General features: G+C 58.7%; 49 protein-coding genes and 3 pseudogenes (2 of these 52 running past the window's edge). 27 read left to right on the plus strand and 25 right to left on the minus strand.

Annotation, left to right across the window (positions count from 1 at the left end):
- From GA566_RS28850 to GA566_RS28910, 13 genes are all read left to right on the plus strand, one after another.
- Positions 1-313, plus strand: partial view of a CpaF family protein gene (locus GA566_RS28850; RefSeq protein WP_160474983.1) — the 3' end only. 737 nt of this gene lie to the left of the window's left edge; only the last 313 of its 1,050 coding nucleotides appear in the window; its start codon lies off the left edge, out of view; its stop codon occupies positions 311-313.
- 19 nt (positions 314-332) lie between these two features.
- A complete protein-coding gene (locus GA566_RS28855; RefSeq protein WP_160474984.1) occupies positions 333-680 on the plus strand; it encodes a TrbC/VirB2 family protein in 348 nt (115 codons plus the stop codon).
- Between the two features lies 1 nt (position 681).
- Entirely contained in the window at positions 682-1,011 is a 330-nt protein-coding gene (locus GA566_RS28860; protein WP_160474985.1) for a conjugal transfer protein, read from the plus strand.
- Complete coding sequence (locus tag GA566_RS28865) at positions 1,005-3,461, plus strand: VirB4 family type IV secretion system protein (RefSeq protein ID WP_160474986.1); 2,457 nt, start codon at positions 1,005-1,007, stop codon at positions 3,459-3,461. The genes GA566_RS28860 and GA566_RS28865 overlap by 7 nt, the downstream gene beginning before the upstream one ends.
- Positions 3,462-3,477: 16 nt before the next feature.
- A complete protein-coding gene (locus GA566_RS28870; protein WP_160474987.1) occupies positions 3,478-4,236 on the plus strand; it encodes a conjugal transfer protein TrbJ in 759 nt (252 codons plus the stop codon).
- Between the two features lie 9 nt (positions 4,237-4,245).
- Entirely contained in the window at positions 4,246-5,298 is a 1,053-nt protein-coding gene (locus GA566_RS28875; RefSeq protein WP_237380900.1) for a type IV secretion system protein, read from the plus strand.
- Positions 5,295-6,521: a TraI domain-containing protein gene (locus GA566_RS28880; RefSeq protein WP_160474988.1), complete on the plus strand. Its 1,227-nt coding sequence runs from the start codon at positions 5,295-5,297 to the stop codon at positions 6,519-6,521. The genes GA566_RS28875 and GA566_RS28880 overlap by 4 nt, the downstream gene beginning before the upstream one ends.
- On the plus strand, positions 6,521-8,386 hold the full coding sequence (gene traD / locus GA566_RS28885; RefSeq protein ID WP_160475124.1) for a conjugative transfer system coupling protein TraD: 1,866 nt from the start codon (positions 6,521-6,523) through the stop codon (positions 8,384-8,386). The genes GA566_RS28880 and traD overlap by 1 nt, the downstream gene beginning before the upstream one ends.
- A 6-nt stretch (positions 8,387-8,392) precedes the next feature.
- Positions 8,393-8,899, plus strand: a complete 507-nt coding sequence (locus GA566_RS28890) for a hypothetical protein (protein ID WP_160474989.1) — start codon at positions 8,393-8,395, stop codon at positions 8,897-8,899.
- Complete coding sequence (locus tag GA566_RS28895) at positions 8,874-9,170, plus strand: hypothetical protein (RefSeq protein WP_160474990.1); 297 nt, start codon at positions 8,874-8,876, stop codon at positions 9,168-9,170. The genes GA566_RS28890 and GA566_RS28895 overlap by 26 nt, the downstream gene beginning before the upstream one ends.
- A 3-nt stretch (positions 9,171-9,173) precedes the next feature.
- Positions 9,174-9,791: a DUF4400 domain-containing protein gene (locus GA566_RS28900; protein ID WP_160474991.1), complete on the plus strand. Its 618-nt coding sequence runs from the start codon at positions 9,174-9,176 to the stop codon at positions 9,789-9,791.
- 55 nt (positions 9,792-9,846) lie between these two features.
- Complete coding sequence (locus tag GA566_RS28905) at positions 9,847-10,680, plus strand: ATPase (RefSeq protein ID WP_160474992.1); 834 nt, start codon at positions 9,847-9,849, stop codon at positions 10,678-10,680.
- A gap of 249 nt (positions 10,681-10,929) precedes the next feature.
- Complete coding sequence (locus GA566_RS28910) at positions 10,930-12,657, plus strand: ATP-dependent helicase (protein ID WP_160474993.1); 1,728 nt, start codon at positions 10,930-10,932, stop codon at positions 12,655-12,657.
- Positions 12,658-12,748: 91 nt separating this feature from the next.
- Here GA566_RS28910 and GA566_RS28915 read toward each other — a convergent pair whose 3' ends face one another.
- The 3 genes from GA566_RS28915 to GA566_RS28925 form a co-directional block, all read right to left on the minus strand.
- A complete protein-coding gene (locus GA566_RS28915) occupies positions 12,749-14,056 on the minus strand; it encodes a replication initiation protein (RefSeq protein ID WP_160474994.1) in 1,308 nt (435 codons plus the stop codon).
- Between the two features lie 961 nt (positions 14,057-15,017).
- Complete coding sequence (locus tag GA566_RS28920) at positions 15,018-16,043, minus strand: ParB/RepB/Spo0J family partition protein (protein WP_160474995.1); 1,026 nt, start codon at positions 16,041-16,043, stop codon at positions 15,018-15,020.
- Positions 16,043-16,756 (minus strand): ParA family protein, encoded by a 714-nt coding sequence (locus GA566_RS28925; protein WP_160474996.1) that lies wholly within the window; start codon positions 16,754-16,756, stop codon positions 16,043-16,045. Before GA566_RS28925 ends, GA566_RS28920 begins: the two co-directional genes overlap by 1 nt.
- Positions 16,757-19,995: 3,239 nt before the next feature.
- Between GA566_RS28925 and GA566_RS28930 the strand changes: the two genes are divergently transcribed.
- From GA566_RS28930 to GA566_RS28940, 3 genes are all read left to right on the plus strand, one after another.
- A complete protein-coding gene (locus tag GA566_RS28930) occupies positions 19,996-20,904 on the plus strand; it encodes a LysR substrate-binding domain-containing protein (protein WP_160474997.1) in 909 nt (302 codons plus the stop codon).
- Between the two features lie 163 nt (positions 20,905-21,067).
- On the plus strand, positions 21,068-22,399 hold the full coding sequence (locus GA566_RS28935; RefSeq protein ID WP_160474998.1) for an MFS transporter: 1,332 nt from the start codon (positions 21,068-21,070) through the stop codon (positions 22,397-22,399).
- Between the two features lie 8 nt (positions 22,400-22,407).
- Entirely contained in the window at positions 22,408-23,607 is a 1,200-nt protein-coding gene (locus GA566_RS28940; protein WP_160474999.1) for a M20 aminoacylase family protein, read from the plus strand.
- A 6-nt stretch (positions 23,608-23,613) separates the two neighbouring features.
- Here the strand turns inward: GA566_RS28940 and GA566_RS28945 are convergent, their stop codons facing one another.
- Positions 23,614-23,820: a DUF3079 domain-containing protein gene (locus GA566_RS28945; protein ID WP_160475000.1), complete on the minus strand. Its 207-nt coding sequence runs from the start codon at positions 23,818-23,820 to the stop codon at positions 23,614-23,616.
- Between the two features lie 184 nt (positions 23,821-24,004).
- Here GA566_RS28945 and GA566_RS28950 point away from each other — a divergent pair, with 184 nt between their 5' ends.
- Entirely contained in the window at positions 24,005-24,430 is a 426-nt protein-coding gene (locus tag GA566_RS28950) for a CopG family transcriptional regulator (protein WP_160475001.1), read from the plus strand.
- A gap of 1,515 nt (positions 24,431-25,945) precedes the next feature.
- On the opposite strand, the gene GA566_RS28955 is transcribed toward GA566_RS28950, so the two are convergent.
- Complete coding sequence (locus tag GA566_RS28955) at positions 25,946-26,338, minus strand: response regulator (protein ID WP_160475002.1); 393 nt, start codon at positions 26,336-26,338, stop codon at positions 25,946-25,948.
- A gap of 699 nt (positions 26,339-27,037) precedes the next feature.
- On the opposite strand from GA566_RS28955, the pseudogene GA566_RS28960 reads away from it, so the two are divergent.
- Positions 27,038-27,160 (plus strand): annotated as a pseudogene (locus GA566_RS28960) (IS3 family transposase); the annotation flags it as partial.
- Positions 27,161-27,666: 506 nt separating this feature from the next.
- Here GA566_RS28960 and GA566_RS28965 read toward each other — a convergent pair.
- Positions 27,667-28,110: a MarR family winged helix-turn-helix transcriptional regulator gene (locus GA566_RS28965; protein ID WP_160475003.1), complete on the minus strand. Its 444-nt coding sequence runs from the start codon at positions 28,108-28,110 to the stop codon at positions 27,667-27,669.
- A 151-nt stretch (positions 28,111-28,261) separates the two neighbouring features.
- On the opposite strand from GA566_RS28965, the gene aceE reads away from it, so the two are divergent.
- Together aceE and GA566_RS33770 are read left to right on the plus strand one after the other, a co-directional pair.
- Complete coding sequence (gene aceE / locus GA566_RS28970; protein WP_160475004.1) at positions 28,262-30,943, plus strand: pyruvate dehydrogenase (acetyl-transferring), homodimeric type; 2,682 nt, start codon at positions 28,262-28,264, stop codon at positions 30,941-30,943.
- Positions 30,944-31,833: 890 nt separating this feature from the next.
- A pseudogene (locus tag GA566_RS33770) lies at positions 31,834-32,031 on the plus strand (transposase); the annotation flags it as partial.
- A 136-nt stretch (positions 32,032-32,167) separates the two neighbouring features.
- Here GA566_RS33770 and GA566_RS28980 read toward each other — a convergent pair.
- A pseudogene (locus tag GA566_RS28980) lies at positions 32,168-32,646 on the minus strand (transposase); the annotation flags it as partial.
- 886 nt (positions 32,647-33,532) lie between these two features.
- Here GA566_RS28980 and GA566_RS28985 point away from each other — a divergent pair.
- Both GA566_RS28985 and GA566_RS28990 read left to right on the plus strand, forming a co-directional pair.
- On the plus strand, positions 33,533-34,726 hold the full coding sequence (locus GA566_RS28985; RefSeq protein ID WP_160475006.1) for an acyl-CoA dehydrogenase family protein: 1,194 nt from the start codon (positions 33,533-33,535) through the stop codon (positions 34,724-34,726).
- Positions 34,727-34,987: 261 nt separating this feature from the next.
- The gene (locus tag GA566_RS28990) at positions 34,988-35,503 is read left to right on the plus strand and encodes a hypothetical protein (RefSeq protein WP_160475007.1); all 516 of its coding nucleotides are present in this window, start codon (positions 34,988-34,990) and stop codon (positions 35,501-35,503) included.
- A 211-nt stretch (positions 35,504-35,714) separates the two neighbouring features.
- Here GA566_RS28990 and GA566_RS28995 read toward each other — a convergent pair whose 3' ends face one another.
- From GA566_RS28995 to GA566_RS29005, 3 genes are all read right to left on the minus strand, one after another.
- Positions 35,715-36,098, minus strand: a complete 384-nt coding sequence (locus GA566_RS28995) for a hypothetical protein (protein WP_160475008.1) — start codon at positions 36,096-36,098, stop codon at positions 35,715-35,717.
- 247 nt (positions 36,099-36,345) lie between these two features.
- Positions 36,346-36,663, minus strand: coding sequence for an H-NS histone family protein (locus tag GA566_RS29000; protein ID WP_160475009.1), 318 nt, complete (start codon positions 36,661-36,663; stop codon positions 36,346-36,348).
- A gap of 78 nt (positions 36,664-36,741) precedes the next feature.
- Complete coding sequence (locus tag GA566_RS29005) at positions 36,742-37,086, minus strand: H-NS family nucleoid-associated regulatory protein (protein ID WP_160475010.1); 345 nt, start codon at positions 37,084-37,086, stop codon at positions 36,742-36,744.
- A gap of 1,704 nt (positions 37,087-38,790) precedes the next feature.
- Between GA566_RS29005 and GA566_RS29010 the strand changes: the two genes are divergently transcribed.
- Entirely contained in the window at positions 38,791-39,873 is a 1,083-nt protein-coding gene (locus tag GA566_RS29010; protein WP_160475011.1) for a PHB depolymerase family esterase, read from the plus strand.
- 115 nt (positions 39,874-39,988) lie between these two features.
- On the opposite strand, the gene GA566_RS29015 is transcribed toward GA566_RS29010, so the two are convergent.
- From GA566_RS29015 to GA566_RS29080, 14 genes are all read right to left on the minus strand, one after another.
- A complete protein-coding gene (locus GA566_RS29015) occupies positions 39,989-40,960 on the minus strand; it encodes a tripartite tricarboxylate transporter substrate binding protein (RefSeq protein WP_160475012.1) in 972 nt (323 codons plus the stop codon).
- Between the two features lie 47 nt (positions 40,961-41,007).
- On the minus strand, positions 41,008-41,418 hold the full coding sequence (locus GA566_RS29020) for a hypothetical protein (RefSeq protein ID WP_160475013.1): 411 nt from the start codon (positions 41,416-41,418) through the stop codon (positions 41,008-41,010).
- Positions 41,408-42,778 carry an acetyl-CoA carboxylase biotin carboxylase subunit gene (gene accC / locus GA566_RS29025; RefSeq protein WP_160475014.1) on the minus strand — a complete coding sequence of 457 codons (1,371 nt, stop codon included), beginning with the start codon at positions 42,776-42,778 and terminating at the stop codon, positions 41,408-41,410. Before accC ends, GA566_RS29020 begins: the two co-directional genes overlap by 11 nt.
- Complete coding sequence (gene accB, locus GA566_RS29030; protein ID WP_160475015.1) at positions 42,771-43,253, minus strand: acetyl-CoA carboxylase biotin carboxyl carrier protein; 483 nt, start codon at positions 43,251-43,253, stop codon at positions 42,771-42,773. Before accB ends, accC begins: the two co-directional genes overlap by 8 nt.
- Before the next feature lie 7 nt (positions 43,254-43,260).
- Positions 43,261-44,037, minus strand: coding sequence for a LamB/YcsF family protein (locus GA566_RS29035; protein WP_160475016.1), 777 nt, complete (start codon positions 44,035-44,037; stop codon positions 43,261-43,263).
- Between the two features lie 38 nt (positions 44,038-44,075).
- Complete coding sequence (locus GA566_RS29040; protein ID WP_160475017.1) at positions 44,076-45,059, minus strand: biotin-dependent carboxyltransferase family protein; 984 nt, start codon at positions 45,057-45,059, stop codon at positions 44,076-44,078.
- A complete protein-coding gene (pxpB, locus tag GA566_RS29045) occupies positions 45,056-45,757 on the minus strand; it encodes a 5-oxoprolinase subunit PxpB (RefSeq protein WP_160475018.1) in 702 nt (233 codons plus the stop codon). The genes GA566_RS29040 and pxpB overlap by 4 nt, the downstream gene beginning before the upstream one ends.
- Before the next feature lie 56 nt (positions 45,758-45,813).
- Entirely contained in the window at positions 45,814-47,139 is a 1,326-nt protein-coding gene (locus GA566_RS29050; RefSeq protein WP_160475019.1) for an MFS transporter, read from the minus strand.
- Positions 47,139-47,792: a DUF4286 family protein gene (locus tag GA566_RS29055; RefSeq protein WP_160475020.1), complete on the minus strand. Its 654-nt coding sequence runs from the start codon at positions 47,790-47,792 to the stop codon at positions 47,139-47,141. The genes GA566_RS29050 and GA566_RS29055 overlap by 1 nt, the downstream gene beginning before the upstream one ends.
- A 299-nt stretch (positions 47,793-48,091) precedes the next feature.
- Positions 48,092-49,000 (minus strand): LysR family transcriptional regulator, encoded by a 909-nt coding sequence (locus tag GA566_RS29060; protein ID WP_160475021.1) that lies wholly within the window; start codon positions 48,998-49,000, stop codon positions 48,092-48,094.
- A 40-nt stretch (positions 49,001-49,040) separates the two neighbouring features.
- Positions 49,041-49,862: an alpha/beta fold hydrolase gene (locus tag GA566_RS29065; protein ID WP_160475125.1), complete on the minus strand. Its 822-nt coding sequence runs from the start codon at positions 49,860-49,862 to the stop codon at positions 49,041-49,043.
- Positions 49,863-50,048: 186 nt separating this feature from the next.
- Positions 50,049-51,263: a pyridoxal phosphate-dependent aminotransferase gene (locus GA566_RS29070; protein WP_160475022.1), complete on the minus strand. Its 1,215-nt coding sequence runs from the start codon at positions 51,261-51,263 to the stop codon at positions 50,049-50,051.
- Positions 51,263-51,919 (minus strand): RraA family protein, encoded by a 657-nt coding sequence (locus GA566_RS29075; RefSeq protein ID WP_160475023.1) that lies wholly within the window; start codon positions 51,917-51,919, stop codon positions 51,263-51,265. Before GA566_RS29075 ends, GA566_RS29070 begins: the two co-directional genes overlap by 1 nt.
- Positions 51,912-52,583: an RraA family protein gene (locus GA566_RS29080; protein WP_160475126.1), complete on the minus strand. Its 672-nt coding sequence runs from the start codon at positions 52,581-52,583 to the stop codon at positions 51,912-51,914. Before GA566_RS29080 ends, GA566_RS29075 begins: the two co-directional genes overlap by 8 nt.
- A gap of 104 nt (positions 52,584-52,687) precedes the next feature.
- On the opposite strand from GA566_RS29080, the gene GA566_RS29085 reads away from it, so the two are divergent.
- Together GA566_RS29085 and GA566_RS29090 are read left to right on the plus strand one after the other, a co-directional pair.
- A complete protein-coding gene (locus tag GA566_RS29085; RefSeq protein WP_160475024.1) occupies positions 52,688-53,632 on the plus strand; it encodes a LysR family transcriptional regulator in 945 nt (314 codons plus the stop codon).
- 101 nt (positions 53,633-53,733) lie between these two features.
- Positions 53,734-54,402 (plus strand): RraA family protein, encoded by a 669-nt coding sequence (locus GA566_RS29090; protein WP_160475025.1) that lies wholly within the window; start codon positions 53,734-53,736, stop codon positions 54,400-54,402.
- Positions 54,403-54,473: 71 nt separating this feature from the next.
- Here the strand turns inward: GA566_RS29090 and GA566_RS29095 are convergent, their stop codons facing one another.
- Positions 54,474-55,247 carry a putative hydro-lyase gene (locus tag GA566_RS29095; RefSeq protein WP_160475026.1) on the minus strand — a complete coding sequence of 258 codons (774 nt, stop codon included), beginning with the start codon at positions 55,245-55,247 and terminating at the stop codon, positions 54,474-54,476.
- Between the two features lie 267 nt (positions 55,248-55,514).
- Here GA566_RS29095 and GA566_RS29100 point away from each other — a divergent pair, with 267 nt between their 5' ends.
- Together GA566_RS29100 and GA566_RS29105 are read left to right on the plus strand one after the other, a co-directional pair.
- Positions 55,515-56,516 carry a tripartite tricarboxylate transporter substrate-binding protein gene (locus GA566_RS29100; RefSeq protein ID WP_160475027.1) on the plus strand — a complete coding sequence of 334 codons (1,002 nt, stop codon included), beginning with the start codon at positions 55,515-55,517 and terminating at the stop codon, positions 56,514-56,516.
- Between the two features lie 246 nt (positions 56,517-56,762).
- Positions 56,763-57,671: the 5' portion of a tripartite tricarboxylate transporter substrate binding protein gene (locus GA566_RS29105; protein WP_160475028.1), read on the plus strand. It continues 54 nt past the right edge of the window; only the first 909 of its 963 coding nucleotides appear in the window; its start codon is at positions 56,763-56,765; the stop codon falls past the right edge of the window.

Raw genomic sequence — 57,671 nt, forward strand, 5'->3', positions numbered from 1 at the left:
CATCTTCGTGGGCGAAGTCCGCTTCGGCGAGGCATTCGACATGCTGCAGGCACTCAACACCGGCCACGACGGCGGGATGGCGTCCCTGCACGCCAGCAGCGCACGTTCTGCCCTATCCCGCCTGGAAAGCATGGCCCTCCTTGGCATCCCGCCCGGCTCGGGCTGGAAACTCGACGACATGCGCAAGCTCATCGCCGACTGCATCCACTACGTCGTGCACATGAAGCGCACAGGCGAGATGCGCCACGTCTCGGAAATCATTGAGATCAAGGGTTTCGCCAACGGCGACTACGAGATCAAACGCGTTTTTTAACCACAGGAGTTTTCACCATATGACCGTGACCCTCAACCACCGTGTACGCGCTACGGCGCGCAAGTACGCACCCTCTGCCCTGTTGCTGATCGGCATGATGGCCGTAGCCACTTCCGCTGCGGCGGCCGACGACTCCTTTCTTGGCAACCTCGGCAACTTCATCTGCGGCCTCGCTACCTTCATCAACACGAAATATCTCTTCGTGGTGGGCCTGATCGTCATCGTGCTGGGCGCCTACGCCTATGCCAATGCGGAATCGTCGCTGTCCAAGTTCATCTCCGGTGCCTGCGTGGGCGTCGGTCTTGCAGCTGCCGCGCCATCCATCCTCAAGACGCTGGGCCTCGCAGCGGCCTGTACCGGGTTCTGACATGCGCAAGCACCACGTGAGCATCGGCCTGTCCATGCCGCGCCTGATTGCTGGCGCGGTGCGCGGTCTCGCTATCGCAAACGGCACGATCGTCGCCCTCATGATTTACGTCACCTACCGGAGCGGCTGGCAAATCCCTGCCGCTGTCTTCGTGTACGGGCTGGCAAGCCATGCGCTCCTTGCCTGGCTGACAAGCCGTGATCCGTGGTGGAACCAAATCCTCAACGTCTACAACCAGTACGGGGATCTCTACGAGTCGTTGCCGTGGCACGGCAAGGCTCATGCGGTTTTCCGTCGTCCCTACGGCTTTGACAGCGACCTGCCATGCTGAAACTAAAGCGTCGACCGCTGGCGGAAATCGCGCCGTGGCTCACCTCGATCACCCCCGAACTTATCCTGAACAAGGACGGCTCGCTGCTCGCCACCTACGAGTTTCGCGGCGTGGACGCCGATAGCGCCGATGCGAGCGATATCACCTCCGCCCGAGACCAACTCGACCAAGCGTGCCGCTCGTTCGACAATCGCATCACCGCATGGTGGCGGCTCACGCATCGGCGTACCAAGGGATATGTGGATGGTGACTTCAGCAACGGTACGGATGCGCGTCTCGACGCCCTGAACCGCGCGCACATGACCACGGGCCGGTACTACCGGAACGCGCATTCGCTCAACATTGCCTACACACCCGAAACCGGTGTCGCAAAGTTTTTCGAGAAAATCGGTCACCACATGACGGTCGGCGGGAAGTCGATCTTCGCCGCCATGCTGGAAGCCATCAAGGACACAGTCTTCGCCCGCAGCGCCTTCGCCTTCGACATGGAGAAGATCCGCTCGGACACGCGGCGATTCGAAGCCATGCTGGACGCGTTCACCGGCGGCATTCCGCGCATCAAGCCGACGCGCCTGGCCATGCAGGACAGCTACGCCGCGCTCCATCAGGTTGCCAACCCCAGCGTACCGAAGCGCCGCATCCGATTCCCGGTGACGATGCTCGACACTCACCTGAGCGAATCGGAAATCACCGTCGGCTCGGAACGCCTGCTTTTCGAATCGGCACACGGCAAGCGCTATGCCGCAGTCGTCGCTGTCAAGGAATGGATGAGTTTCCAGGAAGCCGCGCTCGACGCTCTCCTGCAAGTCGATGCGGAGCTGGATATCTGCATCATGTTCCGCTTCCTCGACACGGCACGCGCAACGGCCTACATCGAGAAGGTTCGCCGCTTCTACAAGATGGCGGCGGTCAATCTTCGGTCGATGGTCCAGCAGTATGTCTCGAAGGAGGAGAACGAGAACGACGAGGGCCGTGAGGAACTCGCCAAGGAAGCTGGCAAGGCACTCAAGCGCCTGACGGCGGAAGGCATCCAACACGGGTTCGCCAACATCTCGATCGTCATCTATGCCGACACGGAATCGGAGGTCGAGGACGCGGTGAGCGAGGTAGTCGGCACGCTGACCAATGCTGGCTTCGGCGCAATCCGCGAGAAGACAAACCTGATGGCAGCGTGGAACAGCACGCTGCCCGGCCGTTGGGACCGCCAACGCCGCCTGCAATTTGTGGAGACACCGGCTGTCTCCGACATCGCCCCCGTCCGGTCTGTCCTCGAAGGGCCGATCCGCAACGCCTGGCTCTCCGAGAAGACCGGGGCCGAGGTACCACCCCTCACCTGCCTGCCAACCCGCCACCGTACCGGCCAGCGCGTCGATATGCATCAACCGGGGGGCAATGGGCACCTGTTCGTAATCGGGCCGATCGGCGCCGGGAAGTCGGTCTTCCTCAACTTCCTGGTGTCGCAGGCGGATCGGCACAAAGCGCGTCGCATTCGATTCGACAAGGATCGCTCCACACGTATCCCCACGCTCCTGAGCGGTGGGGCATTCATCGACGTAACCGGCAAGTTCCAGGCGAGCACGCCGGTCAACCCGCTGTCGCTGCTCGCCGACCCGGGCAGCTTCACCTACGTCACCGAATGGCTGACGCTGGCGCTCGAAGACGACGATTTTTCGCTTTCTCCGCAGCAGAGCCAGGACATGTTCGAGGCGGTGAAGCTGCTCGCGAGCTACCCGCGCGACCGATGGACCCTCAGTGCGCTCTCCACGATGCTCCACGCCGATCTGCGCGAGCGGCTGCAGATCTGGCTAGTGGGCGGCCAGTACGGCCACTTCTTTGATCACGTCGAGGATGCGTTCGCGGTGAGCGACAACCTCTGTATCGAGTGCGGCGAACTATTCCAGAAGTTTCCCCGCGCGGCAGCGCTCTTCACCGACTATGCGTTCTATCGGATCAGCCAGTCGATGGACGGCATCCGCTACACCGTCATTGAAGTCGAGGAATGCGGCTTCTTCTTCCAGAACGAGCGCTTCTATAAGCGCTTCGAAGACTGGATCACCACCATCCGGAAACTCAACGGCTCCATCTGGGCGGCGACGCAATCCCTGCGGCAGATTGCGCGTGTGGCGAACTTCGAAATCCTCAAGGAAAACATCGCCAACTGGATCTATCTGGCCAACAGCCAGGCCAAAACGAGCACGGACCTTTACGGGGACAAGTTCGGCCTGACCAAAGACCAGATCCAGATGATCTCCGATGCGGTACCAAACCGTGACTACCTCTGGATCACCAACACGCAGACCCGGATGCTCCAGACGGCTTTCAACGATGAGATGGTTTCGATGCTCCGCTCGGACGGCGTCGCGCAAGCCATTTGTGACACCCATTACGCGTCGGGCGAGCCCGACTGGCAAGACCGCTACGTGCGCGAAATGCTCGCGCGCGCAGCCTAAACAGGGAGATAGTAAAGTGAAGAAGTGGATCGCCAACATTGCAGTCGCCACGTCCATCCTCGGTGCTGCCCCCGCTCACGCCGCCCTGCCCGTCACCGATTGGGTGGGACTTGTGCAGACCACAATCTCGGCATTGCAGTCCATCAAGTCGGAGGTGTACGAGAACACCAACATCGTCTATCAGTACCAGATGATGGCCAACCAATTGCTGCAGGCCACGGGCCTCGATGCCGAAGCGCTTATGGAGCAGTTCAACAGTATCAAGGAAGAGATCGGCAACTACGAGGTGTATGGCAATACGCTCAAGGACTTGTACGGCACCGTGGCCGACAACGCCGACTATCTGAAGAAGATCCAAAGCATGGTCGTGTCTTCCGGCAAATCCAAGGAACAATGGTTCGAGGATCAGCGCTCGCTGCTGACCAATGGCGACAAGACGGCGAAGGCGCTTTTCAGCCTGGGTGAACAGGTCTTCAAGAACACGCAATCGGTCGCCAAGCGCCGCCAGAAAATCCAGTCGCAGATCAAGCTCTCGCCAACGGCGCAAGCGGCAGCGCAAACCACCAACCAGATGCTTGATGTGCTGGCCAGCCAGAACTCGGATCTTCTGCAGCTGATGAGCGTGCGCGCACAATCCGACGCCGACAGGGACCAACAGACCGTCGCCAAGGAGACGCGGAGCGCCGAGGCCATGCGCTCGATGGCGGGCGTGCAGGACGAAGAACTCAAGAATCTCCGCGCTCGCGTCTTCTCGCGCAAGCTCCAGGCAAACTGACCGATTGAAATGATGCGAATTACCCGTTTCATCGTCTTGCTGCTCACGGCTCTGCTGTTGCACTCACCGGCTGCTTTCGCGCAAGCCTCCGGTCCTGAAGCCGGCTCAGAGACGACTCAGCCACCCGCGAATAGCACGAGCCAGACGGGTCTATTCGCACAGCCGGGGTCCATCGGTGAGTCGCTGAAAAGCTGGCTCAATCAGTTCGAATCGTTCCGTACAGGTCTGATCGGGGGAGCCACGACGTTGAGCAAGACGCTCACCTCCGAGGCCGACAAGATCGCCTTTGGTCTCGCGGTTATGACGTTGACGCTCGCCGGCATTCGCTTTGCCGCGACGTCCGACCCTATCTCGGCCTGGACGGAGGTCTTCGAGACACTTCTGATGTTGGGCATCTTCGCGTCGCTCTACACCGGCTATGACAAGTTTGGGCCGGGCATTTACGAGTACTTCCAGCATCTCGCCGACAAGGTAGCGGGGACGCAGGCGATGACACCCGCGATGACGCTTGCTTCGGTCGGCGCAGGATTCATTGACTCATATCTGCAGGCATTAAAGGCGGCGAGCGGGATCGCAGATGTGTTGGCAATATTGTTTTCTGGACTTCTGTTGGTCATCGCGTTCCTTTTGTGCGCCGTCGCTTCCATGCTCTACACGTTCTTCATCTCCTTGGGCGAGATAGCCGCAGCCATTGGGATCGTCATTGGTCCTATCGCCGTCGCACTAGGCTTTTCCGACTATAGCCGCCGCTATTTCACCTCTTGGCTCGATTTCATGATCGGCGCGTCGATGTATTCGGTCGTCGCGGCGATCATGGCTCGCCTGGTTTCCAGCGCGCTGGTATCGACACTTTCTGAGCAACAGAATGTCGGCACTGCCACCCTTTCCGGCGCAGCCTACGCAATGAGCGTTGCTCTATTCATGATTCTTGTCGCGTTTGAGCTACCTAAGATCGCGGGCCAGATCTTCGGTTCCGGTGGTGGCATCAGCGGTGGCGGGGCCATGCGCATCGGTCTGAAGGCAGCCGGTGGGATCGGCAAGGCTCTGGCCAAAGCCAAATGAGCACACCGATCCATCAATACCTCTCGGCAATCGAGCTGCTGTCGGCCCACGAGAGCCGCATCGCGCTAATTCGTCAGTACGCCAATGAGACGTCCTCCAAGACGTTCGATGCAAAGTGGCTGACGATCCTGACCCGGTGTGCGGACTGGTTCTCGACCATGCCCCTGCGCCCCGCAGAACACGCTGAGCCAGGCGGTGCATTTCGTGCCACGATCGAGGCGGCCTATTTCGCCATGCGGCTGTCTGGCGCCCAGAAGTTCGGTGCCGATCAGCCGTCGGAACGTCGACGAACGCTGGAGCCTCAATACCTCTACGCCCTGTTTCTGGCTGCATGCTGCTCGCGGCTCGATGAGCCCTGCCGCCACTTCCAGTTTCATCGTGATAGCGACGGCGCAGAATGGATACCCGCCGCGCACGGCGCGTTCGGCCCATGGCTGGCGGCGAGCACCTATCGCGTGTCCCGACGAGAAGCCGCCCAGCCATTGGAGCGCATGCGCACTGCCCTTCTCGCCCGGGAGATTCTTGGCAGCGAGCGCCTCAGCGCATTCGACAGCCAGGTCCTGAGCGATCTGTTTGGCGCCATCAATCCCGATCCACGACCCACCGGCCTCGAATCGTTGCTGCACAAAGTCGTCCGGCAATCGATCGACACCTTGACGCAGTTTGAAGTCAAGGCGCGCAGAGCGGAGTTTGCACCCGACACGACGCCGGCGCCGAATGCGGAATTGTTGGAGAGCGCGGCACAACCCTCGGCAAGCCAGGCTGCCATGCCTATGCCGGGCCCCGCGCAAGCTGCGCCTGCCGTAGCGGATATCGCACGCGCCGACGAAGCCGCAACCTCACCAATGGCCGGCGGCAGCCCTTCATCCGCCTCCACTTCGGAAGCGCAGCCCTCACGCAACGTCGTGCAGCTCGATGGCGGGCGCTCGCTGCGCAAAGAGCCGTCAGCCGATGATCCCTTCAAGGCGCTCGCGGGCCCCTCAAACCTGATGCGCGAGTTCTTCAAGGCGCTGGCCCAGGACGTGGCGACCGGCAAGGCGAAAGTCACGCGTGTCGATGGCAAGGTCGCGATCAGCAAACGATCGCTTGGCAACTATGGATTGGCGTCGGACACGCTGGTCGAGCACCTACGCAAAGGCAAGCACCTCTACAAGGTCGACGGCCAGAGCATTCTGTTGATGGAGGAAGTGGGACGCCTTATCGCGCCGGAGAACGCGACATGATGAATCACTACATCAATCACTTCCGACCGATCTACGAATTCCGCGCAGCGGTTGGCTGGACCATCGCGGCGTTGCTGATTCTGTTGAGCGGCATGCCGCACGCCCCCTACTTCAGTTTGCTGTGCCTGACCTTCCTGCTCTTCCGATCTGGGCAAGTGTGGCGTGCACTGAAATTCCGGCTCGCCATTTCAACGAAGTGGCTGACGGTGGTCGGGATTGACACTCTCATGTCCGAAAGCCGCAAGCTTCGTTCCAGCGACAAGGACGAGGACGCCATGTATCTCGGCACAGGCTATGAATGGACGCAGAAGCACTGTCAGCTCGCACATGACATTTTGCGTATGCCTTCGACGGACATCCCCGGCCTGCCGAAATGGCTGCCCAAGGAAACCGTCCGCGCCATTGAGAAGGCTTTCGCCCCGCCAAGCAGCATCGCTGACCTGTCGCCACAGGGTAAGTCATGGATCGCAGGGCTTGAGTCAAAGAAAATACCCGTGCCCTTTCACTACAAGGCCATGGGCGGCCACACGTCGATCAGCGGCACGACCGGCGCGGGCAAGACCAAGACGTTCGAGCTCATTTCGACGCAAGTGATCCACAATCCAAGTGACGTTTTGATTGTGATCGATCCGAAAAACGATCCCTCGTGGATGGCACGGTGCCGGCGGGAATGCGAAAGAACGGGACGAAAATTCTTGTATTGGAAACAGGCGGCTCCGTCTCAATCCATCCGCCTGAATCCGCTGGAAAACTGGTCTCAGCCGTCGGAGATCCCTACCCGCATTGCGCAGCTAATGGAGGAAGGCCCGTTCCGGCAGTTCGCGTTCCTGTTCATCGACCGCTCGGTGAAGGGCGAACTTTATGTGGGGGACAAGCCGAACCTGCGTTCGATCCTGCAATACGCCCAGAACGGGATCAACAACCTGCTCGAGCGCGCCCTGCAACGCTTCTTTCCCGAAGCCGGCATGCCCGACTGGGATGCCGAGGTCGCGGGCTACATGCAGCAAATCGGCCAGAAAGCTGGCGGGACGCGCCTGGACGCCATGGCCCGGTTGTATATCGAACGCTTCGCGAACGTGAGCAAGGGGCACGAGTCGATCGATGGTCTCATCTCGACTTTCCAGCACGACCGCGACCACTACGGCCGCATCATCGCGTCCGCCCTGCCCCTCCTGCAGATGCTGGCCACCGGCGAGACCGGGCTGATGCTCGCTCCGAAGGCCGACGACTTCGACGACGATCGCGAGATCTGGGATATCGACAAGGTCATCAAGCAGAAGGCGGTCCTCTACGTCGGTGCGGACTCGCTTTCCAACTCGATGGTGGCGCAGGCGGTGATGTCGATGTTGCTCGCAGACATCGCGTCGGTTGCCGGCGCCATCTACAACTTCTACGCCAAGCCGCCCGAGATCGTGCTTGTGGTCGACGAAGCGGCCGAGGCGACCAATGAGCAGCTACTGCAACTACTTAATAAGGGCCGCGGCGCCGGCTTCAAGGCATTCGTTGCGTACCAGACGCGGTCAGATTTCACGGCCAAACTCGGAAACGTGGCCAAAATGAACCAGGTTTTGGGGAATCTGAACAACCAGATCGTTCTACGCTTGGAAGACATCGACACCGCACAGTGGTTTGCCGAAAAAGCCGGGACGACGGCGATACGGAACCTGGTGATATCCAGCAGCACGAGCACGGGCACCGAAGCCCACGTCGGAGAGTTCAGTGGCTCCGTCTCGCGCTCGGCGCAATTGGAAAAGGTGCCCCTGATTCCGCATGACCTGGTCATGCAGTTGCCCAACCTCCAGTACTTCCTGCGAATCTCCGGTGGCGCTGTCTACCAAGGTCGCATTCCAATCATTCAGGACTAACCATCCATGCGCAGCAGCCTGTTCCGCGAAGTTATCAAGCAACACAATCTGTCGGCGAAGCTATCGCCCGTGTTCACCCTTTCTCCGGACCTCGATGAGATCTGTGCGCGCGTGGTCGACTACGTCGGCTCCAACTTTCGTGTCCGCGATGAGCCCCTGATCAAGGAGATGCTGACTGACGGTATCGCCGCATGGCGCGCGGCGCGCAAGCAAGGCGATCCGAGCGTTGCATTCATGAAGGGCTTGTTTTCGCGCTCGCACGATCTCTACAACAAGCGTTATGCCGCCTTCAAAGGCGAGAAGTACAACGTCTGGTACCCCTTCCACGAATCGATTCCTTCCTTCGAGCAGCGCCAGCTCGCAGGGTATGTCTGTCAGGTCGTTGACGAGCCGGCTCCGGGTGAAGTTTCCCAACGGTGCGCGGCATTTCAGCTGGCCGCCCGGGTGCTGACCGGATACGCCTTTTCCCGCTATTTCGAGAACTACGATGTCGCTGGCAACTTTGCACACTGACGCGCGCCGCGTCGCGCTCCTGTTCCGCCAGGTCCCGGCACACATCGCGGCGCGCCTGTGCGGCGTCGACCCCGTGTTGGCACTCGGCATGCACGAGTGGCTGACTTCGCCTTCCGAGAGCAAGAACCCGATGCCCGAGGCATTCACTGAGGGTGCTGGCACCGCGTGCTTTGCGCTCATCAAGATCTCGGTCACGAAGCCCGCCGTGTTCTGGGCCGCGTTGGTCGCCATTCCGAGCTTCCCGATCCTGTTGGCGCTGAGGTGGGTCTAAAGAATGGCAGGCAGCAGATTCGCATCGCATGTCCGTCTTTGGCTGATCATCGCTCCGCTGATGATCTGCACGCTCGCGCCCTTTATTCAGGACCAGACGGCGTTCGAGATCAGCGAAGCCGAGCAGGCATCAGCCGAGCATGTGCTGGGGCCGAACAAGGCCAATGTCGCGGTGTCGTTGGCGAACGCTCGATTCCACAAGTGGTTCATCGAGTCCGGCGCCGTGAAGGCATCGTTCTCGGGATCCGATGCGCCGACGACGCTTTCGGACGGCGGAGCTTCAGACTTTGGACGAGGATGGATGCAGCACTTCTGGCTGACCATCTACCGGGCGCTGTATCGCGCGGCGGTGGCCTATTACTGGCTCTTCGGCGCAGCGGTCCTGCTAATCGCCATCTTCAACGATGGATCGGTCTCCCGAAAAATCCGGGCGGCCAGCGCCGGATTTGCCAACCCCGTGTCGTTTCACGTTGCCGCGCACGGCCTGATGCTGTGCTTCGGGATCGGCGCGTCCGCGCTGCTTCTACCCTTTTCTTTGCTCGCCAACTGGTGGACCTATGTGGTCTGCCTGGTGGGCCTGCTTTGCTGGCGCCTAGCGGCGTCATTTCACGTCGGCAAATAGTCCGCCCACCCAATTTACGACGAGGTCACACAACGGCCTCCCCAACGGAGAAATCATGACCACGACCGACCTTATCCCCGCCGATGAAGGCATCCTTGACACCTCGGCAGCAACTCCTGCCGCACCAAGCACCCTCGGCACGATGGACAGCACGGGAGACGTCGAGAAAGAACTCAACGAGATGGAAGCCTCTTCTGAAGCACTGCGCAGCGAGGGGCTGATCTCGAACGCCGATCATGAGCAGCGCAAAGCGGAAGTCGAGCGCACGCGCAAGCTGTTCCGCGAACTCCAACCGGAGCAGCGCCAGGCGATCATCCGCCGGCGCCGTGAACTGGGCATGCAGATCCTGGATCGCGAGCTGGCGGGCGCCGCAGTCGTCCCTGTCGCGATGAAACTGAATCACACCCGCCTGCGCCCACTGTTTGAGCAATGGTGGCCCTACATGAACCGGATGTCGTTGAACCTGCAGCGCTTCGGCCAAAGCACATTCACGCGCGCCGAGCTTTCCACGCTGGAGACGTATCTGGAGCGCGAGCTGTCCAAACTCGAAGACTACGTCGACGAGCAGGTGCGCGTCGCCAAGGCGTATCGTGAGCAACGCGAGGCTGAGATGCGCACAGCCGGCGAGATCGTCTTCGCGCCGACGATCCAGCGCCCTTCCCTCTCGCTCGAGGTTCAGGCTTATTCGCGATTTGCCGTCCGGGCCCTGCAGGTGCTGACCAAGTTCGACCAGACCATGGACCAATTCGATTTCATGGTTTGGAACGGCATCCGGGACCAGAGCGATGTCAATGAGGAAGTGTCGCGGTTCCTGCGCAAGTTCCAGCCGTTAGGCCTGCGCAGTTACACCACGCATTTGAAGCTTATGACGACGGTGCGCGGCATCTGATCTGCCGTCGTGGCATCAAGTCCGCCCCAACTAGCCCTGTTCGGTCTTGATGCCACCATGTGGCACGTCTTTGCAATGCTCTCTCAATCTCGTGGTCAGAGTTGGTCGGGCCATGTCCCTCGCAGTGCCAGATTGATGCACATGCCCGACAAGGCTCGTGGCACTTGCTGGCACTTACGCCAAGCCGCCGGGACCAGGTTTGAGCCGGCCTGACCATACCGGTCCAACGGCCGGATCTGATCCAGCGCTATGTCCCTCGCCAAAGCCCTTGAGAAACTGAATCCCTCGCAGCGCGAGGTAGTGGAATGCCGCAACCATTGCGTCGCAGTGGCTGTGCCCGGCGCGGGAAAGACGGCCACAATCGCGGCCAAGGCAGCCGTGCTACTGAGCGACCCAAGCATGACAGTCGGGGCCGTCACGTTCAGCAAAGATGCCGCGATAGAACTGCGCGACAGAATTTTGGCTCTAGCGGGTCCCTCTGCTAAGAAGCGACTCATCGCCGGCACCTTCCATTCTCTAGCTTACAAACAACTTTCAGTGACGGCAGGAAAGCGGCCGGACATCGCCACCGATGGCGAGCGAATCGCGATCCTGACGCAGGTCATACAAGAGTTGAGCGCGGAATGGAAACTCGAGGACGCCATCGCCGCTATTGAGCGCCTTAAGACTGCGTTCGGCATACCATCCCCCGAATCCACGGATGGGCAGCTATTTGCCGCTTACCAGGAAGCGCTTGATAGAAATGGACGTTTGGATTTTCAGGACCTGATGCGGTATGCCGTCCAAGGAATGCAACAGGGCATCATCCAACCTTACAAGGTCCAGGTCCTGCTGGTCGACGAGTATCAGGACGTAGATTCTCATCAGGCTGCCTGGACGGCCCTTCATGCCCGCGCGGGCGCAGCGACTTGTCTCGTATGCGACGACGACCAGTCAGTGTATGGCTTCAGATCGGCCATGGGACTGCGAGGCATTGAGGGCTTTACCAACGAGTTCAACGCTCGTCAGATCGTGCTCGGTGTTAACTACCGCTCTCACAGTGAAATCCTTGCAGTAGCTGACAAAGTCATACGGAACAACACAGAACGTGTCGTAAAGGAGCTGATTTCAGATCGGGGGCCTGGTGGAACTGTCTCGTTTGATCGTCACGATGATGAGTACGAGGAAGCGATCTCGGCGATGGAAGCGATGTTAGCGGCGGTACGGAAGGGTAAGACCGCAGCGATCCTCGCGCGGACCAATCGGATTCTCGACCCCGTGGAAGCCGTCTGCCGCTCTCACGGCGTCAAGTACCATAGGGCTGCTGGGCGTTCGATACTAGACCGTCCGGAATCGGCCCTGACGGGTAACCTGCTTGAGCTAATCGAGCAATCGCGAACCAGCGGCCTAGACGCTATTTTGGGGTTCTCTGGAATTGGTGCCGCCGACCTTCAGACGCTTCACACGAAGTTCACGGCGACGAAAGATGCCTTACGCCTTAAAAGAAAGGACCTTCGTGAAGCCGGGCTCGCAGAGGAGGTCGCAGACAAGTACCTTGATCTGACGAAGCGGCTTGCTGAATGGCGTAGTTTGTGTGAACGCCATTTTCATGCCCTCATCTTGGATGGGGTATTTGAATGGATGATGAAGTGGGCTTCCACCGACCAAGGAAGGCGAGCCATCACTACAACGTACGATGTACTTTCCAGACTAAACGGACCTTTTTCAGACCGGTTGGAGTTTCTTCGTCGCAAGAACAACGAGGCCGTTGCAGATGCCATCGTGCTTACGACTTTCCATTCGAGCAAAGGGCTCGAGTGGGACCATACCGCTCTCATCCGCTTAGAGGAAGCCGTCATTCCCGATGAAAGCAGCCCTGAGGCTGAGGAGCGCAGGCTGTTCTACGTCGGCCTTACTCGCGCCCGTCACACTATGATGCTCTCGACCGCAAGAAAGAATCCAACGTCCCGGTTCGTAGTTGAAGCAGGTCTCGCCTAAATCCTTAACCAATGACATCGCGCCGCGTAGAACGGTTTGGACTGACCGTAAAGCAACCGCACGTCGTCTTGGCTCTTCGCGATGCGTTAGCTTATGCCGCAACCTTGCCTGTCAGGACGTACGAAAGAATGTCCTCCGGCGTTGGCGCACCCCACGTTTCGTTAGCCAGCCATGTGTAGAAGCTCGTTTGAGCAAGCTTTGAGGGCCGCTTGTTGATAACGAGCTTCAGATCAATGGCCACACACTGCTCGTTATACCGCTCTATCAATGATGTCTGCTCCTCCGCAGCGAGCTCAGAAAAGTACTCCTGTACTACGGGCAGTCGGGCAGCAATGTATTTTTCCATTGCCTCAGCAGCAGATTTGGCTTTCGGTACCGAGGCGACTGAAGGATCTTCCGCGACTTCCTCTGCTTCCATGCCGCGCCCCCACGATTCAGCAAGGGTTTTCCGAAAGTAAGCTGGGACATTCTCGACGGCTGGAGCATTCTTCTTCGTCAGCCTGGCACGGACATAGGCTAGCGCATCCCGCAGAGAGCCGTGGTTGTGAGTCTTGGCGAGCTTTCGAGCTTCACTGGCGGGAAGACCTAGCTTGATCATCGCCTGCACCAGTTCACCGCCCGCGGCGTCTTCCTGAACAGCCTGTTCCTTCCGGCTAATCTTGAATTGTAGGTCCGACACAGACCGTCCAATCTTGTGTTCAATCAGCTCGAGGTTATGGTCTGAAAGATCGCATATCTCAGCAATGCAAGGGTTTAGCACCGCTCGCTTGAAGATCTTGTACTCCTTGTACTTGGTCTCGCTCTCTTCCCGTCCCAATATCAAATTGCGGAACACCGGCAGCGGGATACGAGCCGTGATACCGACGCGCTCATACCGAACTGTGTTTTCCCACAATGCGAGGGAATGAGCTCGGCGGAATAGCTTTGCAATGCGCATATCGATCATCGCATAGCGCTCCGGGTTCAGCAGTTCTTCCCTGATCTGGGGAGCAAAGGAATAGGAGAGCAGTGAGCCGGTGATCTTCGCTCCGGCTAAGAGCGTAGAGCCGGTCCACGTTGCTGTCCCATCACTGTTCAACTGGTCCCAATCGACGACTGTTCTCATCAGGGATTTCGCGGTCTCCTTGATGTAGCCGGTGTCTTTCGTTGTCAGCGCCAGATTGGACATCATCTCGGGAATGGATATCTGGAAGGTATCCGTCGAACCCGCCTGGCCGAGCCGGTGCTCAATGGCGTTCTTAATCAGAGCGTTGAAGAGGCGCCGCTGCTGCAGAGTGAGAGCTCCTCCTACCGGCGACACGTGAATTGCTTGAACAGCCTTCTTGAACGGCTCGGGCACCTCGGGCTGCTGGAACAGTGCTATTTGAGACCCCTTGGGCGGTGCCTTCGCTCGTGGCATGTCAGTTTCCGAACTCTCGAATGGTGAAATCTTAGACTTGTATCGTTCACCTATCAAGCAGAAGTGCGGTTTTCCAACTATCCAGGTATGAAAAGCCTTTGGGAATCAGACCGATGTCGCACACTGTGAAAGTGGTGTCTCCCCAAATTCATTCACCCCGAAACATTGAAACACACCCAAAATTGTTCACCTTTCGGATTCGGCCATCGAAAGAGACATCTGAGGGGAAGCCTTTTGGGGATTCAAAGCTGGGAAAGGTGAATCATTTTGGGGAGCATGAGCGGGCTGTCGGCGGAAAAAATACAAGGCGGCTAGAAATCCCTAAATACGTTCACCTCTATCACCCCAATGCCGTTCACCTTTATGACGTTTTACGCGGTAAGTGAGCGCACACCAACTGCATCCACCTCAAAACTATTCACCTTTCGCAACCCCAACGCATTTCACCTACGAGATCCGGTGCGGGTTTCTAGGCAGAGCATCCATCACTGGCCCCAAATCTATTCACCTGGGGTTGACCCCAAATTTCTTCACCTTTTGAGGTGATCAGGGTCTTCCCCCCTCTGCAACCCCAAATCTGTTCACCTGAAGCGGTCCCAAAAGCCTTCACCTAGGGAACTAGGGCAGGTACCCCAAGGCACTTCACCTATTCCCCATATCCACAACCCTTTCGCCTCATTACCATTCACCTCCACCCCAAATCCACACCCCCCTCGCCCCACAGCTGTTCACCATATCCCCACAGGGGTTCACCTGTAGCGAGAAAAATGCTTTGAATACAAGGATTTAGCGCGCCTAAAGGTTTACTAAAGAGTTTACAGTGTTTACTAAAGCACTTAAACGTGAAGTGTCTTCAGCGATATACCAAAACGAAGGTGAACAGCATTGGGATCAGTCGGGAAACTGTCACCTATGGGCTGCCCTTCGCGTCCGAACATGATGGAAGTATCTAGACCGAAGGTCACGCCTCGCCTACAGCAAATTTGGCCTTCAGTTCTTCGACGAGCGCTTGGCGCTTGGTGGGGTCCTGCAACAGGATCTCGAACGTCACCTTTCCTGAGTCCCAGTCCTTCAGAACACCAAGAGTGGTTCCGTCCGGCGCATGCAGCTTGTGCTGCCGCGACGTCTCTTTCTGCTTGCGGACCGGTTTGTTCTCGTAGCGAGCCCTAGCGTCTGTTACATCGCGACACACTGCCACCTCATCTTTGACCTTTGCCGCCATCGCCACAGCAACGGAAGTGCCTGCTGCACGCTCCAAGAGCGAAAGTTGGTACAAAGTCGTGAGGGCAAAAGGTTCTGGTCGCTCTTTCACGATATCCAGGATGCCATCCGATAGCTTCAGGATTGACATGGTCTTATTGACGTTCGGCAAGGACATACCAGTGGCTTCCGAAATTGCGGATTCACTGGGATAGATGCCCTCGTCCATAAGCGATTTCCAAGCGAGAGCGTTATCTAGAGGCGACTGCTGTTCTCTCTCGGCATTCTCTTTGTATGAAATTTGATAGAGCTGCTGATCCGTAAGGTTCGGATGAATCATCAATTTCATACGGGTCTTTCCAGCGGCTTTGAGCGCGCGGAACCGGTAGTGACCACCTGCTAGCACTCTACGCCCGTTCCTGATCGTCGCTAGTCCCGGGACTAGCTGTCCGTCCGCCCTGATCTCGCCAGCAAGTTCATGAACACGTTCGGGCCGATAGAGGCGTCGTGCGTTGTACGGGTTCTCATCAATTAGCTCGATATTGACTTCCTCGAAGAAAGGTTCGGTGCTCCTAGAGACTGCCGAATCGGCAACACGAAGGTTCGCTACATTTGTCGTTACTGCGGGAGCGCCATCGTGTGCCGGCCCTTCGGGACGCTTCTCCGCAAAACCATTCGGCTGGCGCTCCACCAAAGCTTGGGCACGCGCAAATCGATCTGCCGGAGGAGCCGCGGACAGAGCTTTAGCTGCTTGGTCGCGCATTTGTTCGAGTCGACTCTTTGCCATCACACCACCTCCTCGTTGTTCTTAACGCTCTTTCTCTTGCCTGACTTCTTCTCGACAGTGAAACCGAGATTTTTAAGAACCACGTCGGCCAAGGCCTCTACCTCTTTCACTGCTGCCGAGGCTCCCGTCACGCCATGAACACTGAGTCCAAACATCTGAGATTCGCCGTATGCATTGCGTTGCTGAAGTCCGGTATCGAGGAGCGGAATCTCTTGATCGTCCTGCAGTATTTCAGTGCAAGCTTTAAAGACGTTCCCTCGACGCGACATCGATGGGATGCAGTATGTCAGCAAGCTAGGGTTTTCAGTCTTTGCGCGTCGCGCCAACTCCTTCGCTTCGCGGCTTGCCCAAACGTTGTCCATGAGAGGAATAACCGGGATCAAGGCGATATCGGAAATGTTCAAGGCAGCCCACGGTATCGACGATTCGATCGCCGGAGGACAGTCGATGAAGATGAAGTCATACGTCTCCGCACGTTTCTCGATTTCCCCGAGCATCTTTTCGCGAAGCGGAGCCAGGCTGATCACCTCCGCTGGAAACGACCGCTCCTTGCCTCCTTGCCCTGCCCAGATCGTGCTCGTGCCCTGCTTGTCCATATCAACGACGAGTGTGCGAAAGCTTCTGAGCGCTAGGGAGGCCGACAGTTGCATACAAGTCATGGTTTTTCCGCAACCGCCTTTCTGGTTGAAGACCGTAACGATACGAGCCACCATAAAATTCTCCTAAAATATATTTATTTAATACAATATCATGAATCATGTGTAGATTGCACTGCAATGAGAACGTAATAGACCACATAATTCATTTTCCCCAAGAGCTACAGCCTTCCGTTGCAATACGGCGACAATCGTTCGTTCACATTAGCCGTCTCGCCGACCTCCGATCTCTGCCATTCTTCAATCGTCACCGGTCCAAATCGAAGGTTGGGCGCTCCAACGAACTTTCATGCGTGAAAGCGGCATCCCAGAACTAGGAGTAAGGATCAACGTTTATCAATCTGAAGTTGGCCACGCCAGCCTCATCCCTAAAAACCCTTGGGGACGTCTCCGCTTTCACGCGTGAAAGTCAGGGTAGGTGCAGGTCGTGAGGCGTAGCGAAGCAGTTGCGACGCCGGAGGCCCAATTTTTTGAGGATCATAGGCAATCCCCGCTGTGGCGAGATGGCGATTGTGAGTCGTATTACAGGAGGCGAATTTTTATGCTGCTACCCATCTCGCAACGACGGCACTTTCACAGATGAAAGTAGCGGCATTGCTGTCCGCGAGCCCAGCCGCGACGGCGAACAGGAAAAAAGTTTTGGTGAGAAGGCGCTGGGAGGAAGACCAGGATGTCATCGAGAAGGCTTCGAGTTCACCCGCGTGTTCTTATGCGCTAAGTTGAGAGACACGGTGCGGCCTACGGCCATCAGCGTGTCCATCCAACGTAATCGCTATTGCCACCGGTGTTGAGCGAGTCATCGCGGACTTTCATGCGTGAAAGTCCCGCCACTCCGAAGCCGGTAATTCATTGCTGGTAAAGCAGTCGTACCTCCATCGGAGTTGAGTCACACGTTAAAGCATGTCCGTGAGCTACAGCGCTTGCTGGGAAAGAACACCATGGAGAACGAGATTCTCCGTAAAGGTGGAGGCGATCAAGTCGCGAAAATGGAGTGTTCGCTCACCCTTATTGCCGGGGGACGACCTGTTATACGGGTCTGCGAAGTATCTGTGTAGCGCGCTCAAATATGGCTGAGAAGCCGATTCGTTCCGCAAACTGGCGGGATTAGCGCAGTGCCAGGCAAACCGACGATGCAGGGTTGCTCGAGATACTCGCGGTGTGCGGTCGCCCTTTCGCAAGCTACCGCTATCGCCGGGTATGAGGTGTACTGCTCCGGGAGCCGCGGCATCGTGGAGCACTTCCGTCAGTGCGAAGCGGGTCGAGGCGATATTCGAGTGAAGTGTACGGTCCACAGCTGCGATGTAGGGTGGCCCCGCAACGTAGCGATGACGAACCCGCGGTGGCGCTCTGAAGGCTTTGAGTTCCGCTGGGACACGGCGAGCGCCGCTACTCGTGACGTTCGTCCTGGGACTGCTGCGGCAGCGAGGTGATGAATACGGTGTCAACCGGCGGGCACAGCGGCGACGTGGGCCGTGACGGGATGTTGGCCGCGATCGAGAGTCTCGTTGGAAACGCGCTCAAAACGCCGATGGAATTGAATGGCTGACCGATAATGGCTTGGGTCTACACGGCAGACTAGACCAAGACTTTTGCGTCGCAATCGGCGCGAGGCCATTGACCGCTTCGGTCTGCAGTCCGCAGAGCAACGGGATGGGCGAGAGCTTTGTGAGGACCGTGAAACGCGACAATGTCGCCTTGACGCCCACGCCTGAGGTTAAAACAGGGGTTAGCAATCTCACTCTCGCCTTTGAGTATCACAACGAGCAACACACCAATGGCGCCCTGAACTATGGCCCCCGGGTGGGTTACTTGCGATGACCTTATCACCCTAAAGGGGTGACCGAGCCGGTCGGCGGCCCGGGGCCAAATCCACTACCGAACGTCTTCGACCATACCGGCCTGTACCCGCAAATCGGCAGGCGGCCACTCGGACTTTCACGCGTGAAAGTGCCGGCGAGCTTTGTCCGTCGCCCTTCTCCGACGAGTTGCAGGATTGGCAAGCATTGTGAGATCCAGTTCTGGGACACCAAGCGTCGCAATACCCAAACTGACCAATGCGCAAGTCCTCAACAAGATCATGAGGCTATGCAAATTTTTGCGGCTTAACCTGGCAAACTGAAAGAGAACGTCACATCGTTTCAATTTTTGACTACAAATGTTGCCAACCCGTTCACCGCCTAGCCGTCAACGGACTTTCATACGTGAAAGTCCTTTTGATATTTGGCGTCGATGCAAATCGCCAAACGTTCAGATATCGGCATTCAGGGCGAAAGTACCCGGGTAAAAAAGAAAGTAGGGCAGGGCGCAAGCAAGATGAATTGCTGACAGATCTCCCGGCACGCTACTTATATTTACTGCGAATCTAAACCTCCACACAAAGTGGTTCGGCGAACCCGGAACTTTAAGGAGCGGCTGAATGTCGGGATCTGTTCGTCATATTTGAACCGCGATGCCGCTCCTCACTGGCGCAAGAGCCCGGACGACGCACGCAGAGACTAGCCAATGTTGCGTCATTGATCCCCCGTTTAATTTTTATATAAAGTATTTTACTTATCATGCGGCCACTGGCTTTATCTCCGAGCCGACGTGATAATGACGTTCTACCAGCCGGGCGAAAATGTCAGTCGCCAATGTTTGCCAATGGCTCCGGGAGTAGACGCCACGCCGGAGGATTGTCGCAGGTGGAGCGCTACGGGGCCATCGTGTTAGAGGTGGCCGACTGCCCGGCGGTCACACGCTGGGGGCGCGGGGCGGCATCCAAGACTCGTCAATGAATATGTCATTTTCGTGAAGGCACCCGGACTTTGCATATCCAAGAAGTTGGCCGTTGGAGTCACTACGATGCGCTTACGGCAGGCGTCTAGCGATTCCCCGCGTTGCTGCCGCGTGGATGGGCGGACTCCTATTCAGTCCAGCGCATTCGTTCCCCATCCCGCGCGACAACCGGCAACAGGGAATGTGCCGCTGGAGCCTTTCGTCTTTTGCCGGGAGTGGGTTATTCTCAGAACTCGAGAAGCGCCTGTTAAGCGGCGTAACGTATTGATTATGCGAAGAAAAGGTCTCTCCTGAAATTCAACCGGCTTCTTTTGCCGTCATAAATGCAATGTAAATTATTTTATTGGAGATCTTCGTATCAGCGCCTGCGACGAGAGCGCGGCGCCCTCCGGCGGCAGCCCTGAAAGGGCGGTTGCCACAATGATTGTCCGCCTCCGCGGTATCAGTCGTTGAGCGATGGCCCGGCAGCGGCCTAAAATGGCCGCTTTTCGCCACGGGTTGGCGGGTTCGGGATTGCCCTCATGAAGCTCCACCAGCTGCGTGCGCTGGCTGCCGTTGCGGAAACAGGCAGCATTCAGGAAGCGTCGCGCGTATTGCACGTGACACAGCCGGCGCTGAGCAAGGCGATCAAGGAGCTAGAGACCAGCGTTGGAGCCACGCTGTTCGTGCGCACCAGCAAAGGCGTGCAACTGACACCACCAGGCCAGCGGCTAGTGGCCCATGCAAGGCTCATCAACGAGAACGTACGTCGCGCGCGCCAGGATCTCGAAGACATGCAGGGCGCCGTGGCCAGCGATATCGTGGTGGGCGTGACGCCCGTCACCGCACTGCTGCGATCCGTGGGCGCGTGCCTGACGGCATTCCGCCGTGAACATCCCCAGGCGCGACTACGCGTGCTGGAAATGCGACCGGCCCAGCTTCTGGAACAACTGCGCGAAGGTACGCTGGACTTCGCCCTCACCTCGCAGTCGCTGCCGGTGGATCGCGGCCTCGACTGCACCGAAGCGTGCCGCGTGCCAACGGTGATCGCCGGGCGCAAGGGCCATGCGCTGCGTGGCGCCACGTCGTTGGACGAACTGCTCGATGCCGACTGGATGGTGCTCGATCCGTTGTCCGATCCCCAGACCCCACTCCACCAACTCTTCAGCGCCAACGGATTGCCGTTGCCGGCCCGCGTGGTCGAATGCAACTCGATGACGCTGGCCCTGGAAATGTCCCGGCTCGACGACATGCTGCTATTGCTGTCGGAAGAATCGCGCCGCAGCCGCTTCCTGCTGGACACCATGGAATTCCTGGCCATCGCCGAACCGGTGCCCGACCGTACGATCTCGCTCGTGGTGCGCGACCGTCATACGCTGACCCTTGCCGCCTCGCGCCTGCACGATGCGCTGCTGGCCGCGCTGCGTGCGGACTTCCCCGTCGCTTCCTAGCCCTCCCGGCCGTTCGCGCGCCCGTGATTACCAACGCTCATACCCATGAAAAAAAGCGGCGTGCTTTGTGGGTAGGTCGCTTCTAAGATCGTCGGCACCAGCACAAGACGACAACAGGCAGCGCGCCTTGCGACTGCCGGGACGCACCACCACGAGGAGCCTCATGAACGAAGCCAGTCTTCCGCTGGGCAGCGATGCCTCGGCGGGACCACTCACGTCCCCCGCAAGTCAGGTTGCCAGTGCTGCCGCGGCGAGCCCGCGCAAGCAACGGGCCATCATTGCCGCCGCCATCGGCAATGGCCTGGAGATGTACGACTTCACTGTCTACAGCTTCTTTGCCGCGATCATCGGCAGGCTGTTCTTTCCGGCCAGCAGCCCGACGGCGTCGCTGTTGCTGTCGTTTGCCACGTTCGGCGTGGGGTTCGTGATGCGGCCGCTGGGCGCGGTGTTGATCGGCAACATGGCTGATCGTCGCGGCCGCAAGGCGGCGCTGACGCTGACCATTGCGCTGATGACCGTGGGGACGGCGCTGATCGCCTTCACGCCGTCGTACGCGAGCATCGGCGTGACAGCCACGGTGCTGATCGTGGCGGGCCGGCTGCTGCAGGGGTTGTCGGCCGGCGGCGAGATCGGGGCCGCCTCGGCGTTGCTGATGGAATCGGCCAGCCAGGGCCGGCGCTGTTTCCTGGTGAGCTGGCAAGCGGCCACGCAGGGCGCGGCGGCGCTGGTTGGTGCGCTGACAGGGGCGGCGGTGTCGGCGTCGCTGAGTCCGGAGGCGCTGGAGTCATGGGGATGGCGCGTGCCGTTCCTGATCGGACTGCTGATCGCGCCGGTGGGCATCTATATCCGCCGCCATCTGGAAGAAACGCATACGGAGAGCCGGGAGCACGCGAGCCTGGGCGCCGTGGTGCGCGAGCATGGCCGGACGCTGGTGCTGGGCGTGCTCCTGACGACCAGCAGTACATCGTCGATGTACATCATGGTGTTCTACATGCCGACGTACCTCGTCAATACGCTCCACATGCCACAGGTCACGGCGTTCCTCGCTGCCTGCGTGGCGGGTTTGACGATGCTGGTCATGGCGCCGCTGTTCGGCCGCCTGGCTGACCGCCTGCCGCGCCGCAAGACGCTGCTCATCGTCAACAGCATCGTGTCGCTGTGCGTGCTGCTGCCGAACTTTGCGCTGCTGGCGTCGGGTCCGGGCTTGCCGCTGACGCTGTGCTGCATCGCGCTGTCGGTGACCATCGGGTCCGTGGGCAGCGGCGCCGGTGCGGCCATGATGATGGAGGCGTTGCCGCGCCATCATCGCGCCACGGGCATGTCGATCATGTACAGCGTGGGCGTGACCATTTTCGGTGGTTTCGCGCCGCTCATCGTCACGTGGCTGATCGGCGCCACGGGCAGCCGCATGGCGCCCGCGGGCTACCTGCTCGGTGCCGGCGTGATCAGCTTTGCCGCGCTGTTGCTGTTCCCGAGCCATCCCAACCGCGACTGACCCTTACCATGAACGACCAACTCTCCGAATCCGCAGCCAGCCAGCTGGCCGCCTCCGCCGCGCGTTTCGCGGAACTGCGTCACGATATTCACGCCCATCCCGAACTTGGCGCCGCTGTTCCCCGTACGGCCGGCATCGTGGCAAACCTGCTGCGCGAATGGGGCTACGACGTGCATACCGGCATCGGTGGTCATGGCATCGTCGCGCAAATGAAGATGGGCAATGGTCCGCGCCGCATCGGCATCCGGGCCGACATGGATGCCCTGCCGCTGCACGAACGCACGGGCTTGCCGTATGCGAGCCAGGTGCCGGGTCACATGCATGCCTGTGGCCATGACGGGCACACGGCCACGTTGCTGGCGGCTGCCGAATATCTGGCCGCCACACGCCGCTTCGACGGTACGCTGAACCTGATCTTCCAGCCGGACGAGGAAGGCATGACCGGCGCGCTGTCGATGATGGAAGACGGCTTGTTCGAGCGCTTTCCGTGCGATGCCATCTACGCGTTCCATAACGGCCCGGGCCTGCCGGTGGGCATGGCGGTGGTGCAGCCGGGCCCGCAGGGTGGATCGTCGGATCGCGTGACCGTCACGTTCCGGGGCAAGGGCGGGCATGGCGCGATGCCGAATCGCGCCGTCGACCCCACGCTGGCGCTGGCGCATACGGTGGTGGCGCTGCAGGGGATCGTGTCGCGCAACGTGGCGCCGGTGGATGCCGCCGTCATCAGCGTTGGCCAGATCGAGGCGGGCACCACGTACAACATCATTCCGGAGACGGCCACGCTGAAGCTCAGCGTACGCGCCACGGTGCCGGCGGTGCGTGAACTGCTGGAACAGCGGATTCGGGAAGTGGTGACCCATCAGGCGGCGTCGTGCGGCGTGACGGCGGAGATCGACTACCGGCGCCTGGTGCCGGCCATCTGCAATACACCTGCCGAGGCCGCCATCGCGCGGACGGCGGTGGCGAGCGTGCTTGGGGAGGACAAGGTCATCCAGGTGCCACCGTCGACGCAGATGGGCAGCGAGGATTTCGCGTGGATGCTGGAGCGCGTGCCGGGCTGCTACTTCGTACTCGGGAACGGCACAGGCCAATGGGTGGGCTGCTCGGTCCACAACGATGGCTACGACTTCAACGATGCGCTGATTCCACTGGGTGCGGCGTGCTGGGTGGCGCTGGCGGAGGGCTATCTGAAGGCGGTTGAAGGCTGATGGCTGTCACGCCGGCGCCGTCAGCGCCGGCGCCTCCTCCACCTCGATCCCCCAACCGCCGTGCTCATACCAGTCGTCGCCGAGCAGTTCGGCGGGCTGCTGCGCGCGGCTTGGTCCGTTGCCGCAGCCCATCGCGTCGCCGGCGCGGTGCTTGTCGCAGCCCCAGCAGATGCGCTCGGGATGCTTCGGATGGATCGGAAATTTGTCGGCCATGAGGATGCGCAGACGGACAAGTGCGGTCAGTTGCCGTCGATTGTTAGCCCGTCGATGCCTCGATTTCGGCGAAACCACGACGACACGTCTTCTCTAGTGGATCACTTTCCCCGAAACTTTCTTTCGCCATCCTGTTGGATGTTGTTAGGATGGCCAGAAGCAAGATGAAATCACTGGTCGGCATATGAACCTTACTGCACAAGAAAAGACGCTGCGCCCCAAGGGTGGGGAGACAGAGAAGATCACCATAAACCTTGGCCCTGTCGATCTTGGCCAAATTGATCTGCTGGTTGAGGAGGGCTTTTATTCGAATCGCACCGACCTAATACGGACTGCGATTCGAAACCAATTGGTTGTCCACCAGCAGGCCATCAATGAGACGGTTACACGCCGATCGCTCGTACTGGGTCTGCAACATTTCTCGAGGCAAGACCTTGAGGCGGCATTGGCTGCCAATGAGAAACTGGCCATCCATGTTCTTGGCTTGGCAAGCATTGCAGCCGACGTCAGCCCGACACTGGCTATGGCAACAATCGAGTCTGTCGTTGTGCTGGGCGCATTCAACGCGCCACCTGCGGTGAAGGCCGCATTGGCGGGACGCATACGGTAGTCGTCGCCCATTTCGTTTGGGCTCGGCACGCCGAGTCCCACTACGAGAAGACGACGATGGGTTTCTCGCCTCGATGCATGAGAGCATGCCCATTTTTTTCCGCAGGTCGCAAGCGCGTGCCGCGATGCTTTCATTGGGGGCAGCGGAGCGGGCAGCTCTTCCATCAATGCGAAAGAGCCAGACGCTAATAGGGAATGGTCCTTTTTCGGCAGCCCATCAGGGTCGTGGAGGTGTCGGAGGGCGGGGTCCCGGCAGCAGCATGCTATTCCATGCTTGCGAACAAAAAGGCCCCGCATGTGTCGGGGCCGGAAAGCTTCCATCGGGAGTGAATGGAAACTGGTGCACTTCGAAATATAGTCGCTCATCGAGCGGAGACACGTAGGTGTTCGTCTGATATGCGGGCAGCTACGTCTGAGCTTCTCATAGGCCTCCACTTTCCTCCGCGAGAACAGTACGACCAACCTCAGTGCCCTCCTTAATAGTTGAGGGCTTGTCTGAGAGCGCGGTCCGCTCGCCTGGGGATGCGCCGATAGTTAACGGGAGATTGGCGGTTTCCATCAATGCCTTCGAAGAAAGCCGCCTCGAGTGGATGGACAGCTCTGTGCTCCTTTCGAGTTCAACATGGGGCGTTCGCTTCAGCGTGGTCCGGTACGCCCGCGCCGTGAAAATCGATTCTCGTGCCGGCCAAGCCGTCGTTGGGCGAGGCCATGGGCCTGCGCGACACCGACGATGCGTTGTCGCTGCGCTCGCGGTGGCTGCGCCAGGCGATCGGCGAAACACTCGCCAATTCGGAGAACGTTCCTCTCTTCCGGGGTCTGCGAGCGAACAATTTAGCAATACACCGGCGACATTACTCTTTGACCAGAATCTCAGAGGCTGGCTCTGGAAGAGGCGCACGGTACCCTCGCCCCATCCTCCTCCTCCTCCGCACGGCCATCATGCAATTGGAGCAAAGTGCCGGGCATGACAGTTATCCCGTTTTTTTTGAAAGTATGCGATCTCTTGTAGAGAATCCGCGTATGCTGGGTTGCTTTAGGGGGATATATGTCTCAGAACAACGCGGTTTACAAGGGTTTCAGGGTTTCAGCGAAAGTGCGTCATGCTGCTGCACCGGCCCACAGCGAAATGGTTCAGCACCGCTTCCTAGCTACGGCGACAATTACTCAAATGAGTGCTGGCATGGGCTCCCGAAGGTTGGTGCCACCCATGATCCAGCATCATGCTGATACACCGCACGTTGCGATTGAAATGGCGCTAAGCTCGGCCCGAGAAGTTATCGACCGAATGTCAACGTTCGTAAAGTCCCGGTAGCCCAGTTACTGAGGCTCTGGCCTCTGCACTCGAGGGGTCGTTCTCCGTCCATACAAGTCTGCGATCTGTAAGCAGCACCGTCCCGACACATTGCAGAAATGATCCGTTGCGGGAGCGGGAAGCAGTGCTATGTCGCTAAATTTTCTTCCCGGCAACGTGGCTTTCACTTTCTTCGGTTTCCACCGGCGAACGGTGGGCGAATGCTCAGGCAGTCGGTATGTCGTGCCCTGGTAACAGCTCTGCGATTTCAGCTATTAGAAATTCAAGGCGCACCGGTTTGCACAAGAGCCGATCCAAGACTTTGTCCGTGATGCACCCTACGGCCCCAGTCCACATAATGATTGGGACTGTCTGAAAACGTGTGTCAGCCTTCATCTTCCTACACATTGTCAGCCCGTCCATGCCCGGCATCATGTAGTCGGTAAGAATGAGGTCTGGTAAATATTTTTGGGCCTGCGCTAAGCCGCTCGCTCCGTCGATGGCGGTTACGACGCGAAAACCATATAGCTCCAGAAGCAATTGCCACGCGTCGACAAAATCCGGGGTGTCATCAACGAGTAGGATGAGAGGCGCTAACCGTTTCGTCTGTGATTCCACGGCATTGTCCTTGAGTTGCGAACGAAATTGTCCTTACCCACCTAAGGGCTGCATTCGGATAACAAACCGCAGCAACTTCCGTTCCACGACCGTAAGCTAGCAGGATCGACGGCAGTACGTTTCTTAGCCATTGCGTTGCTCTTGGCGTACATCCCAATGAGCGTTCCGCACCATGCGAGCGAAATCTGTTTCATTTGGCTGGAACCAATCTGAACGTTAGCGATTTTTGCGCCTTTTCGGCTACCTTCAGCGTCAGATGGCTCGATGGAGATAGCTCTGATGCGAAATATCGGTAAGCGCAACAACGTCCAAAAATTTGGTAACGGGCCCCTTGCGATGCTCTACGCGCACGGCTTTGGGTGCGACCAAAGTATGTGGAAGGCCGTCGCGCAAGCTTTCCGGGATCGCTACCGCATCATCCTTTTTGACTTGGGGTAGGCGCGGGAGGGTCGGACCTGTCCGGTTATGACAAGAGCCGGTACGGAACGCTCGACGGATTTGCGTCAGACTTGCTTAAGATCATCACCTGTCATCCAATTCGGACACTCTGTCAGCGCAACGATTGGAATGCTGGCGGCTATTCGGGACCCTGAAATGTTCGCGGCAAACGTCTTCGACGGGGCGGACCATGGCACCGTCGCAAGCCCCGGAGTCCGGCGTAAGCCGGGAATTTGGGGTTAGTGAGGGGTCTGTTGCGCCATTGAGCAGTTCATCGTGGTAGTTGACTCTTACATCGGGTGGCACAACGAGAAGAGGATCAAGATCTGGCTGGGCTATCGCAGCCCAGTCGAGTACCGAAAAAGCTTAGGATTCTCTGCCTAACCAGTCCAACTTTTTGTCCGCATCCCCGTGGGTCAGTTCTCAGTGCAACTCAACACCGAGATATGGGACACGGCTTCAAGCGCCTGTCGATCGGCCAGAATTGTTTCAATGGCAGCCAGGAGCGTATCGGCACCCCAGCACGACGCTTGTTGTCCGCCTACGGCACGCAGATCCTTGAGGGAAATGGCAGCGTGCCCCGCCCAAGATGGTCGAAGAGGGACAAGGCTAAGGATGCCGGCGGCAATCTCGGCGCAAACGCTTTCCACGATTCTCGCTTCCTCGAGGGAGAAGCCCGTGCGCGCGCAGAGACTCAAAGCGTGCGGCAATCTCGCGAATGCCGTCAGGTAGGAAATCGCTACCTTGGAGGCGCTCGGCGAGGATATGCTCGAGTGATCTTGCGAACATGCCGTGAGTATCTGGAGAGAGCTAGAGTGAGCGAACGAGATATAAAACACTGTAGCTCTATTATGCTTGAGGGACTCTTGACCCGAGAATGGCGTTCGAACCTATCTCGGCCTCCCTGCTTGGGCTGCTGCCGCGTCAAGCGCGCGAGAAAATCGTTCGACATCTTCCGGCCGGAATTGGGCAACAAATAGCTCGTTGACCGCTGCCTCGTAGACGCCCCACATCTTCTTGCGCAGGGTCTTGCCTTGCCGCGTGATGGAAAGGAATGCCGCACGGCCGTCTTCCTCCGATCGGACACGCCTCACGAGCTCTTCACGTTCTAGCCGGTCAATCAGGCGCGTCAGGTTGTACCGCTCTATGGCAAGCACATCGGCAAGCTCATGCATGCGGCGTCCTTCCTCCGGCCCGCTCTCAATCCCCCACAGTACGTCGTACCACGCGTAGACGGGTAGCCCAGCCTCGGCAAGGCGCCGGTCGACCTCGCGCAGCAAGGCGCGATGCGATCGTACGAATGAAAACCACAAATCCGGTATTTGTGTCGGCATGGCGTCTCCAATAGTTGCAGTTGCAATTATGCCGTAAAGCACTCACAATCCCCATGCGATTGCATTTGCAATTCATTCGGATCGCGATGAACTCGTCTACCCGACCGGGGCTGACGCGGCCGGAAACCCCGTCAATCCCATGGAGACACACATGAAGGCCCCGCTGTTGCCGCTGCACGTATTACCGCTCGATGTAGACCCGCAGGAGACGCAAGAATGGATTGACGCCCTGGCCGCCGTGACCGAAGTCGAAGGCCGTGAGCGCGCCCACTACCTGATGAACCGCCTGCATGAATCCGACGCAGCCCAGCACGGGGACTTCCATGGCGCAATCACGACACCCTATGTCAACACGATCGCCCAATCCCGCGAGCAGCAGTATCCCGGCGACATCCAGATAGAGCGCAGGCTAGCCGCCATGGCGCGCTGGAATGCCATGGCGATGGTGTTGCGGGCGGGCAAGCACTCCAATGTAGGTGGCCACATCGCTACCTATGCATCGGCCGCCGTGCTGTACGAAGTGGGTTTCCAGCACTTCTTCAGGGGTCGTACGGAAGCCTTCGCTGGCGATTTGGTCTATCTGCAGGGTCATGCGTCGCCCGGCATTTACGCGCGGGCGTTCTTGGAAGGCCGCATCGACGAATCCCTGCTCGACAATTTCCGCCGGGAAGCCGGGCGTAACGGTCTGTCGTCCTATCCCCATCCGTGGCTGATGCCGGATTTCTGGCAATTCCCCACCGTTTCGATGGGACTCGGACCGATCACGGCGGCGTACCAGGCGCGTTTCATGCGATATCTCGAGGACCGGCAGCTGGCTCCCGCCGAAGGGCGCAAGGTCTGGGCGTTTCTTGGCGACGGCGAAATGGACCAGCCCGAATCACTGGCTGCCGTGGCCATGGCTGGGAGGGAACGGCTCGACAACCTCATCTTCGTTGTCAACTGCAATCTTCAGCGCCTGGACGGGCCCGTCCGGGGCAATGCCAAGATCATCCAGGAGTTCGAAGCCCTGTACCGCGCAGCTGGCTGGAACGTAGTCAAGGTGATTTGGGGCAGCGGGTGGGACCGGCTGATCGCACGCGACACCACCGGCCTGTTGCGCCAGCGCATGACGGAGTGCGTCGATGGCGAGTATCAGGCCTTCAAGTCGCAGGACGGGGCTTATGTACGCGAACACTTCTTTGGCAAGTACCCCGCCCTGCGCGAACTCGTGGCCGACATGAGTGATGCCGAGATCTGGGCGCTGAACCGTGGCGGTCATGATCCAGTCAAGGTCTTCAACGCCTATGCGGCAGCCACACGGCATGTGGGACAGCCTACCGTCGTCCTGGTCAAGACCGTCAAGGGTTTCGGCATGGGGGAAGCCGGTGAAGGCCAGAATATCAACCACCAGCTGAAGAAGCTCAACGCAGACGCCGTACGCGCGTTCCGGGATCGCTTCGAGCTGCCGGTCAGCGATGACCAACTCGAGGCGATCCCTTACCTGAAGCCCGCACCAGATAGCGCGGAAGGACGTTATCTGCGCAGCCGGCGCGCGGCGCTGGGCGGACACATTCCGGCCCGGCATGGCGGAACGGGCCCCATAGCACTGCCGCCGCTGTCGATCTTCGACACCCAATTGAGCGACTCCGGCAGCCGTGGCTACTCCACAACCATGGCTTTCGTACGCATGCTTGGCACGCTACTCAAGGACAAGGTGCTGGGTCAGAATGTAGTACCGATCGTTCCCGACGAGTCACGGACCTTCGGCATGGAAGGCATGTTCCGCCAGGTCGGGATCTATTCTCATGTCGGACAGCTTTACACGCCGCAAGACGCAGATCAGCTCAGTTACTATCGCGAGTCGCAGGATGGACAGATCCTGCAGGAAGGGCTCAACGAGTCCGGCGCGATGTCGGCATGGATTGCTGCCGCCACCTCATACAGCAATCACGGCGTCAATGCGCTGCCGTTCTACATCTACTATTCGATGTTCGGCTTCCAGCGGGTGGGCGACCTGGCCTGGGCCGCCGGTGATGCCCGCGCACGCGGCTTCCTGCTGGGCGCCACCTCGGGACGAACCACGCTCATGGGCGAAGGGCTGCAACACGACGATGGCCATAGTCACGTACTTTCGTCGGTCATTCCCTGCTGCGTTTCATACGATCCCACCTTCGCCTATGAGCTGGCAGTGATCGTCCATGACGGAATGCGTCGGATGTATGTGGAGCAGGAAGACATCTTCTACTACATTACCCTGCTGAACGAGAATTACACGCATCCCGCCCTGCCGGCTGGGGCCGAAGTCGGAATCCTGCGAGGGTGGTATCTGCTCCGATCGACGTCGCCGCAAAACGCCATCGGCCGGGTACAACTGGCCGGCAGCGGCGCCATTCTCAACGAAGCAATTGCGGCGGCGGAACTGCTGGGTTCTGATTTCGACATCGCCAGCGACATCTGGAGCGCCACGAGCCTGACCGAACTGCGCCGGGACGGCCTGGCAACGGAACGCTGGAACCTGCTCCATCCGGAAGCCACCCCGCGCCAGCCTTACGTCCGGCAATGCCTGGACAATCGTGAGGGACCGCTCGTGGTGGCCACCGACTACATGAAGATCGTGGCTGACCAGATCCGTCCGTTCATTGGTCAACGTCGTATGGTGGCGTTGGGGACTGACGGCTTTGGCCGCTCCGACACGCGTGAGTCGCTAAGAAGCTTCTTTGAAGTGGACCGACATTACATCGCAGTGGCTGCGCTCAAGGCGCTCGCCGATGACGGCACAGTGCCGCGCAGCGTCGTCGCCCAAGCCATTCGGCGCTATGACTTGGACGTAGACAAGCTTGATCCGTCTATCTAGCTAAGCAGCAGCCCGTGTGTCGATCTGGCACCGAGGGCGAGGCAGCCGACATGCCTCGTCCTCACAGTCGCGCTTCGGCTGCGCCGCTTTTGGTGAACAGAGCGCTGGAATAAAGAGGCGTTGACCCGGTACAAGTTTCCTGACACCTTGCGAACGCTAGGAGAGCCCCCTGGACCAACGGCGATCCGCAAGCGGGAGACGTGAGCCATCAATTGCTGGCCGTCAAAAAGAAGGGCGCCACAAGGGACGAGGAACAACCCGCAGGTGAGTTTGCCTCGCAGAGGAGCGTGCCAGTGCGAAACAACTCTGCCAGGATGAGCAAAATGAGCTTCGCCTCCAACACTCCTTCCCTGGCTGCGCGACCGCGAAGCGGGCTCACGTGCCTACCTGAGGTATGTGCTTTCAAACTTGACGAGTGCTTCAAAGGGTTATTCCACCAAGAGATTCTCTAGCCGATCACAGCGCCTCAGGAATAACCGAATACAGATCCTCGATCGAAACAATTTCTACGCTGTTTTTGGGAGGATATCTTTCTTGAGATATGAAAGGGACAGCCGAAGGGCCCCTGTGCGTGAGCGTGGGTGTTGCCTTCCCCTATGCAGATTGCCCAGGTACGACAGTCTTTTCGAGCCGTGCGCTATCTTCGCCCGCACGCTGGTCGTCTCAGCTCTTCCCCCACAGAGACCAGTCTCCCCTCGCCGCTGCCGTATCAAGCCGACCAGCGAGGCGGTCACCACCGAAGCCTTTCAGGAGGAAAGGGCGGCCCTCCCGTCGGGCGGCTTTGCGCGCGGCCGACGTGTAACTTAAACGTAAGCATCCGACCATGTCCGTCTTTGCGGCGAGGAGTAGCTAGCGAGAATAGATGCCCATCTAACCATTGATGGGCATCTATGAACGCTGAAGTCAGCTCAAGTCCCCGCACCTTTCGCAACGAGCCGAGGCGACGCTTCACCGTCGAGTACAAGCGCGAGGTTGTGCGGGTTCTATTGGCCTCCCCAATGTCCCTGGCTCGCGTGGCACGCGACTATGACCTGAACCACAACCCACTGGCCAGATGGCGCCACGAGTATGAGCACGGGAAGTACGGTGAACCGGCGCAGCCAGCAGATGGGGCAACACCGTTTCTCTCGGTGAGCGTGGAGCCGGCGATGAGCGCGAGGTCATCCGATGCGCGCGCCGACGGCGCGGTAGGGTCAGCGGTGACGTCAGTCGAACTCCATCATAGATTTCAGTCACCAGCGCCATATCGTCGTATTCGCGGGCCCGGCGACCATCTTGCCAATCCGCTGACCGGGCCTGTTTCGCTGCCACCGCAGAGCGCGCCACGCCGACGACATCGCAGACCGTCTTCATTGGTCGTCCCCGGGTAGTAAGGGCGAGCGCGCAATCCAGTTTTTTGAGCGCCCATACTCCACGGCTTCTTTCAGGATTTCTGCTTCCCGCGTCTTCTTTCCCAGCAGTCGCTGCAGCTCCCTGATCTCTTTGAAGGCATCCGCCAACTGCGAGGCTGGGACTACAGCTTCGCTAGCGCTCACGGCAGCCAGGCTGCCCTCCTGGTACTGCTTGCGCCAGGCAAACAACTGATTGGGATTGAGCCCGTGCCGCCGCGCGACCGCTGAAACGGTGGCTCCTGGCTCCATCGTTTCCTGGATGATGGCGAGCTTTTCTTGGGCTGAACGGCTTTCGCGCAGGGTATGTTTCATTCCTTATCCGAACCGTTACAGCCCGGCCTTTGCTTTTCCGCCATCTCATACCCGCACAGTCGACAGCTCGCCTCGCAGCTCACTTGCCCATGGGAAACTGTTCGGGCTTACCACGTTCCCGCCTCATCACACGACTGAGTTAGGCCCCGCCTCTTCGCCGGTGGCTCTATTGGCGACGTATTGCTTGGTAGTAGAGCAATATCCAGCCACGTCCCGTTTTAGGTCATGCCTAACAGCAGCTTTGGCATGTCAATTAATACGACGTTTATCAGCGATTCACATATGTTGGCCATGTCAGTCAGCTTTGCGTCTCGACCCCATCGCTGTTTCAAGCCTCCACGCAGCGCCTCACGACGCCCCATGCTTACGGACACTTCGTCGGAGCGGCTTCGCACACCACCGTTGCCAGTGATGCACGCGGTCCCAAGCTACCGCTGGGCGCACAGCGAGTTCCCTACTGTCAAAATGACAGGTGAACAATGATGAAACGAACATGCACTGCGCCCATGCACCGGCCTCATGCTTCGTGTCGCACACCACCCCTAATTATAAGAGGTGCCAGGTGTCCTGAGATTTAAGGGGCCGCTCCAAACAGCCAGGCGCTATCGTCTGGGGCGATCGGCGTCTCGCGTTGCGTGTAACCGATAGGAGTCCTGTCAACCATGACCTGCTACCTGCTATTGTAAGTGGGGGACTGTGTCCGGCGAATCAGGGGGCCGCTCCAGCGCAAGGCGCAGTGCGTTCATCCTGGTATGTGGTCATGCCATCAGGCACGGGCGGAGTGCAGTCCGACGCCTCAGCCCATGCTAATGTTAAAAGGAGTGCGGAGTTTGCGAATCTGAGTCGTTGCACTCGATTTTTGTAGACGCGTCAAAAGGAGCTCATTATGTTCACTCCACCTCCTACGGAGCGAAGCCGGATTATCGCTGACCGCGTCGAGCGTTTTGTGCGCGATGTAGTCTGCCCCTACGAGAGCGATGCCCGCGTTGGTTCACATGGCCCGGCAGACGACTTGGTCGTCGAACTACGCGCCAAGGCACGCACTGCTGGCCTAATGACGCCGCATATCCTGGCAGATGGTTCCCACTTGAGCCAGCTGGAGACGGCAGCGGTTCTTAAGCGTTCGGGACTTTCGCCACTCGGACCCGTCGCGCTCAATACCATGGCGCCCGACGAAGGCAACATGTTCCTTCTGGCAAAAGTGGCCACGGACCAGCAGAAAGCCCGCTTTCTTGCGCCACTCGTGCGAGGAGACGTTCGATCGGCCTTCTTCATGACGGAGCCCGCCGAAGACGGAGGTGCAGGCTCTGATCCGTCTATGCTGCAGACAAAAGCACAGCGTGATGGACGGGACTGGGTTATTAACGGTCGCAAGAAGTTCATCACTGGGGCAGAGGGTGCCAGCGTGGGGATCTTGATGGCACGAACGGGAGAAGGCGAGCGTGCTCACGCTACGATGTTTCTAGTGGACCTGCCGCATCCGAGCATTCGGACCGAGCGCGTATTGGACACAATGGATAGTTCGATGCCCGGCGGTCATGCGCTCGTACGGATCGAGAACCTTAGGGTTCCGCCCGAACAGGTGCTGGGCGAGGTTGACGAAGGGTTTCGCTACGCTCAAGTTCGGCTGTCGCCCGCGCGCTTGTCCCACTGCATGCGTTGGTTTGGCACGGTCGCTCGCGCCGATGAAATTGCGCGCGCATATGCCACCACGCGCAGCGCATTCGGTAAGTTATTGGTCGACCATGAGGGCGTGGGTTTTATGCTTGCAGATAACCTCATCGATCTCCAACAGGCGGCGCTGATGATCGACTGGTGCGCGAGTGTGCTGGACGCCGGATCTGCCGCAACGACTGAGAGCTCCATGGCAAAGGTAGCGGTGTCAGAGGCCTTGTTTCGGGTAGCCGATCGGTGCGTCCAGATTCTGGGCGGCGATGGTGTGTCCCGGGACACCATTGTCGAACAGGCGTTTCGCGAGTTGCGCGCGTTTCGCATCTATGACGGACCGACGGAGGTGCATAAGTGGTCCCTGGCGAAGAAGATCAAGCGTGACGCGCTGCACGTCAATCGGGCTGGCTGAAAAAAGGGCATGCGCTGCGCGGTCTGACGTCCGCCGCTAGATGTGGAGAAAGCTCTGGTACGGTGGATAAAAAAATGAAGAACTTATTGGACTACGGAAGCGGGGCCGCTTTCCGTTCGTTCGTCCACCGATGCGCCATTTATCGACATGATAATAGACGACTCTGCACGAATTTCCCGTTCCAGGAACGTTGCCGCTACGCACTACGAGCAGCCACACCGGTTTTACCACAACTGGGCCCATATAGAGGAGATGTTGGCCATGGCTGTGGAACTACAAGTTACGCTAACCGTGCCGCAAGCGATGGCCGTTCTCTGGCATGACGCGGTCTACGTACCGGGGCTGGACAAAGGCGTGAACGACAAGGCCTCGGCATTACTCATGCGAGATCAGATGCTTCGTGACGGTTGGCTAGATTTTGAGGCCGGATGTCAGATCGCAGACTCTGCGGCCTCGATCATTCTCGATACCGTCGAACATGTGCCTAGTACTGAAGTGGCGAAGATAGTACTTGACCTCGACTTGCATCGCCTTGCCGTAGAAGCCTCGATTTTCGAGAAACACGCGACGGAGATCTACACTGAATACGCAACGTTGCTGATGAGGACGCCAGATCCGGCGCTGGCGTGGCGCAGCGGTCGCGCGGCGGTGTACGAGAGCTTTCTCGCCCGCGATCGCATTTACCATTCTGACTCCTGTGCGATATGGGAGGGACCTGCCCGAAGGAACTTGGAATGCGGTTTGCGAACGCTACGTGACGGCGGCGCTGACGTCTAAAGGGTCCCGAGCACAGCCAATTGCCGCATTTTAGGTTGGTACAATTACTGGCTGGGAAAAGAGGCGCCGAAAGCCCGAAAGCCCGAAAGCCCGAAAGCCCGAAAGACGTGGACTAGACCCCAAAGTCCGAAAGACGGCCGAACCTTGCCCGAACAGCGAGGCCAAAGCCTGGAACGCAATGCGGCCCAGGCTTTCTCTCAACGCTTTTACGTTATGTGGTTGCGATTTCCGAGACGACGCGAGCTGACGTTCCGCTGACCTTCTTCTGCCGTGTTGTAGCGGAAGGTTTCTTGGCGGTCTTGGTCTCCTGCGGCACCGTGGGCTTCACGGCGGTTGCAGCGCGCACAGCCTTCTTCGGCACAACGCTGACTGCATCGACTGGCTTTGCGGTTTTGACGATTGCCGCTTTCTTCGCCGCGGGTTTCTTCGCAGTCTTGGCTTTGACTGGTGTTTTGGCCTTCGTTGCTGCCTTTTCGGCCGACAGTGCAGCGCGTGCGGCTTGCTTCAATTTCTTAAGTTCAGCACGAGCCTTGAGGACGGCTTTCTTGCCCGCTGCGACCTCCTTAGCCAACTCGGCACGCAGTTTTAACCTCATGAACCAGCACACTTGCTTTCTTTACGGGCACCGCAACTTCTTGGGTGCGTGCTTTTTAGGCGTTGCTGCGGTCTTTCCTACGGGCATGAATTCTTCCTCCGTTGAGGTACCTTGCGGCGGAGGCGGAGCGTAGCAGCGAACGACTATAGAAATCATTACGGCGCGCAATCTTTTTATTACGAAAACGTTCCGTAAGGCCTTTTTTCTCAAGCGTTGGTCGCGAGGCGATCAACGCCTCATTGGTATGTTACGCAGCGTCTTCCGCGATCAGGAAGCGCTTCGGATTTCTCCCCAGCCACGCAGGAGCACGGCCACGGCCCGACCAGGTCTTGCCTGTCTTGGGATCCATATACTTGGGTGGCAGAGGACTCTTCGAGGCGCCGTTCGAGGGCTGTGCAGGACGACCGCGACCTCGTTTTTTGGCAATATCATCGATCGTCAATCCATAGTCCGTCATGAGCTCCTGAATTTTTGCGATCACACCAGCAACTTCTTTTGCACGAACCTCGTGCAGCTTTGCTTCCAAAGCCGCCTTCTCCGCCATCAATTGTTTATAGGTTGTCATTTGGATGCACTCGGTGATGGATGAATGCTTCCATGCTATATCAAAATACGACGTCAGGCGAGTTTGGATTTTCAGAGCTCATCCGGAATGGACGACCGTGCCGTCAACCTTGAAATGGTCAACAGATTGGCCGGCATGCGTTGCACGCTGCAGCCATTCAGGCATATCTCCGGTCCCGTCCCAAGTATGCCCCAGTGCGTCCTTGTATTTTACGGTTAAGTCGATATGCCGTGCGACTTGAGGAGACGTCTCAAAACACCCAGCCGTTTGAAGTTGGGTGAACGTTATGCCGTTGCGTGCCATGGTTGTCCTGATCCACAGGACCGCGTCATTCTTGGCACGCTGCAGTAACAGTTCTTGGGAGGCAATGAACAAATGATTGTTGGGCGCTTGCGGCGCACCGTTTGATTTTGCAGAAGGCATACGTAGTTCAACTGAAGATAACGTGAGCCCAGGCAGAGGAATAGCACTATGCAAGCCTAACGTTTCGGCGAAGGGAAAGGAGAAGGTGCGATTTCCTCAAAGTCAAAGTGTGCTGAGGCATAAGTCGCGTTGCAAGCCCATACCTCTTCGCCATTGCGTACGAAGCTCACCCAATGCCCGTCACTGACGCATTCCGCGCCCGGAAAGACTTCATCGTGCCCGTTTGGACCGTCCAAAGGAAAGGGCGCATGGGGGATGGCCCAATATCGACCCGGAAGAAGAGCCGCAACCTGTTTCCTGCTCATACGCCTCTATTTCGCTTGTCGCAAGCTTTGAGTCTTCTTGAGTCTGGATCCTCTGTCAATACCGCAATGGCATGACTGCCACAGGATAGCGGGTCATGTAGGCTTCCGCACGTTGGGGTTTGAGGCCGAGCGATCGGCGGTTCCTATTGTGCACCTTTTTCTTCCAATTGTTCGGGTGTTGACCATCGGTACCCTCGTGCTGCTAGCAGCGCTAGCATCTCGGTGGGTATATGTTCAACTGCAGACAAATGACACAGGCAATAGACGGATGGAGATGGACAGCGGTCCAGCTATCCTGCTGAAGGAATGTGAAGATATGCAAGCCAAATTCAGGACCGCGGAAACCAAGAACGCAGAAGTGCGACTGGCCGGTTGCCTCGATTCTTAGTCTTGCGGTCGGCTTGATGCTCGTGAGCAGGGCGGTCGTTAGCATAACGGCAAATGAGACGTTTTTCTGCCTCAGTCCCGAGCCGCGGATTCTTCACCGCACAGGAAGATAGGGCATCCCCGCAGGTTACAGGGTCAACTCCAGCAGGTACTTTTTTGCCACGCCGCGAGCCCGGTTTGCGACGACTCTCCTTAACTGGATATGCCGGTGCGTGTGCAGCGCTTTTCCTTGGGTCGCCACATAGGGAGTAGCCCCGCTGCATGGCAATAATCTGATCGAACGATCTATTGGAGCGGGAGGCGCCTAACTTCTCGAGAAATATTCGTTTATGCGCGCCAAAATGCAGAGCGACCTCCGCCTGGTCCGCTACCGTAACTTCGATATCAATCCGGTCCTGCGGTAGGCCGAACAGAATGGATAGTGCCGGCCCAAGATAGTGGGCCGTTCCCCTGTCTCTGGGGGAAGTCGTTCCGTTTCCAATCAGATAACGCTCCTCCCGCTGCGCGGCCGGGCGTAGGCGCTGTGATTGCATTCGATTGCAATCTTGACCGATTCAGCTAGTTGCTCTGAACCGGGTCGAACATCGCGACGGCCACGATCTGCGCAAACGGGCCGTCGACGCTGCGGACCTTCGTCAAGCCACTTGCTCTACTACCCAAAATTTCCTAGCACCATCCATGTGGATGGTGCTAGGATGGTTTCAGTGCGGCTGCTTAAAAGGGGTATATGGGAAGGAGTGGTTTAAGCAGCATATTTTGGTGGTGTATCTGGGACGGTGGAAAAAGGGTTTCTAGTCGCGCACCCGAACCGCAATCCACTGTCCACTCATGTGCTTGGTCTGGCAAACGTTGCTGCCGATGTGAGTCTCGCGCTAGCAGCGGCGACATCGAATCTGTGGTTGACTTCGGTGCTTTTCCGCACCGCCCACGGTGAAGGTCGCTGGCAGGACGAGTACCGTAGTTTGCGGCAATATCGCCGCCCCCGGTTCGCCGGGGAATACCGGGAATTAACGTGAAAATGAACGACGCGTTTCTTGCTTCGATGCATGAGGCCATGGAGTTGCTTCACACGGCAGGACCCCTTCAGGCGACCGCCGTCATCCAGCGTGCCCTCAATCAGTCGGATCCGGCACCGGCGTCAAAGTCAGCGCCGATGCCGGCCCAGGTTGTCCAGCACCTGCTAGAGCATCATTTCGTGGCTCCCGACACAACTTCAGAACAACGCTACAAAACGACAACAACGGTGGGCGATTTCAGCGTTGGACAGTTCAGCAATCAAGCCGGCAAACGTGCCTACAAGCTTTATAAGCCGAGGAGCGAGATGCACGCTCGGATGCCGCTCGTCGTCATGCTGCACGGCTGCACGCAGGACGCTGACGATTTTGCTGCGGGTACCCGCATGAATGCGCTCGCGGATAAGTTCGGGTTCATGGTCATGTACCCAATCCAGCCGCCCACCGCCAATCCCTCCAAATGCTGGAATTGGTTCCGCCGAGGGGACCAACAGGCGGGGAGCGGCGAACCATCGATTCTTGCCGGCATGACGCAGGAGGTAATAGCGAATCACCACATTGATCCTGATCGAGTGTATATCGCGGGTCTCTCCGCTGGCGGCGCGATGGCTGCCGTGATGATCCAGAGCTATCCCGAACTGTTTGCAGCTGCCGGCGTCCATTCGGGCCTGCCGGCGGGCAGCGCGCACGATTTGCCATCGGCCTTGGCGGCGATGAAAGGCGGGAAAGTTCTCAGTGCCGCCAAACGAAACGCGGCGACCCCTCGGCGCCCGCTGATCATCTTCCACGGCGATGCAGATTGCACCGTGCACCGTTCCAACGGCGACCGCTTGATCGAGCCGTACGAGCGGGGGGGCGCGCAAAAGCGCGTCGAATATGGTTCAAGCGGCGCGGGTCGCCACTACACGCGTGGCCTGGTCAAGACTCCGGGAGGCATTGATGCGGAATTCTGGCTCTTACATGACACTGGCCATGCATGGTCGGGCGGCGGGGGCGGCACGTACACCGATCCCAAGGGGCCCGATGCAAGTGCAGAGATGGTGCGCTTCTTTCTCTCCCACCCACAAAGTTCGCTGCTTTAGGCGGACGCGCGGCAGTACATCCGATTCACGTATCACATGAATGCGCTCGCCGGATTCTCTTGTACCGGCCGACTATGACAAAGCTCGTGCGATTAGTCGGACGGTCGGACTGCGGTCAGTCCAGCTTGATGCCGGCGTCCAGTACGACCTTCTTCCACTTTCCCGCCTGAGTGCGCATCAGCGCCTCCAACGCTTCCGGTGTGCCGCCAGCGGATTCCAGGTCCATCTCCAAGAGGCGTCGCTTGATTTCAGGTTCGGCCAGAATCTCGCTTACCGCCTTGTTCAGCTTGGCAGTGATGTCCTTCGGGGTGCCGGCAGGAGCCACTAGTGCTTGCCAGAAAATCATCTCGAAACCTGGTAGGCCGTTTTCGGCGACAGTCGGCAGGTCTGGATACGCAGTGGCGCGCTTCGACGTCGTGATGGCCAGTGCCTTGAGCTTGCCGCCCTTCACCAACGGCATTGCTTCCGGAGCAAGCGCCATCATGATTTGCACTTGTCCTGCCATAAGGTCTTGCAGGGCGGGCGCACCGCCTTTGTAGGGTACGTGGACGACGTTGGTGTTAGTCGCCCGCTTGTACAGTTCCATCCCCAGATGGCTCGGGGTGCCATTGCCCGCCGATGCGTAGCCTTCAGACGACGGACGGCTCTTCAGGAAGGCCACCAGGTCAGACATCTTGTTGACCGGAACATTGGGGTTCACCACCACCACGCTCGGGATAGACGTCACCTGGATGATGGGAGCAAAGTCTTTCGCGGGGTCGTAGCTGAGCTTGGCGTATAGGCTCGGATTCACCGACAGGCCCGTCATTGTCGCGAAGAGCAACGTATATCCGTCGGGCGGCGACTTTGCCACGGCGCCGGCAGCAATTGCTTCACTAGCCCCTGGGCGATTGTCGACAACCACTGGTTGTCCGAGCTTGGCGGATAGCCTTTGGCCGACCAAACGCGCGACGCCGTCAGTCGAGCCACCGGGCGGGTAGGGTACAAGCACCCGAATCGGCTTGTTTGGATAGTCTGCGGCACTGGCAAAGACCGGTGCGCTGAGCAGGGACAATGCGGCAACGATGGCAGTCGTGATGTGCTTCATGGTGTCCGTCCTTTCTATGCATGTAACGGGACAAGTAGTTTTGGCCGCTAAGCGGGGTGAAACTCAACGACGGGGTCGCCGTATCCAACCGTCCTGCCATCCTCTGCAAGCTGACGACCCGTACGACCGTCAGTTGGGGCAGGCACTGCGCTCAATACGGATTCAATGGCGAGATAGCCAACCGGGTCGCCTTCCTGCACTTCGGTAGGCGCAGGCTCAGCCGCCATGGGGTGGTGGCGGCTGAAAGTCCCGGTGGCGGTCGCACCAATCTCTTGGGAATTGGAGGTCGGAGCGAAGGACATGGATGCCGCAGAATTCTCACTGCCACATGTCAGGGACTCATGAGGCGTTGAGAAGAGCCGTAGCGTCAATGTCTCGGCACCCTCTCGATAAATCAACTCGGAGATTCCGGCGCGCTCTACCTTGTCGACCAAGGCGCAGATGTCTTCAGTTTTCATTGCCGACGTCCTTGGATGCCCAGTGCGACATCAGTCGCTCCAAATAGTGGATGTCTGCTCCGCCATCGGCAAACGCCGGTTCATCCATCAACTTGCGATGGAGCGGGACAGTCGTTTGGATTCCATCAATCCGGAATTCATCCAGAGCTGCTTTCATACGCGACACCGCCTCCTCGCGCGTGGAACCTAGGACCAGCAGTTTGGCGATGAGCGAGTCGTAGTGGGGCGGTACCACGTAACCAGGATAGACATGGGATTCCACCCGTACGCCTGGTCCACCGGGAACCACCCAGTCGACTATCTTTCCGGGACAGGGGGTGAACTTCCAAGGATGCTCCGCATTGATGCGACATTCGATAGCATGGCCGTTGAACGACACGTCTCGCTGTCGAACACTCAGCTTTTCACCCATGGCGATGCGCAATTGTTCCGCCACGATATCGATGCCGGTGACCAGTTCGGTTACAGGGTGCTCGACCTGCACGCGTGTGTTCATCTCAATGAAGAAGAACTCGCCATCCTCGTAAAGGAACTCAAAGGTTCCAGCTCCGCGGTACCCGATGCGGATGCAGGCTTGGGCGCAAAGCTCGCCAATCCGGCCAATCTCGTCCCGGGGAACACCTGGCGCAGGAGACTCTTCGATGAGCTTCTGGTCGCGTCGCTGCGTGGAGCAATCCCGCTCGCCGAGCCACACAGCGTTACCGTGCGTATCGGCGAGGACCTGAATTTCAACGTGACGGGGTGTTTTGAGATAGCGCTCGAGATAGACAGTGGGATTGCCGAAGGCTCGACCAGCTTCTTCTTGGGTCATCGCTACGGAGCTGACCAAGGACTCAGCCTCCTCAACGACTCGCATGCCGCGCCCGCCGCCGCCACCGGCCGCTTTCACGATGAGCGGGAAACCCACGCGTGATGCGATATCGGCCAGCTCGGCCGCATCCTCCGGAACGGGGCCATCTGAACCGGGCACGCACGGGACCCCAGCCTCAGCCATTGCGTGTTTGGCAGTCACCTTGTCGCCCATCAAGCGGATGGATTGCGAAGACGGGCCGATGAAGGTCAGACCGGCATTCTCGACAGCCGCCGCAAAATTTGCGTTCTCCGAGAGAAAGCCGTAGCCAGGATGAATGGCACCTGCTCCCGTCGTTCTCGCGGCCAGCAGAATCTCCTGCTGATTGAGGTAGCTTTTTGAGGAGGGGGCAGGACCGATGCAGATGGCCCGGTCTGCCAAGCCCACATGGCGTAGTGTGGCGTCAGCGTCCGAATGGATGGCAACAGTCTTGAGACCCAGCTTGCGACAAGCCCGGTGGATTCTCAATGCAATCTCGCCACGGTTTGCGATGAGGACCGTATCAAACATCAAGGCCCTCCAGTTCCTCCAGAACAAACAGAGGAGTCTCAGTCGAGACCGAATCACCATCTGCGACAAGAATCTCCGCGACGCGCCCTGATCGGTCAGCGTCGACCGGGTTGAGCAGCTTCATCGCCTCGACGATTGCCAATGTCTGGCCTTCGGCTACGGTATCCCCGACGGCCACAAATGCGGGGTGGTCGGGCGCAGGGGAACGATAGAAGGTGCCAATCATGCCCGCAGCTATCGTATGCTTCCTCGCAGCAGGCGCTGCAGCGGTTGGGGCCGAGGGTATGGAGGGCGCTACGGGGGCGCCGGACTGGCGGACGGCGGTGGCTCCGGCAGCTGTTTCCCGCTGGATGCCCGGGCGTGCCCATGCTCGCTGGAGCCTCAGATGTCGCTCCCCATCGCTATACTCGATTTCGCTGAGCGCGCTGGAGCGTTCGAGGACGCCGACCAGTGTTTCGACGAACTTCAGGTCCATGCGGTCCTCAGCTGAAAGACTTAACGACAATGCCGGCGCCTTCCAGCGTGCTGCGTACCTTGGCTGCCATCTGGATTGCACCCGGCGTATCGCTATGGACGCAGATGGTGTCAATCTGTACAGGGAGCAGCTTCCCAGTCACCGTTTCGATGGCACCGGCCTGGACCATACGCAGCATCCGGGCAGCCGCTTCGTCGCCATCGTGGAGGACAGCGCCAGGAACGGAACGATGAACCAGGGTTCCTTCTTCCGTGTAGGCCCGGTCGGCAAATACCTCCCGACGGACGGCCAGACCCATCTCCGAGGCCACGCGCTCCATCACGGCACCCGCGAACGTCATGCAAATGAGGTTCGGGTCCACCGCTTGAATTGCCCGTACAATCGCCTTGGCCACCGCCTCATCCGTTTGGGTAAGATTGCCCAGCGCGCCGTGTGCCTTCACGTATGTAATCGGATGTCCGCTGTAGCGAGAGAGTGCCTGAGCCGCGCCAATCTGGTACGCCACGATGCGTTCAATCTCACCGTGAGTGAAAGGAATCACACGGCGGCCGAAACCCCACAAGTCCGGGAATCCGGGGTGGGCGCCGACGGCCACGCCGCGCGCTTTTGCCAAGGCGAAGGTCTTCGCCATGATTTCCGGGTCGCCCGCGTGCATCCCGCATGCCACGTTGGCCGAGGTCACAATCTCCAGGATGGCGGCATCGTCGCCCATGCGATAGGCGCCGAACCCTTCGCCCATGTCGGAGTTGAGGTCAACTTCAATCGGCTTCGTTTGTGTGTTCATGATTTTGTTTTCCTGTTTCGGTATGTTCGTAGGAGCTTTCAGGCGCGGCCGGACATCATTGCGAGCGTGTCGCGGATGCGTAGCTCTTCATCGCGTCGGGTTCGCAGCGCGGTGACGGCGGTGTCGATGTCGGTAAGTTCGAAACGGACATTGCAACCGATAGGTGCTTGCGAGAGCTTCCACAAATCGGCTTCAATCACCGTGGCAATCTTGGGATAGCCCCCGCACGTGTTGGCTTCTGCAAGCTGCACGATGGCTTGGCCAGATGGGGGAACTTGAATAGTGCCCGCCACAATTCCGTGAGAGAGAAGTTCCACAGGTGCTTGCTGGCTGAGTGCTGGACCGATAAGTCTGTATCCGACCCTATTGGCGTCCGGTGACACCTTGAACTCTTCCTGGAGGAAGGCGGCTTGGGATTGCGAGGTAAAGCGGTCGAACTCAGCCGCGGGCAGCACTCGGACGGTGACGCAGTTGCTGCTCAGTTCGTTCCAGTAGTCCAGAAGACCTGGTGGAACGACGCCTAGTCCGACTTTCCACGGGCGAGCGGAACGGGACTGGTCGCTGCCGACATCGAGACGGTCTCCACGCATCAACCCGCGACCGGAGGCGCCGCCGAATGCTCCCTTCAGGTCGGTCGACTTCGAGCCCATCACTGTCTGTACGTTGATGCCCCCGCCGAAGGTGAGATATGCACGGGCACCGCGCCGGGGACGCTCGATGACAAGGGTCTGGCCTGCTACCGCGCTGCGGCCCCACCATGGCGCAAGCCATTGGTCATCGAGCGTCGTTCTTGCATCGGCGCCGGTCACGGCGAAGCGAACGCCTTCGTGGAACTTGACACGAAAGGGGAAGAGGTTGATTTCGATGCCCGCCTCTCCGCGTTCGTTGCCAACGAGAGCGTTACCGATAGAGAGAGCGAAGGGGTCCATCGCGCCACTACGGCTCAGGCCGTAGCTCAGGCATCCATAGCGGCCCAAATCCTGGACGACGTTCGGCGCGCCATTTGAGAGAATTTCAATCACAGCAGCACCTCTTTCACGCTGAACCTCACGGAGTCTCCTGGCGCTAACAGGCAAGGACGCTTGCTAGTGGGGTCGAACATTTCGCGGTCAGTGACGCCGACGATATGCCATCCGGAGGGCGCTGTGCAGGGCATCACGCCCGCCTGGCTACCTCCAACAATGACCGAACCCTTAGAGACTTTCATCCGGGGCGTACTGCGACGGGGGACCGCCAACTCATCAGGAAGGCCGGTCATGTATGCAAAGCCCGGCATAGAGCCGACACATGCGACCGTGTAGACGGCAGAGCTATGGCGTTGGATGTAGCCTTCAACAGTTAGCGATGCACGCTCAGCCAAATCGTGGAGGTCTTCTCCGTGCTCTCCGCCATAAGTCACTGGGATATCAAAGTGCTTGCCAGTGGTGCGCGATGGCGTAGCCGACTCCCAGAGCGTTCGAATCAACTTTTCGGCTTCACGTGGATGAAGTTCCAGTGGGTCAAAAGTCAGGAGCAGGTTGTTGACGCCTAGGACTATTTCCAGCGACGCGACCTTGCCGAGGTGCTGCCGCAGCTTGTCGGCAAGCGAGAGAAGCAACGATTGGATGTCGTTGTCAAAAGCGCCCGTGGATGCGTCGAGCAGAAGTGCGCCGGAGCCAGCAGCATGAATTCGTGCGGCGACACAATTGTCCGGCTCGGCCAGTTCCAATGTGAGGGTCATACTTCAGATACCGATTCGGTTCGAGGTCCGACCGCATGGTGCGCGGCCGGGACGGTTCAATGTTCCAGGGGCTTGTGAGCTGTTTCCTTGGCGGCGAGAAGGCTCACCAAGGTAATCAACAGGCCGGCACCGATGTAGAGCGAGAGCGTGGTGGACGATTGGTAGGCCTTGTACAAGCTGGCGAAGACCAGAGGTGCGAATCCTCCGCCAACGATGCCGCCCAGCGTTGCCGCCAACGACGCACCGGCATAGCGGACACGAGTGGGGAACTGCTCGGTGACGAAGGCTGCTTGAGGGCCGTACATCATGGCCTGGAACAACATGCCTACGACGACGGCGATGCAGATGTTCACAGGGTTGAGGGTATTCATCAGCGCGAAGTATGCGAAGGCCCACGCAATTGAGAACACTGCGCCGGCTCCGTAGACCAACTTCCGGCCGAGCTTGTCGCTCAATGCACCGAACACCGGCACGGTTACTGCATGAAGTGCGGCACCTAACATCGTCGCGGTCAACGCTACGGAGCGCGGAAGATGAAGCACCGTGGTGACGTACGTGAGGGTGAACACCACGAGCAGGCCGTACACAATGTCCGAACCGATTCGTACTCCGCCGGCAATGAGGAGACGGCGCCAGTGATTCGTTACGACTTCCTTCAGGGGCGCCTCTGCTTTGCTATGGCCTTGCTCAAGGCTTTCGAACATCGGCGTTTCATCAACGCCACGACGCAACCACAGTCCGAACGCCACCAGCACCACGCTCGACAGGAATGGAATGCGCCATCCCCAATCGTGGAAGGCTTCGGTCGGCAGGAAGAACGTGAAGAAAGTGATGAAGCCGGCCCCCAGAAGCGTGCCGCAAGCAGGTCCAACCTGAGCGAAAGACGCGTTGCGTCCACGTTGGTGCTGACTGCCGTGCTCCATCGAAAGCAGAACCGCGCCAGCCCACTCTCCGCCAATTGAAACGCCTTGGAGGAAACGCAGGGCGACGAGCAAGATAGGGCTCCAGATGCCCCACGCTTCATAGGTAGGAAGCATCCCCATAAGTCCCGTGGACGCGCCCATGAGTACCAGTGTGGCCACCAGCACGAATCGTCGCCCGAGCTTGTCACCGAGGTGTCCATACACGATGCCGCCAAACGGCCGCGACAAGTAACCTACGGCGTAAGTCGAGAAAGCGAGGATGGTGCCCGACAGCGGGTCGACCGAAGGGAAGAACACGCTGTTGAAGACCAGCGCTGCCATGAGGTTGTAGACCGTAAAGTCGTACCACTCCAGCGTGGTCCCAATAGAGCTTGCGGCGGCCAGGCGCCGCATCTTGTTGCGCGGTGCAGGCGCACGGGCGGTGTCGGCAGCGGGGTTGAGTGTGGTGGCGTTGTCCATTACTTCAGCTCCTCGCGCGACAGCTTCCAGGTCAACTGATAACGGGCTGCATCGGTCGGTACGCAGGGGAGGGCTTCCATGGCATGGCGCAGTGCCGCCTCGTTGGACGCGGAGCTACTGGATTCGATGATGTACAGCGGGCGCATCTCCCGGGTCGACAGGTCCTCGAGCGGCAAGGGACGGCTGAGCTCATCGTTCGGTGTGATGACATAGGAGCGTACGAACGCGATGTCTTCAGACAGCAGCGCACCGACGTTCCGGCACTTCGCATACAGCTCTTCAACCGCGGAGTCCAACGGCAGAACTGCTACCCATCCGCCGCTGCCTTGGCCAACATCTCCCGAGACTTCGCCGATGCGACGGGTGGGAGCAAGCATCTTCGGCAACACCTTCACCGACCAGGGTGTTTGATTCTTGAAGGCGTGAGAGTATGCAGGGGAAGCAAAAGTGGCGATGGATTCCGCCCAATACAGGCCCAGGTATTTCGGACGACCATTCACCGCAATATACCGAGCAGCGGAGATAACACCTTCCATTCGAACGCGCTCTTCAATATGTTCACGGTCATACCAGGCATTAAAATCGTTCTCGTCCTCGCTGCTAATATCCGATGCGACGAAAAGCATACCGAATTTATTCTGCGTCATTTCCACACCCTCGCTCGTTTTGGTTATATGAATCGTACGTAGGAGAGCTGCCTGTCGACAAACGGGAATTTTTTCAATGGGCTAATAGACTTTCTTTCGACCCTTAAGGGTTCATGCACCGCGATGGGCTATCGCGAGGCACTTCTCTGGTGCTGGTGCCGAGAAAATGCGGACGTTTAGGGGTATTCCCTATTGGCCGGCGCAGGGGAGGCATTTGTTCGGAGGCCAAGAAAGTGATAATGCTGGGGAAAATCCCTAGGTGGGTGCGAGGAGGTTTGCCGTGCTCTCGCTCGCACCAAACACGGTTATTGCGGCGAAAAAGGCGCTGGCATTGACCTCATGAATCTATCCGCTTCCTGGCAAGCCAATTCGGCGACTAACCTAATCGCGTCGGATTCCCGGCTTTCCAAATAGCTGACGATAAGTCCTTGAGGTGGGAGTGCCATATCGGTTTCGATAATCCTAAGGTCGCCGCGCACAATCTCTTCACGTACTGGGGGTAAAGGGATAAGTGCATTGCCCAAACCACTACGGACCAGACGTGCCAGTGCCGCGATTGAATTGACGCAGTGCACTTTCCCCATGGGCACGCCGGCACGCCGGTAGACGTCCTTCAGCACCAGGTAGGGCTGAGACCCTCTACTCATGGTGACGACTGGTTGTGCGAGTAGCTCCCGAACGTCCAGCTTGGGGTGGCCCTTGCCCCCCGGCCCTACCCATCCGACGCCCATCGGCAAGCACGTGGTACTAATGACTCCGTCGCCTGCCAACTGGTCAGTTTGGAGGGCGATGTCAACGTCGCCGTCACGAAGGCTCTTGTTTAGTCGGTCTGTGGACTCGGAACTCAGTTGGACTTCGATTCCTGGGTAGGAGGACTGCAGGTGTTCGATGAAGCCCACCAACCATGTGTGGACAACGGTGTCGATGGCTCCGATTCGCACGCTTCCCAGTACATTCTGGTCTGACTGGCCGAGCTGCATGATGTACTTCTGCATCTCGAGCACTCGTTCTCCGAGCGGGATGAGCTTCATGCCAACGGGCGTAAGACGCAGGTCACCCGCATCACGAGAGAAGACTCGGGCGCCAATCTCTTCCTCAAGCGAAGCAATGCGATTGGAAATCGTAGCCTGAGTGATGTGCAACTTCTCCGCAGCGGCACGAAAGCTGCCCAACTGTACGACCAGAATGAAGCTTTCGAGGAAGCGAGTATTCATGATGGCGAAGCGTGTTCCGTGTCGCTGCTGCAGCCAACCATTACTGAGTCGTCTCGGCGCCGATGAGGAAGCGCTCTATGCGCTGCCACATTTCGACGGGATTAGAGTACATCGGGAAATGGGCGCAATGGCTAATCTCGGCAAGCTCCACGCCAGATTCTTCCAACTGCGGGAGGTAGCTCAGGTGGTTGTTCTGCTCGCCATACATGAACATCCTGGGGCACCGGAGAGCAAGGAACTTGTCCATCAACGCTCCATAGCCCGAGAGGTGCACCATTGATGTGAAGATGCCGGAAACCGCCTCGGCCCGCACTTTGTGTCGGAGGCTCGCGGCGTACAACGGAGAGGAATACTGGGGCGAATGCCAGTTTCGCTCGATGAATTCGTTGAAGAACGCTTGGGGTTCGGCAGCGGGGAAGTCGGCAATCTGTCGGCTTAGAAAGCAATCCTCTGGCGCAATGTTGCCCTCGATGTCGGTGAAGCTCAGCACGCGGTCGCCCAACTCGTTTGCGAGCAATAGCGCGGTCAGGCCACCCATCGAGTGGCCAACTAAGTGGAAGCGGTCTATGGCCGCATGCGCAAGCATTGCCTTCGCCGTCTCGACGAGGAAGGGGATGCTTATCTTGGAGAGGTCACTACATTCGGTTTCGCCACAGCCGGGCGCGTCATAGGCGAGGAATGGTCTGCTAGCGAACGCCTTGATAAGGGCAATGTCCGCGTAGTCCTCTTTCGTAGAACCAAAGCCGTGCAGGAAGACGATGGGTGCCACGGCTCCTTGTCGATGGATGGCAGCCACCTTGACCGCTACGCCTTCCACGTCCAGCGCGACCGATTCTTTTGCAGTGTTCCGGGAGAGCGTCATTTTGTGATGGGAATTTGTTGTTTCAATCGGCTGGACACTGACGGCGGACAATGCGGAAATGGCTGCCAAGGGCAACCCTGGAACTCTTCCACTGCAGTCTCCTAGGGTAGCGGTGCCTGTCACGCCTGCTCCCCGATATTGCATTATTGATGGAGGAGGGCTGCATACGGCCGACCCTTCCTCATTTCATTGCAGCGACGAACAGAACTCGCGGATGGCCTCACAGGCCTTGCGCAGCGATTCGTTGTCGAGCGCGTAGGCAATGCGGATGTAGGGGCCCAATCCGAACGCCGAGCCATGCACTACTGCTACGTTAACCTCATCAAGGAGCGCCAGCGCGACGTCCTCGTCAGTGCGTAGGAGTGTCCCAGCAGGAGTCGTCTTGCCAAGAAGGCCCTTGCATGATGCAAACGCGTAGAACGCGCCACCGGGCATCGCGCAACTCAGTCCAGGCGTGCTATTCAATAGCTCCACCATCATGTTTCGCCGAGCTTGGAAGACTTCCTTGGACTCTCGAATGAAGTCCTGCGGTCCCTGAAGGGCAGCCAGTGCCGCGTGTTGCGAGATGGAGGAGGCTCCCGACGTCTGCTGACCCTGAAGCTTCTCCATCGCTTCGAGCAGCCAGGTCGGGCCGGTGCCGAAGCCGATGCGCCATCCGGTCATGGCATACGCCTTTGACACACCGTTCATCGTCAGCGTGCGGTCCTTCAGACGCGGCTCGACCTGCGCGAGGGTGAAGAAGCGAGCATCGTCGAAGGTCAGGTGTTCGTAGATGTCATCCGACAGAATCAAGACGTTCGGGTGTGCCAGCAAAACTTCCGCAAGTGCTACCAGATCCTGTTTCAGGTACACCGCTCCCGTGGGGTTCGAGGGCGAATTGAGAATCAGCCATCTTGTACGGGGCGAAATCGCCTTGCTCAGTGCATCGGGCGTCAGCTTGAAACCTACCTCAGCACCGCAAGGTACGACAACGGGACTAGCACCGCAGAGCTGGGCCATCTCGGGGTAGCTCACCCAGTAGGGCGCCGGCACGATGACTTCGTCGCCAGCGTTGAGCGTAGCAGCCAGGGCGTTATAGATGACCTGCTTGCCGCCTGAGCAGATGATGGTGTCCTGCCAGCGGACATCCAACCCATTCTCGCGACGGAACTTCTCGGCAACGGCCTCGCGCAGGGCTCTGAGTCCGGCTACTTGGGTGTAGCGGGTGTGGCCGGCGCGGATGGCGTCGATGGCAGCATCACAGACATGAGCAGGGGTGTCGAAGTCGGGCTCCCCTGCGCTGAGGGAGATGACCGTCGTGCCGGCTGCGCGCTTCGCTGCGACGCGGTCCATCATGCGATATGTCGCGGACGGCTGAGCGCTCGCAAGGTTGATGTTGAGACGTTGGAGCTCGGACGTCATCACGCCTTCCTTTGCAAGGTGTGGTAGCCCAGTGCTTCGCGGGCTTCGCCTAAGGTCTTTCCACTCGCGATGTAGTCCCGAATCTTCGATTCGACCTCTTCAATCTTCCGCGCGAGCTCCGCAACTTCCTGAGCCCTCGCGCGCGGGATGACTACTACTCCGTTGGCATCTGCCACGACGATGTCTCTCGCGCAGGCACGTGCTGTGCCGACCGAGACGGGAGTGTTGACCGACTCGACTTGGACGCGGTCTTTACCTGTGCGCATGAAGCGTCCGCGGGTGAATAGCGGATAACCGTCGCCGAGCGCTTTCATGACATCGCGGCACACACCATCAATCACGGTGGCGGCGATACCGCGCGCGCCAGCGTACTGAGTCATGATGTCACCCCACACGGTGCAGTCGGTGCGGCCATCGTTGTCGATAACGACAACGTCGCCTGGTTGCACATCATCGATGAAATCACCGACGGTTCCCGGAGGCGTGCTGGCGGAGACGTACTTGACAGTGAAGGCGGGCCCAACGACAGCCTTGCGGTAATCGTCGAGCGGCGCGATGTCCAGGCATTGACCTGGCAGGCCGAGACGGTCCATGGCATCAGATACGCCGGGCGTGTCGAGACCCTCGAAAAGGGCGATGAGTTCCTTGTCAGTCATTTTGCCTCCGCGTTTTAATGGCTTCGAATTCCTTGTCATGCATGACCTCCTCGACGGAGCGGCCGGAGCGAACTGCCTTCACCATGCCGTCCTGGCGGCGAGCGATGCGCTCGCCAAGGTCCAACACTTCATCAATACGGTCCGCGCCGACGAACACCGTGCCACAGCGGTCGGCAATGACATAGTCGTCTTCCTGAACAACCACCCCAGCAAAGGTGACCGGCTTGCCAGAGTCGACCTGCACCACGCGGTTGCGGGCGCTAATCATGGTGACGCCTCGCCCGAACACGGGGTAGGCAATCGACTCGCTTCCCTCAATGTCCCGGCTCACGCCGTCGATGACGGAGCCACGCACTTGTTTGGCGACGGACGCGTTTGCCAGGATGTCGCCCCAGCATGAGATGCCTTCCAGCCCGCCAGCAATAACCAGGACGCGGTCATCGGTCTTTACCTGCGCAATGACTGGCGAAATCAGGTGCACTGTGGGCTTGGCGTCAGTCTTTGGGCCGAGCTGGATGGTGCTCGCCCGGCCAACGATTTTCGGGCAGTCCCAGAGAGGCCGAATGCCAAAGGTTGCGCCGGGAAGGTTCAGGAAATCGAGCGCGTCGGATACCGTGTTGGTATCGAGCGCTGCGAGACGGTCTAGCGTAGACGGTGTGCTCATGTCGGGAGTCTGTTGGGTTGCCACGGTCATACTGTCGGCGCTAGAGTTACCGAAGTAAATTCCGAATCTAGTAACCTTTCGATACGCTAAACCTATCAATCGACATGATTAACTTCCGGCTTGTTAGACACCTCTACCTCTTCCTGGCCGTTGCAGAAGAAGGGAATTTTGGGCGTGCGGCAAAGAGGCTGGGAATGTCACAGCCTCCGCTGACAGAGCAAATTCAGGTGCTGGAGCAGGCTCTAAAGGTGAAGCTCTTCGAACGAGGAAGGAAGGGAGCGACACTAACCCCCGTCGGGGCAGCCATCGTTCCAGCCGTTCGGAAGTTTGTCGAACAATTGAACCGCTTGGAGCTGGCGGTCCAAGAGGCCATTACTGGCAGCACGGGTGTGCTAACTGTGGGCGCCATTTCCTCCGCCCTTGTGGAAACGCTGCCAGGTCTCATCGATGAACTTGGGCGGAGGTTCCCTCAACTGACCGTGTCGGTAACGGAGATTGATAGCGTCGACGCTGTGCCAGCGCTGGAGAGGGGAGACATTGACCTAGCCTTTGCGCGACTTGAAGGTGAGTTGGGGACGACCATCGGTGCGATTCCTCTCAAGCAGGACCGACTCTCTGTAGCGCTACCAAAGACTCACAGGTTTGCGGACATGCCAAGGGTTCGACTTGCAAGCCTGGCGGAAGAACCGTTTGTGATTTTTTCCCGCGCAGTCAGCCCGACTTACTTCGACAGTCTCATCGCCACATGCCGGGCGGCAGGCTTTTCTCCTCGGATACTCCATGAGGTGAGAACGGTTGCTACGCAAGTGGCCTTTGTGGGCTGCGGGCAGGGCATCGCACTGGTGCCATCGTCGATGAAGAAGGCGGCGCCGGAGAGCGTTGTCGTTCGCCCGTTGAAGGAGGCAGTGAGCGTCGTTACCACTGCAATGGCTTGGTCAAAGAACCGCCAAAGTCCGGCTGTCGAGGCAGCCATTGAAATTCTGGCGAGTGGAAAGGTCGTTGCGCCGCGCCAGCGAACCGAGCGCCAGAAAAGCAAATCGGCACCCTAACCATAGGTTTGCCGTATGGAAATCATCCGGTATTGAGAATTTACAGCTGCACGGGGTTGGTCGAGAGTCTCCGAATCACGCAATTTTCCAAGAGACTCTCTGTGACTGCATCCAATTTCACCGTTAATCCAGTTCCTTCACTCGCCCCCAGCGAACTCGTTGAAGCATTCCAGCATGTTGTGACGCCTCACATCAGTGACAACCTGCAGCGACTATCGGGTGTAACCGGGCTCAAGCGCTTCCACCGCAACCGGAAGCTGGTCGGCACTGCGCTCACCGTGAAGGCGAGACCGGGCGACAACCTACTGATTTACAAGGCGTTGATGGAGCTCCATCCGGGCCACGTACTCGTTGTAGACGGCGGTGGCGACTGCACGAATGCACTGGTCGGCGAACTCATCAGGCAATACGCGGCGGCGAGAGGGTGTGCCGGCTTCGTTCTGGACGGTGCTATTTGTGACACCGCTGCATTTTACGAGGCGGACTTTCCTTGCTATGCGCGAGACGTCAGCCATCGCGGTCCATACAAGATGGGACCAGGGGCGCTGAATGTACCGGTGTCTATCGGCGGTCAGCTCATTTCGCCTGGAGACATTGTTGTGGGGGATGAGGACGGTGTGGTTGCGTTTCCAGTCTCCCAAGCTGCCGCGCTGTTGGAAGCCGTTTCTGTCACGGCACGAAACGAGCAGAAAATCATGACTGAGATTGCGACTGGCGTCCGCGAACAGGAATGGCTTCGCAAAGTGCTCGAGCCTCACGGCTTGTACTAATGCTGGCGCTGGGAAGCGCAGCGCCTTCCCAGCGATGACATCGGCTTTGTACAGGTAACGCCAAGTAGACCTCAGACCAGAGATTGGTCCTCAATGAGCAGGTCCGTCACGAGCATATGGCCTGGCTTATGAGCGAATGCGAGTGGCAGTTGAGCACTCAGGATTGCGCGCTGGGGCGTTACGCCACATGCCCAAAAGACAGGGATTTCTTGCTCCCGGATGAAAACAGGCTCGCCGAAATCTGGCCGGCCGATATCGTTGATGCCGATGGCGCCCGCATCGCCGAAGTGCACCGGTGCGCCGTGTACGCGCGGATGGCGGCTTGTTACCTCGATAGCCTGGATGGTTTGCGATACTGACATCGGGCGCATGGAGACTACCAGCTCTCCACCGAACGGTCCGACGGATTCGTTGGCGACATCCGTTACATACACCGGAGAGACGACATTCATCTCGAGATGGCGGACGGGAAGGCCGGCTGAAGCCAGTAGGTGGTCAAACGAGAATGAGCACCCGATTGCGAAGGTCACCAAGTCATCCTGCCAGACGTCGGATAGGTTCTGAAGTTCTTCGTGATGCTTTCCGCCTAAGAAACTAACGTAGCCAGAAATGTCAGTTCTGATGTCGATGTCCTCACCTAGCTCCGGCAACTCGAAGCTACCAGGCTCGCTCACGGCGAGCACTGGGCAAGCCTTCGGGTTCCTGCGGCAGAACTCTGCGAAGTCGGCGGCGTATTGCGCCGGGAGAATCGCGATATTCGCCTGAACGTATCCTGGGCACTGTCCGCTGGTCGGGCTGCGAAAGATGCCTCTGCGAATCTGGGAACGTAGCTCCTTCGGTGTCATGGCCTGACCTCACTGGATGAAAGTTTGTCGCAAGTGCGCGACTCGACTATCCAGTACCAGGCACAGGTCTGTAAATTCTGATGGACCTAACGCTTCCATACGCTCCAGCTATGAAAAATCCGCACTTCCCAATGCGTTCGGATTTGCCGTAAGCCCCTTTCAGCTTTCCCTGATTGCCACGGCTGGCACTTCTCCCGCAACCTTCCATCCGAAAGTAGAACAGGTTCGGCGGCGCCAAGTGCGCCACGGCATTAACGGAGACAGAAGATGGTTCGGAAGCATGTGGTTCTTGTTGGTTCTTGCATTCGCTTGGCGGTCGGTGCGCTCGGCATTGCATTGGTTTCCTCTGTGGCGGCGGCAGACGCGTTCCCGTCCAAGCCCATCACGCTGGTTGTTCCATTTTCGGCCGGCGGACCGACAGACGTCGTGTCTCGTGCGCTTGGACAAGCGATGTCGAAGGACCTTGGACAGAGCGTGGTGGTGGAAAACCGCCTTGGGGCGGGCGGCACCGTGGCAGCGGCGTTCGTCGCCCGCGCGCAGCCGGACGGCTATACCATCCTCATTCATCACAATGGGATGGCGACGGCTCCGGCCCTCTACAAAAAGCTGTCCTACGACCCCCTTAAGGATTTCGAGTACATCGGGCAGGTTGCCGATGTTCCGATGACTCTGCTCGGTCGGAAGGACTTGCCTCCAGCCACAGCCGCTGACCTCGTCAAGTACGTCAAGGAGAACAAAGACAAGGTCACCCTGGCGAATGCGGGGCTGGGCGCGGTCTCACAACTGTGTGGCTTGCTGTTTGAAGAGGCGGTAGGCGTCAAGATGACGTCAATTCCTTACCAGGGGACGGGTCCGGCGATGACTGCTCTGCTGGGCGGTCAGGTCGATTTGCTCTGCGACCAGACCACTTCCACGCTGCCGCAAATCTCGGCAAACCGCGTCAAGCTGTATGGCGTGACCACGCCAGCCAGAATCAAGGCTCTGCCGAACACGCCGACGTTGGATGAGGGAGGCGTTAAAGGGTTTTCCATGAAGGTTTGGCACGGTGTCTACGCACCGAAGGGCACCCCTCCGGCCGTGACGGCACGGCTGACAAAGGCGCTCCAGCAGGCGCTGAAGGACCCAGTGGTCGCCAAGCGGCTGGATGAACTCGGCGCGGAAGTCGTTCCCGTCGACAAGCAAACGCCCGCCGGCCTCCAAACCTGGCTGAAGTCCGAGAGCGGGAAATGGCAGCCGCTCCTGAAAACGATGAAGGTCGAAGCACCCTAAAGTCACGCTTCGATTGCTCAGTCCAAAGCGGGGTCCGTTCTCGGACCCTTTTCGGCCCGCCAAGCGCGGGCCATTTTTGTTGCTGTGCCCAAAGTTTGGTGCGCGACAGTCTGGTCAGCGAGGTATGCAATTCGGTGATGGCAGGCTATGAATATTCTATTTCTCTATTGCCGGCGTCCGTGGATAACATGAGTTCACAGGGGTGTAGCAGGCGCTAACCCACAAAAGAAACTACACGGAAGAGACATGAAACACTTCATCATCAAAGTGGGGGTTGGCGCCCTCATCTCCTGCAGCGCTTACGCACAGCAAAACTATCCTGACCACCCCGTACGTCTTATTGTTGGCTTCGCCGCAGGGGGAAGTACCGACCTGGTGGCTCGTATTGTCGCCAACAAGATGAGTGCGCTTCTCGGCCAGTCGGTAGTTGTAGAAAACCGGGCTGGGGCGGGCGGCAGTATTGCCACTGACGCGGTAGCCAAGTCGAAGGCGGATGGCTATACGCTTCTTTTCGGCACCAGCTCACACGCTATCAATGCGTCGCTGTACAAGCGTCTGCCGTACGATTCCAACGATGTCGTACCAGTGTCGGTCGTGGCCTCGGTTCCCATGGTGCTCGCAGTGAACCCCTCCGTGAAGGCAAATACGGCCAAGGAATTCATCGACGACATCAAGAAGAATCCGGGGAAGTACAGCTACGGCTCTGCGGGCAAGGGGAGTGCATTGCATATGGCCGTCGAACTTCTGGCATACCAGGAGAAGCTGCAGGTCACCCATGTTCCGTTCCGCGGTGCCAGCCAGGCGATTCAATCGGTGATTTCTGGGGATATTCCGTTCATCACCGACGCAGTGTCGACGGCTGCCCCAATGGTGCAGTCGGGCAAACTGAAAGCACTCGCCGTGACCACGGCCACGCGCTCATCGGTGCTTCCCAACGTGCCGACGATGAAGGAAGCAGGTTTTCCTTCCTATGAAACCTCAATCTGGAACATGGTGATGGTTCCCAAGGGAACTCCCGCCGCTGTGGTGGAGAAGCTGAGCGCTACTCTGCTGGCCACAGTAAAAGACCCTGATGTCCAGCAGCGCATGCAAAAAATTGGTGTAGAACCCGTTCTGGACTCCACGCCTGAAAAAGCAGCGGCTTTCGTGAAAGCG

The organism is Cupriavidus sp. SW-Y-13 (assembly GCF_009793345.1).
Lineage (GTDB): Bacteria > Pseudomonadota > Gammaproteobacteria > Burkholderiales > Burkholderiaceae > Cupriavidus.

Excerpts from the sequence above, each read along its gene's own strand:
- GA566_RS28855 (WP_160474984.1), top strand. The coding sequence starts at position 333 with ATGACCGTGACCCTCAACCACCGTGTACGCGCTACGGCGCGCAAGTAC.
- GA566_RS28860 (WP_160474985.1), top strand. The coding sequence starts at position 682 with ATGCGCAAGCACCACGTGAGCATCGGCCTGTCCATGCCGCGCCTGATT.
- GA566_RS28865 (WP_160474986.1), top strand. The coding sequence starts at position 1,005 with ATGCTGAAACTAAAGCGTCGACCGCTGGCGGAAATCGCGCCGTGGCTC.
- GA566_RS28875 (WP_237380900.1), top strand. The coding sequence starts at position 4,246 with ATGATGCGAATTACCCGTTTCATCGTCTTGCTGCTCACGGCTCTGCTG.
- GA566_RS28880 (WP_160474988.1), top strand. The coding sequence starts at position 5,295 with ATGAGCACACCGATCCATCAATACCTCTCGGCAATCGAGCTGCTGTCG.
- traD (WP_160475124.1), top strand. The coding sequence starts at position 6,521 with ATGAATCACTACATCAATCACTTCCGACCGATCTACGAATTCCGCGCA.
- GA566_RS28890 (WP_160474989.1), top strand. The coding sequence starts at position 8,393 with ATGCGCAGCAGCCTGTTCCGCGAAGTTATCAAGCAACACAATCTGTCG.
- GA566_RS28895 (WP_160474990.1), top strand. The coding sequence starts at position 8,874 with ATGTCGCTGGCAACTTTGCACACTGACGCGCGCCGCGTCGCGCTCCTG.
- GA566_RS28900 (WP_160474991.1), top strand. The coding sequence starts at position 9,174 with ATGGCAGGCAGCAGATTCGCATCGCATGTCCGTCTTTGGCTGATCATC.
- GA566_RS28905 (WP_160474992.1), top strand. The coding sequence starts at position 9,847 with ATGACCACGACCGACCTTATCCCCGCCGATGAAGGCATCCTTGACACC.
- GA566_RS28910 (WP_160474993.1), top strand. The coding sequence starts at position 10,930 with ATGTCCCTCGCCAAAGCCCTTGAGAAACTGAATCCCTCGCAGCGCGAG.
- GA566_RS28915 (WP_160474994.1), bottom strand. The coding sequence starts at position 14,056 with ATGCCACGAGCGAAGGCACCGCCCAAGGGGTCTCAAATAGCACTGTTC.
- GA566_RS28920 (WP_160474995.1), bottom strand. The coding sequence starts at position 16,043 with ATGGCAAAGAGTCGACTCGAACAAATGCGCGACCAAGCAGCTAAAGCT.
- GA566_RS28925 (WP_160474996.1), bottom strand. The coding sequence starts at position 16,756 with ATGGTGGCTCGTATCGTTACGGTCTTCAACCAGAAAGGCGGTTGCGGA.
- GA566_RS28930 (WP_160474997.1), top strand. The coding sequence starts at position 19,996 with ATGAAGCTCCACCAGCTGCGTGCGCTGGCTGCCGTTGCGGAAACAGGC.
- GA566_RS28935 (WP_160474998.1), top strand. The coding sequence starts at position 21,068 with ATGAACGAAGCCAGTCTTCCGCTGGGCAGCGATGCCTCGGCGGGACCA.
- GA566_RS28940 (WP_160474999.1), top strand. The coding sequence starts at position 22,408 with ATGAACGACCAACTCTCCGAATCCGCAGCCAGCCAGCTGGCCGCCTCC.
- GA566_RS28945 (WP_160475000.1), bottom strand. The coding sequence starts at position 23,820 with ATGGCCGACAAATTTCCGATCCATCCGAAGCATCCCGAGCGCATCTGC.
- GA566_RS28950 (WP_160475001.1), top strand. The coding sequence starts at position 24,005 with ATGAACCTTACTGCACAAGAAAAGACGCTGCGCCCCAAGGGTGGGGAG.
- GA566_RS28965 (WP_160475003.1), bottom strand. The coding sequence starts at position 28,110 with ATGCCGACACAAATACCGGATTTGTGGTTTTCATTCGTACGATCGCAT.
- aceE (WP_160475004.1), top strand. The coding sequence starts at position 28,262 with ATGAAGGCCCCGCTGTTGCCGCTGCACGTATTACCGCTCGATGTAGAC.
- GA566_RS28985 (WP_160475006.1), top strand. The coding sequence starts at position 33,533 with ATGTTCACTCCACCTCCTACGGAGCGAAGCCGGATTATCGCTGACCGC.
- GA566_RS28990 (WP_160475007.1), top strand. The coding sequence starts at position 34,988 with ATGGCTGTGGAACTACAAGTTACGCTAACCGTGCCGCAAGCGATGGCC.
- GA566_RS28995 (WP_160475008.1), bottom strand. The coding sequence starts at position 36,098 with ATGAGGTTAAAACTGCGTGCCGAGTTGGCTAAGGAGGTCGCAGCGGGC.
- GA566_RS29000 (WP_160475009.1), bottom strand. The coding sequence starts at position 36,663 with ATGACAACCTATAAACAATTGATGGCGGAGAAGGCGGCTTTGGAAGCA.
- GA566_RS29005 (WP_160475010.1), bottom strand. The coding sequence starts at position 37,086 with ATGCCTTCTGCAAAATCAAACGGTGCGCCGCAAGCGCCCAACAATCAT.
- GA566_RS29015 (WP_160475012.1), bottom strand. The coding sequence starts at position 40,960 with ATGAAGCACATCACGACTGCCATCGTTGCCGCATTGTCCCTGCTCAGC.
- GA566_RS29020 (WP_160475013.1), bottom strand. The coding sequence starts at position 41,418 with ATGAAAACTGAAGACATCTGCGCCTTGGTCGACAAGGTAGAGCGCGCC.
- accC (WP_160475014.1), bottom strand. The coding sequence starts at position 42,778 with ATGTTTGATACGGTCCTCATCGCAAACCGTGGCGAGATTGCATTGAGA.
- accB (WP_160475015.1), bottom strand. The coding sequence starts at position 43,253 with ATGGACCTGAAGTTCGTCGAAACACTGGTCGGCGTCCTCGAACGCTCC.
- GA566_RS29035 (WP_160475016.1), bottom strand. The coding sequence starts at position 44,037 with ATGAACACACAAACGAAGCCGATTGAAGTTGACCTCAACTCCGACATG.
- pxpB (WP_160475018.1), bottom strand. The coding sequence starts at position 45,757 with ATGACCCTCACATTGGAACTGGCCGAGCCGGACAATTGTGTCGCCGCA.
- GA566_RS29050 (WP_160475019.1), bottom strand. The coding sequence starts at position 47,139 with ATGGACAACGCCACCACACTCAACCCCGCTGCCGACACCGCCCGTGCG.
- GA566_RS29060 (WP_160475021.1), bottom strand. The coding sequence starts at position 49,000 with ATGAATACTCGCTTCCTCGAAAGCTTCATTCTGGTCGTACAGTTGGGC.
- GA566_RS29065 (WP_160475125.1), bottom strand. The coding sequence starts at position 49,862 with ATGACGCTCTCCCGGAACACTGCAAAAGAATCGGTCGCGCTGGACGTG.
- GA566_RS29070 (WP_160475022.1), bottom strand. The coding sequence starts at position 51,263 with ATGACGTCCGAGCTCCAACGTCTCAACATCAACCTTGCGAGCGCTCAG.
- GA566_RS29075 (WP_160475023.1), bottom strand. The coding sequence starts at position 51,919 with ATGACTGACAAGGAACTCATCGCCCTTTTCGAGGGTCTCGACACGCCC.
- GA566_RS29080 (WP_160475126.1), bottom strand. The coding sequence starts at position 52,583 with ATGAGCACACCGTCTACGCTAGACCGTCTCGCAGCGCTCGATACCAAC.
- GA566_RS29085 (WP_160475024.1), top strand. The coding sequence starts at position 52,688 with ATGATTAACTTCCGGCTTGTTAGACACCTCTACCTCTTCCTGGCCGTT.
- GA566_RS29095 (WP_160475026.1), bottom strand. The coding sequence starts at position 55,247 with ATGACACCGAAGGAGCTACGTTCCCAGATTCGCAGAGGCATCTTTCGC.
- GA566_RS29100 (WP_160475027.1), top strand. The coding sequence starts at position 55,515 with ATGGTTCGGAAGCATGTGGTTCTTGTTGGTTCTTGCATTCGCTTGGCG.